56 protein-coding genes (1 of these 56 only partly in view) are annotated in these 54,120 nt (G+C 69.0%); 28 read left to right on the forward strand and 28 right to left on the reverse strand.

The window, feature by feature from the left end:
* The coding region (gene purU / locus L632_RS0118260) for a formyltetrahydrofolate deformylase (protein WP_028717319.1) at positions 1–753 on the forward strand (753 nt) is incomplete at its 5' end.
* A 112-nt stretch (positions 754–865) separates the two neighbouring features.
* Here purU and L632_RS0118265 read toward each other — a convergent pair.
* The 3 genes from L632_RS0118265 to L632_RS0118275 form a co-directional block, all read right to left on the reverse strand.
* Complete coding sequence (locus tag L632_RS0118265; RefSeq protein WP_028717320.1) at positions 866–2,533, reverse strand: SulP family inorganic anion transporter; 1,668 nt, start codon at positions 2,531–2,533, stop codon at positions 866–868.
* A gap of 66 nt (positions 2,534–2,599) precedes the next feature.
* Positions 2,600–2,857, reverse strand: a complete 258-nt coding sequence (locus tag L632_RS0118270) for a helix-turn-helix domain-containing protein (protein WP_028713927.1) — start codon at positions 2,855–2,857, stop codon at positions 2,600–2,602.
* Between the two features lie 133 nt (positions 2,858–2,990).
* Positions 2,991–5,033, reverse strand: a complete 2,043-nt coding sequence (locus tag L632_RS0118275; RefSeq protein WP_028713928.1) for a TonB-dependent receptor domain-containing protein — start codon at positions 5,031–5,033, stop codon at positions 2,991–2,993.
* Positions 5,034–5,275: 242 nt separating this feature from the next.
* Between L632_RS0118275 and L632_RS0118280 the strand changes: the two genes are divergently transcribed.
* The 8 genes from L632_RS0118280 to L632_RS0118315 all read left to right on the forward strand — a co-directional run bounded on the left by L632_RS0118280 (position 5,276) and on the right by L632_RS0118315 (position 10,263).
* The gene (locus L632_RS0118280) at positions 5,276–5,890 is read left to right on the forward strand and encodes a ribonuclease D (protein ID WP_028713929.1); all 615 of its coding nucleotides are present in this window, start codon (positions 5,276–5,278) and stop codon (positions 5,888–5,890) included.
* Positions 5,891–5,900: 10 nt separating this feature from the next.
* Entirely contained in the window at positions 5,901–6,848 is a 948-nt protein-coding gene (locus tag L632_RS0118285; protein WP_028713930.1) for an SIS domain-containing protein, read from the forward strand.
* 2 nt (positions 6,849–6,850) lie between these two features.
* Positions 6,851–7,432 carry an LPS export ABC transporter periplasmic protein LptC gene (locus tag L632_RS0118290; protein ID WP_028713931.1) on the forward strand — a complete coding sequence of 194 codons (582 nt, stop codon included), beginning with the start codon at positions 6,851–6,853 and terminating at the stop codon, positions 7,430–7,432.
* A 52-nt stretch (positions 7,433–7,484) separates the two neighbouring features.
* Positions 7,485–7,970 (forward strand): lipopolysaccharide transport periplasmic protein LptA, encoded by a 486-nt coding sequence (gene lptA / locus L632_RS0118295; protein WP_028713932.1) that lies wholly within the window; start codon positions 7,485–7,487, stop codon positions 7,968–7,970.
* Positions 7,971–7,973: 3 nt separating this feature from the next.
* Positions 7,974–8,708, forward strand: coding sequence for an LPS export ABC transporter ATP-binding protein (gene lptB / locus L632_RS0118300; protein WP_028713933.1), 735 nt, complete (start codon positions 7,974–7,976; stop codon positions 8,706–8,708).
* 165 nt (positions 8,709–8,873) lie between these two features.
* The gene (gene hpf / locus L632_RS0118305; protein WP_028717321.1) at positions 8,874–9,449 is read left to right on the forward strand and encodes a ribosome hibernation-promoting factor, HPF/YfiA family; all 576 of its coding nucleotides are present in this window, start codon (positions 8,874–8,876) and stop codon (positions 9,447–9,449) included.
* Positions 9,450–9,531: 82 nt separating this feature from the next.
* Entirely contained in the window at positions 9,532–9,996 is a 465-nt protein-coding gene (locus tag L632_RS0118310; protein ID WP_028713935.1) for a PTS sugar transporter subunit IIA, read from the forward strand.
* A 75-nt stretch (positions 9,997–10,071) separates the two neighbouring features.
* Positions 10,072–10,263, forward strand: a complete 192-nt coding sequence (locus tag L632_RS0118315; RefSeq protein WP_028717322.1) for a hypothetical protein — start codon at positions 10,072–10,074, stop codon at positions 10,261–10,263.
* A 79-nt stretch (positions 10,264–10,342) separates the two neighbouring features.
* Here the strand turns inward: L632_RS0118315 and L632_RS0118320 are convergent, their stop codons facing one another.
* A complete protein-coding gene (locus L632_RS0118320) occupies positions 10,343–11,212 on the reverse strand; it encodes a branched-chain amino acid aminotransferase (RefSeq protein ID WP_028713937.1) in 870 nt (289 codons plus the stop codon).
* Between the two features lie 151 nt (positions 11,213–11,363).
* On the opposite strand from L632_RS0118320, the gene L632_RS0118325 reads away from it, so the two are divergent.
* On the forward strand, positions 11,364–11,879 hold the full coding sequence (locus L632_RS0118325; RefSeq protein ID WP_028713938.1) for a MarR family winged helix-turn-helix transcriptional regulator: 516 nt from the start codon (positions 11,364–11,366) through the stop codon (positions 11,877–11,879).
* A complete protein-coding gene (locus tag L632_RS0118330; protein ID WP_028713939.1) occupies positions 11,876–12,595 on the forward strand; it encodes a response regulator in 720 nt (239 codons plus the stop codon). Before L632_RS0118325 ends, L632_RS0118330 begins: the two co-directional genes overlap by 4 nt.
* A 153-nt stretch (positions 12,596–12,748) precedes the next feature.
* Here L632_RS0118330 and secA read toward each other — a convergent pair whose 3' ends face one another.
* Positions 12,749–15,454 (reverse strand): preprotein translocase subunit SecA, encoded by a 2,706-nt coding sequence (gene secA, locus L632_RS0118335; protein ID WP_028713940.1) that lies wholly within the window; start codon positions 15,452–15,454, stop codon positions 12,749–12,751.
* Positions 15,455–15,662: 208 nt separating this feature from the next.
* Here secA and L632_RS0118340 point away from each other — a divergent pair, with 208 nt between their 5' ends.
* The 4 genes from L632_RS0118340 to L632_RS25095 all read left to right on the forward strand — a co-directional run bounded on the left by L632_RS0118340 (position 15,663) and on the right by L632_RS25095 (position 18,551).
* Positions 15,663–16,502 carry a peptidylprolyl isomerase gene (locus L632_RS0118340; RefSeq protein WP_028713941.1) on the forward strand — a complete coding sequence of 280 codons (840 nt, stop codon included), beginning with the start codon at positions 15,663–15,665 and terminating at the stop codon, positions 16,500–16,502.
* A gap of 1 nt (position 16,503) precedes the next feature.
* Positions 16,504–17,907 carry a bifunctional glutamate N-acetyltransferase/amino-acid acetyltransferase ArgJ gene (gene argJ / locus L632_RS0118345; protein ID WP_028713942.1) on the forward strand — a complete coding sequence of 468 codons (1,404 nt, stop codon included), beginning with the start codon at positions 16,504–16,506 and terminating at the stop codon, positions 17,905–17,907.
* A complete protein-coding gene (gene mutT / locus L632_RS0118350; protein WP_028713943.1) occupies positions 17,904–18,302 on the forward strand; it encodes an 8-oxo-dGTP diphosphatase MutT in 399 nt (132 codons plus the stop codon). Before argJ ends, mutT begins: the two co-directional genes overlap by 4 nt.
* A gap of 120 nt (positions 18,303–18,422) precedes the next feature.
* On the forward strand, positions 18,423–18,551 hold the full coding sequence (locus tag L632_RS25095; RefSeq protein WP_028713944.1) for a hypothetical protein: 129 nt from the start codon (positions 18,423–18,425) through the stop codon (positions 18,549–18,551).
* Between the two features lie 264 nt (positions 18,552–18,815).
* Here L632_RS25095 and infB read toward each other — a convergent pair whose 3' ends face one another.
* The 6 genes from infB to pip form a co-directional block, all read right to left on the reverse strand.
* Positions 18,816–21,359 carry a translation initiation factor IF-2 gene (gene infB, locus L632_RS0118360; RefSeq protein WP_028713945.1) on the reverse strand — a complete coding sequence of 848 codons (2,544 nt, stop codon included), beginning with the start codon at positions 21,357–21,359 and terminating at the stop codon, positions 18,816–18,818.
* Positions 21,360–21,366: 7 nt separating this feature from the next.
* The gene (locus L632_RS0118365; RefSeq protein WP_028713946.1) at positions 21,367–21,987 is read right to left on the reverse strand and encodes an RNA-binding protein; all 621 of its coding nucleotides are present in this window, start codon (positions 21,985–21,987) and stop codon (positions 21,367–21,369) included.
* Between the two features lie 15 nt (positions 21,988–22,002).
* Complete coding sequence (gene nusA, locus L632_RS0118370) at positions 22,003–23,679, reverse strand: transcription termination factor NusA (RefSeq protein ID WP_028713947.1); 1,677 nt, start codon at positions 23,677–23,679, stop codon at positions 22,003–22,005.
* Between the two features lie 3 nt (positions 23,680–23,682).
* On the reverse strand, positions 23,683–24,303 hold the full coding sequence (gene rimP, locus L632_RS0118375; protein ID WP_028713948.1) for a ribosome maturation factor RimP: 621 nt from the start codon (positions 24,301–24,303) through the stop codon (positions 23,683–23,685).
* A 138-nt stretch (positions 24,304–24,441) separates the two neighbouring features.
* Positions 24,442–24,891 (reverse strand): TspO/MBR family protein, encoded by a 450-nt coding sequence (locus L632_RS0118380; protein WP_028713949.1) that lies wholly within the window; start codon positions 24,889–24,891, stop codon positions 24,442–24,444.
* A gap of 30 nt (positions 24,892–24,921) precedes the next feature.
* Positions 24,922–25,902 (reverse strand): prolyl aminopeptidase, encoded by a 981-nt coding sequence (gene pip / locus L632_RS0118385; RefSeq protein ID WP_028713950.1) that lies wholly within the window; start codon positions 25,900–25,902, stop codon positions 24,922–24,924.
* Between the two features lie 51 nt (positions 25,903–25,953).
* On the opposite strand from pip, the gene ubiG reads away from it, so the two are divergent.
* A complete protein-coding gene (gene ubiG, locus L632_RS0118390) occupies positions 25,954–26,721 on the forward strand; it encodes a bifunctional 2-polyprenyl-6-hydroxyphenol methylase/3-demethylubiquinol 3-O-methyltransferase UbiG (protein ID WP_028713951.1) in 768 nt (255 codons plus the stop codon).
* A gap of 97 nt (positions 26,722–26,818) precedes the next feature.
* On the opposite strand, the gene L632_RS0118395 is transcribed toward ubiG, so the two are convergent.
* Genes L632_RS0118395 through L632_RS0118410 form a run of 4 tightly spaced genes read right to left on the reverse strand, consistent with a single transcriptional unit; the run spans position 26,819 to position 29,219 of the window.
* Positions 26,819–27,322, reverse strand: coding sequence for a MarR family winged helix-turn-helix transcriptional regulator (locus tag L632_RS0118395; RefSeq protein ID WP_051416308.1), 504 nt, complete (start codon positions 27,320–27,322; stop codon positions 26,819–26,821).
* A 13-nt stretch (positions 27,323–27,335) separates the two neighbouring features.
* A complete protein-coding gene (locus L632_RS0118400) occupies positions 27,336–28,187 on the reverse strand; it encodes a carbon-nitrogen hydrolase family protein (RefSeq protein WP_232221002.1) in 852 nt (283 codons plus the stop codon).
* Positions 28,184–28,447 (reverse strand): glutaredoxin 3, encoded by a 264-nt coding sequence (gene grxC / locus L632_RS0118405; protein WP_028713954.1) that lies wholly within the window; start codon positions 28,445–28,447, stop codon positions 28,184–28,186. The genes L632_RS0118400 and grxC overlap by 4 nt, the downstream gene beginning before the upstream one ends.
* Positions 28,448–28,481: 34 nt before the next feature.
* Positions 28,482–29,219, reverse strand: coding sequence for a double zinc ribbon domain-containing protein (locus L632_RS0118410; protein ID WP_028713955.1), 738 nt, complete (start codon positions 29,217–29,219; stop codon positions 28,482–28,484).
* A gap of 31 nt (positions 29,220–29,250) precedes the next feature.
* On the opposite strand from L632_RS0118410, the gene L632_RS0118415 reads away from it, so the two are divergent.
* The 4 genes from L632_RS0118415 (at position 29,251) to L632_RS23105 (ending at position 32,058) form a co-directional block, all read left to right on the forward strand.
* Positions 29,251–30,090 (forward strand): methyltransferase domain-containing protein, encoded by an 840-nt coding sequence (locus tag L632_RS0118415; protein ID WP_028713956.1) that lies wholly within the window; start codon positions 29,251–29,253, stop codon positions 30,088–30,090.
* Positions 30,087–31,118 carry a ferrochelatase gene (hemH, locus tag L632_RS0118420; RefSeq protein ID WP_028713957.1) on the forward strand — a complete coding sequence of 344 codons (1,032 nt, stop codon included), beginning with the start codon at positions 30,087–30,089 and terminating at the stop codon, positions 31,116–31,118. The genes L632_RS0118415 and hemH overlap by 4 nt, the downstream gene beginning before the upstream one ends.
* A gap of 250 nt (positions 31,119–31,368) precedes the next feature.
* Positions 31,369–31,638, forward strand: coding sequence for a YjhX family toxin (locus tag L632_RS24035; RefSeq protein ID WP_084637885.1), 270 nt, complete (start codon positions 31,369–31,371; stop codon positions 31,636–31,638).
* Positions 31,639–31,698: 60 nt separating this feature from the next.
* Entirely contained in the window at positions 31,699–32,058 is a 360-nt protein-coding gene (locus L632_RS23105) for a GNAT family N-acetyltransferase (protein ID WP_232215726.1), read from the forward strand.
* Positions 32,059–32,209: 151 nt separating this feature from the next.
* Here the strand turns inward: L632_RS23105 and L632_RS0118430 are convergent, their stop codons facing one another.
* Positions 32,210–32,863, reverse strand: a complete 654-nt coding sequence (locus L632_RS0118430) for a L,D-transpeptidase (RefSeq protein ID WP_028713958.1) — start codon at positions 32,861–32,863, stop codon at positions 32,210–32,212.
* Positions 32,864–33,093: 230 nt separating this feature from the next.
* On the opposite strand from L632_RS0118430, the gene L632_RS0118435 reads away from it, so the two are divergent.
* Positions 33,094–33,657 (forward strand): CAP domain-containing protein, encoded by a 564-nt coding sequence (locus L632_RS0118435; protein WP_028713959.1) that lies wholly within the window; start codon positions 33,094–33,096, stop codon positions 33,655–33,657.
* A 357-nt stretch (positions 33,658–34,014) separates the two neighbouring features.
* Here L632_RS0118435 and L632_RS0118440 read toward each other — a convergent pair whose 3' ends face one another.
* From L632_RS0118440 to L632_RS0118465, 6 genes are all read right to left on the reverse strand, one after another.
* Positions 34,015–34,530 (reverse strand): murein L,D-transpeptidase family protein, encoded by a 516-nt coding sequence (locus tag L632_RS0118440; RefSeq protein WP_028713960.1) that lies wholly within the window; start codon positions 34,528–34,530, stop codon positions 34,015–34,017.
* Between the two features lie 65 nt (positions 34,531–34,595).
* On the reverse strand, positions 34,596–35,813 hold the full coding sequence (locus L632_RS0118445) for a class I SAM-dependent RNA methyltransferase (RefSeq protein WP_028713961.1): 1,218 nt from the start codon (positions 35,811–35,813) through the stop codon (positions 34,596–34,598).
* Complete coding sequence (locus tag L632_RS0118450) at positions 35,810–37,681, reverse strand: ABC transporter ATP-binding protein (RefSeq protein WP_028713962.1); 1,872 nt, start codon at positions 37,679–37,681, stop codon at positions 35,810–35,812. Before L632_RS0118450 ends, L632_RS0118445 begins: the two co-directional genes overlap by 4 nt.
* Complete coding sequence (locus L632_RS0118455; RefSeq protein ID WP_028713963.1) at positions 37,681–38,847, reverse strand: CCA tRNA nucleotidyltransferase; 1,167 nt, start codon at positions 38,845–38,847, stop codon at positions 37,681–37,683. The genes L632_RS0118450 and L632_RS0118455 overlap by 1 nt, the downstream gene beginning before the upstream one ends.
* Complete coding sequence (locus tag L632_RS0118460; protein ID WP_028713964.1) at positions 38,844–39,431, reverse strand: CoA pyrophosphatase; 588 nt, start codon at positions 39,429–39,431, stop codon at positions 38,844–38,846. The genes L632_RS0118455 and L632_RS0118460 overlap by 4 nt, the downstream gene beginning before the upstream one ends.
* A complete protein-coding gene (locus L632_RS0118465; RefSeq protein WP_028713965.1) occupies positions 39,431–40,456 on the reverse strand; it encodes an Hsp33 family molecular chaperone HslO in 1,026 nt (341 codons plus the stop codon). Before L632_RS0118465 ends, L632_RS0118460 begins: the two co-directional genes overlap by 1 nt.
* 219 nt (positions 40,457–40,675) lie before the next feature.
* Here L632_RS0118465 and rpe point away from each other — a divergent pair, with 219 nt between their 5' ends.
* From rpe to L632_RS0118480, 3 genes are read left to right on the forward strand one after another with little or no spacing between them, the layout of a single operon-like run.
* Positions 40,676–41,368, forward strand: coding sequence for a ribulose-phosphate 3-epimerase (gene rpe / locus L632_RS0118470; protein ID WP_028713966.1), 693 nt, complete (start codon positions 40,676–40,678; stop codon positions 41,366–41,368).
* On the forward strand, positions 41,365–42,555 hold the full coding sequence (locus L632_RS0118475; protein WP_028717324.1) for a 3-deoxy-D-manno-octulosonic acid transferase: 1,191 nt from the start codon (positions 41,365–41,367) through the stop codon (positions 42,553–42,555). The genes rpe and L632_RS0118475 overlap by 4 nt, the downstream gene beginning before the upstream one ends.
* A gap of 51 nt (positions 42,556–42,606) precedes the next feature.
* Positions 42,607–43,026: a DUF1178 family protein gene (locus L632_RS0118480; RefSeq protein ID WP_028713968.1), complete on the forward strand. Its 420-nt coding sequence runs from the start codon at positions 42,607–42,609 to the stop codon at positions 43,024–43,026.
* A 37-nt stretch (positions 43,027–43,063) separates the two neighbouring features.
* On the opposite strand, the gene L632_RS0118485 is transcribed toward L632_RS0118480, so the two are convergent.
* The 4 genes from L632_RS0118485 to L632_RS0118500 form a co-directional block, all read right to left on the reverse strand.
* Complete coding sequence (locus tag L632_RS0118485; RefSeq protein ID WP_028713969.1) at positions 43,064–43,840, reverse strand: ABC transporter ATP-binding protein; 777 nt, start codon at positions 43,838–43,840, stop codon at positions 43,064–43,066.
* On the reverse strand, positions 43,840–44,874 hold the full coding sequence (locus tag L632_RS0118490; RefSeq protein WP_036698855.1) for an iron ABC transporter permease: 1,035 nt from the start codon (positions 44,872–44,874) through the stop codon (positions 43,840–43,842). Before L632_RS0118490 ends, L632_RS0118485 begins: the two co-directional genes overlap by 1 nt.
* On the reverse strand, positions 44,871–45,968 hold the full coding sequence (locus L632_RS0118495; protein ID WP_028713971.1) for an ABC transporter substrate-binding protein: 1,098 nt from the start codon (positions 45,966–45,968) through the stop codon (positions 44,871–44,873). The genes L632_RS0118490 and L632_RS0118495 overlap by 4 nt, the downstream gene beginning before the upstream one ends.
* A 62-nt stretch (positions 45,969–46,030) precedes the next feature.
* The gene (locus L632_RS0118500; RefSeq protein WP_051416310.1) at positions 46,031–47,437 is read right to left on the reverse strand and encodes a YncE family protein; all 1,407 of its coding nucleotides are present in this window, start codon (positions 47,435–47,437) and stop codon (positions 46,031–46,033) included.
* A gap of 138 nt (positions 47,438–47,575) precedes the next feature.
* On the opposite strand from L632_RS0118500, the gene L632_RS0118505 reads away from it, so the two are divergent.
* Together L632_RS0118505 and L632_RS0118510 are read left to right on the forward strand one after the other, a co-directional pair.
* Positions 47,576–48,412 (forward strand): alpha/beta hydrolase, encoded by an 837-nt coding sequence (locus tag L632_RS0118505; RefSeq protein WP_232215727.1) that lies wholly within the window; start codon positions 47,576–47,578, stop codon positions 48,410–48,412.
* A 121-nt stretch (positions 48,413–48,533) separates the two neighbouring features.
* Positions 48,534–48,749: a hypothetical protein gene (locus L632_RS0118510; protein ID WP_028713974.1), complete on the forward strand. Its 216-nt coding sequence runs from the start codon at positions 48,534–48,536 to the stop codon at positions 48,747–48,749.
* Here the strand turns inward: L632_RS0118510 and L632_RS0118515 are convergent.
* The gene (locus tag L632_RS0118515; protein WP_028717326.1) at positions 48,724–52,599 is read right to left on the reverse strand and encodes a non-ribosomal peptide synthetase; all 3,876 of its coding nucleotides are present in this window, start codon (positions 52,597–52,599) and stop codon (positions 48,724–48,726) included. The two genes, L632_RS0118510 and L632_RS0118515, sit on opposite strands and share 26 nt — an antisense overlap.
* A 171-nt stretch (positions 52,600–52,770) precedes the next feature.
* Between L632_RS0118515 and L632_RS0118520 the strand changes: the two genes are divergently transcribed.
* Both L632_RS0118520 and L632_RS0118525 read left to right on the forward strand, forming a co-directional pair.
* Positions 52,771–53,340, forward strand: coding sequence for a cytochrome b (locus tag L632_RS0118520; RefSeq protein WP_028713976.1), 570 nt, complete (start codon positions 52,771–52,773; stop codon positions 53,338–53,340).
* A gap of 90 nt (positions 53,341–53,430) precedes the next feature.
* Entirely contained in the window at positions 53,431–53,763 is a 333-nt protein-coding gene (locus L632_RS0118525) for a DUF2794 domain-containing protein (protein ID WP_028713977.1), read from the forward strand.
* A 23-nt stretch (positions 53,764–53,786) separates the two neighbouring features.
* Here L632_RS0118525 and L632_RS0118530 read toward each other — a convergent pair whose 3' ends face one another.
* On the reverse strand, positions 53,787–54,120 hold the final stretch of the coding sequence (locus L632_RS0118530; RefSeq protein ID WP_028713978.1) for a crotonase/enoyl-CoA hydratase family protein. It continues 476 nt past the right edge of the window; 334 of the gene's 810 nt are visible here — the last part of the coding sequence; the start codon falls outside the window, past its right edge; its stop codon occupies positions 53,787–53,789.

Here is a 54,120-nt window from a genome sequence, read left to right on the forward strand (position 1 = left end):
TTCTTCATGCGCGTCAGCTTCGTCTCCGAGGAGGGCGTGGGGCTGGAGGAATTGCGCGCCGGGCTGGCCGAGCCGGCCAAGCCCTTCGGCATGGACTACGCCATCCATGACGAGGCCGAGAAGATGAAGGTGGTGATCATGGTCAGCCGCTTCGGGCATTGCCTGAACGACCTTCTCTATCGCTGGCGCATCGGGGCCTTGCCGATCGACATCGTGGCGGTGATCAGCAATCACATGGACTATCAGAAGGTGGTGGTGAACCACGACATTCCCTTCCACTGCATCAAGGTCACCAAGGAGAACAAGCCGCAGGCCGAGGCGCAGCTGATGGCGGTGGTCGAGGATTCGGGCGCCGAGCTGGTGGTGCTGGCGCGCTACATGCAGGTGCTCTCGGACGCCCTGTGCAAGAAGATGTCGGGGCGGATCATCAACATCCATCATTCCTTCCTGCCGAGCTTCAAGGGCGCCAACCCCTACAAGCAGGCCTTCGAGCGCGGGGTGAAGCTGATCGGCGCGACCAGCCATTATGTGACCGCCGACCTCGACGAGGGCCCGATCATCGAGCAGGACATCATCCGGGTGACGCATGCGCAATCGCCCGAGGACTATGTCAGCCTCGGCCGCGACGTGGAAAGCCAGGTCCTGGCCCGCGCCATCCACGCCCATATCCACCGCCGGGTGTTCCTCAACGGCAACAAGACCGTCGTCTTCCCGGCGTCTCCGGGAAGCTACGCATCCGAGAGGATGGGCTGAAACAGCGCCGGGCGGCCATCGAGCCGCCCTTTTCGCGCCCGCCGCTTCACCGTTGGAAAAATACTCCCGCCGGAGGCAAGACCTCCCAGCAGGCACCGCCCGCGCAGAGTCGCTATGACCCGTGACGCCGGCGCAGCGCCTCCTCGACCGTCGGCGCATAGCGCGCCAGCGGGCGGCGCAGCCCATGCGTCAGCAGCACCCGGCGGATGTCGCGGCTGGTGCCGGTCAGCCACAGCGCGATGCCGCGGCGCTGCGCCTTGTGCGCCAGTCCCTCGATCATGTTGGCGCCGGTGGAATCCAGGAAAGGCACGGCGCTGAAATCCACCACCAGCACCCGAAACCCGTCCTGGATGCGATCCAGGACCGAGCCGATCGAGGCCGTGGCGCCGAAGAACAGTGCTCCCGAGATGCGATAGACCACCACGTCGCGCGGCTGCGGCTGGTCCGGGCGCGGCTGGGCGCTGTCGGCCGTGTCGGCGCCGACCAGCGCCTCGACCCCCACCGCCTGGCTCATGCGCTGGATGAACAGCACCGAGCCGAGCGCCAGCCCGACTACGATGGCTTCGGTCAGGTCGCGGAAGATCGTCAGCCCGAAGGTGACCAGCAGCACCGCCGCCTCGCCCCAGCCCGAGCGCAGCAGGATGGCGATGGCGGGTTTCTCGATCATGTTCCAGGCCACCACTGCCAGCACGCCGGCCAGCGCCGCCAGCGGGATATAAGACGCCAGCGGTGCCGCCAGCAGCATGAAGCCCAGCAGGAACAGCGCATGCAGCATCCCCGCCACCGGCCCATGCGCGCCGGCGCGCACATTGGTCGCCGTCCGCGCGATGGTGCCGGTGACGCAGATGCCGCCGAACAGCGCCGAGCCCATATTGGCCACGCCCTGCGCCACCAGCTCGCAATTCGAGCGGTGGCGGCGGCCGGTCATGCCGTCCGCGACCACCGCCGACAGCAGCGATTCGATGGCGCCGAGCAGCGTCAGCGACAGGGCGGCGGGCAAGAGCGACAGCACCCTGTCCAGCGACAGCTCCGGCAGCGCGGGGGCGGGCAGGGAGGACGGAATGCCGCCGAAGCGGCTGCCGATGGTCGCGACATCCGCCCCCGTCGCCGCGGTGAAGCCCGCCGCCAGCGCCACGGCGATCAGCATGCCGGGCCAATGCGGCCGGGCGCGCTTCAGCCCCAGGATCACCGCGATCGTTCCCAGCGCGATCGCCAGCGCCATGGGCGAAAGGCTGGCGCGGGCCTGCCAGAGGGCGGGGATCTTTTCCACCAGCTCGCCCGGCTCATGGGCCAGGGACAGGCCGAAGATCTCCTTCAGCTGGCTGGTGAAGATGATCACCGCGATGCCGGCGGTGAAGCCGACCGTCACCGGAAAGGGGATGAACTTGATGAAGGTGCCCAGCCTGAGCAGCCCGATGGCGACCAGCATCAGCCCCGACAGGAAGGTCGCCAGGATCAGCCCCGACATGCCGTGCTGCGCCACGATGCCGGCGACCAGCACGATGAAGGCCCCCGCCGGCCCGCCGATCTGGTAGCGCGAGCCGCCAAGCGCCGAGACCAGGAAGCCGCCGACGATGGCGGTATAGAGCCCCTGCGCCGGCGAGGCGCCGGAGGCGATGGCGATGGCCATCGACAGGGGCAGCGCCACGATGGCGACGGTCAGCCCGGCCAGGGCATCGGCGCGCAGCTGGGCCGCGCCATAGCCCTCGCGCAGGACGGTGATCAGTTTCGGGGTGAACAGCGGCGCAAATCCGGGCGCCGCGCTTGCCTGCTGGTTCATCTGGGCCGCACCTTCGCGAAGGAGGCGGCGGGATCGTCGGCTGTCTGTCGGCGGTCGCCGTCGCGATTACGTCTGCGGACCGGATTTCAGCCGCACGCCACGCCCGCCCGAGGGGCTGGCGGCGCCCTCGCCGATCAGCTCGATCCCGGCGGCCTCCAGCGCCTCGACCACGCGGGTCAGGCTTTCGACCACGCCGCGCACATTGCCGTCGCTGGCCTCCATGCGCTGGATGGTCGGGACCGACAGGCCCGAGAGCTCGGCCAGCCGCTTCTGGTCGATGCCAAGCAGGGCACGCGCCGCACGCATCTGGGCCGAGGTCATCATGCAGTGATTTCCAATCCTTGATGATGGATGTCTAGCAGGGTGATAGTGATATTTCAAACATCATTTCTGCCGGCTCAGCCATAGAAAAGGCCCCCGCGGGCGAGGGCCTTTTCTATGCGTCTGTCGGGATGGATCAGAAGTCCATCTTCACGCCCAGCGTGACGGTGCGGCCGGGGGCGTAGAGGGGGTCGATGATCCGGCTGCCCATGACGCGTTCGACATAGCTGCTGCGCTCGTAATAGCTTTCGTCGAACAGGTTATCGACGCCCAGATGCACGACCACGTTCTCGTAGTTCTGGGGACGCCACTGGCCATAGACGTTCACGATGGTATAGGAATCGTGATCTTCGAAGCCGAGCGGGGCGCCACTCTCATCGACCAGTGAACCGCTGTTCAGCGAACCGGCCCATTCGACGGTGCCGCCGACCTTGAGGTTATACTGGGGGATCTCCTGGTCGATGAACAGGGTGGCCAGCTTGCCGACCGGCATCACGGTGCCGCCGTCCGGAACCTTGTCCTCGCCGTTCTGGGTTACGTCGGCCTTGGTGAAGCTGGCGCCGATGCGGCCCGAACCCCAAGTGTAGCTGCCTTGCAAGGTAAAGCCCTTGCTGCGGTATTCGTCGGCATTGGTCAGATAGCCGCTGGCAACATCATATTCGGCCAGCCCGTCCAGCCGCGTGTCGAAGAAGGTGATGTTTCCGGTCCAGTTGCCCTGATTGGCATTCAAGCCCAGCTTAACGTTGCGAGCCGTCGCCGGCTCATAGTCGGGGTCGGTGGTGAACGCATCGTTCCGCGCGTGCAGCAGACCGTATTCGCCGATTTCGTAACCCAGCCATGTGCGCGATGCGCCGGCAAAGACCTCGTATCCTTCCGCGAATTCATACGAAATCGTGCCATTCACGCTGGCGCCGGTATCGGAATAGCTGTTGTTGTTCCAGTCGGTATAGCGGTGATGATCCAGCCGCAGACCAGTGGACAGGTCGATGCCGTTGTCGAACGCAAAGCGGCCCTGCACGAAAGTGCCGATCTGCATGGTGTCCAGGTTGAACGGACGCGTCCGCGCCGCCGAGTGGTCACCGTAGTTGTCGATGTGATAGTCGTCGTGCTGCCAATCTATCCCGGCGGTGATCCGGCCCTGGTCCAGCGTGTAGGTGTTCTTCAGAACGCCGCCGATGGTCGTGGTTTCAAGAATCATGTCGCCATTGGGGCGGGACGACGCGCCTGGATCGTCGCTGATCAGGTCGCCGAGGGCATAGTTCGGGCGCCAATATTCGTTGCGGCTGACATAGACCGTCGCTTCGGGGTCCCAGGCATCGGTCGGCGCGGTCGAACTGTATTTCAGCTTCAGCGTGTTGCGCGTGACTTTCAGCGGATAGACAGCGTCGTCCGCATTCAGGTCCATGTTCATCTTGATGACGCGGTCGGCGTCGTCCTTGCTGTGGTCATAGGACAATTCGACGCGATGCGTGTCGAATTCATAGCCCAGCTTAAGCAATGCACCCCGGGTGGCCGGTTCGGTGCCCGGCATCTCGCGACCGTTCGCGGCCTCGTAATTGTCGCCGTTTGCGCCGTGCACCATGGCAAACCAGTCGAAGCCCTCATAGACCCCATAGCCGGCCAGCGAGCCCGCGACGCCGCGGCCGTTGCTGCCATAGGACAGCCCGACGCGGCCGCCCTGGGTCCTGCCATCGGTCAGCAGGTCCTTGGCGCCGACGGTTTCATAGCGCAGCGCGCCGGCGGCGGCGCCGAAGCCGGCATCGGCAGCGGCGGCGCCAGCCTCGACCTCGACCGATTTCAGGAAGGCCGGGTCGACGACGTTCGAGCCGGTATGATGCCAGCTGGTCGGCCCTTGCGGCACGCCGTCCACGGTGACGGCCAGGTTCGACTGCTCCATGCCGAAGACGTGGATGCGCTTGGACGGGCCGGCGCCGCCGGAAACGGTGATGGCGGAATCGCGGGCGAACAGCTCGGACACGTCGGCGGGCTGCATCGCCTCGATATCCTCCGGGGTGACCGACACGCCGCCGGTCGCCTCGACATTCTCCTGGCCGTCGGCGATCAGGGTGATCGGATTCAGGACGACGGCCTCGGCATTCTGACCCTCCTGGGCGTAAAGGGCTGTCGCGAGCGCAAGCGAGGATACGCCCGCCAGCGGGATGATACGGCGCATTTTCATGGTCACTGCCTTGATTCGTTCGAAACTGGCGCGAGTTATATGGCCGGTCCCAAAATGCACAAGTATTTTACTCGGATATTATGCCGGTCCAGAGAGAAACAATCGGGATTGTTGCGCTCCTGCGCCACCTTCCGGCGGGATGCGGCGATGGGCCGCGGCCTGCCGACTTCCGACGCCGGGGCTGGCGCAGGCGGGGGCAAAGGGGTTACAGCAACCCAAACCCGCAGCCCGAGAAGCCACAGATGACGATTACCCTTTACCACAACGACCTGCCGGACGATCTGGACCTGGGTCCGGTCGTGGCCATCGACACCGAGACGATGGGGCTGGACCCGCGCCGCGACCGGCTGTGCCTGGTGCAGCTGTCCTCGGGCGACGGCAACGCGCATCTGGTGCAGATCGCCCGCGGCCAGCACGAGGCGCCGAACCTGACCCGGATGCTGACCGATCCCGGGGTGCTGAAGCTGTTCCATTTCGGCCGTTTCGACATCGCGGCGCTGGAGGCGGCCTTCGGCGTGGTGACGAAGCCGGTCTGGTGCACCAAGATCGCCAGCAAGATGGTGCGCACCTATACCGACCGGCACGGGCTGAAATACCTGCTGTCCGAACTTGTCGGCGTCGACATCTCCAAGCAGCAGCAGACCAGCGACTGGGGCGCGGCCGAACTGACGGATGCGCAGCTGGAATATGCCGCCTCGGACGTGCTTTACCTGCACGCGCTGAAGGCCGAACTGGAAAAGCGGCTGGCGCGCGAGGGGCGGCTGGGCCTGGCCGAGGCCTGTTTCGACTTCCTTCCTGCCCGGGCCCATCTGGACCTGCTGGGCTGGGGGGATGAAAACGACATCTTCCACCACTAGGTTGCGGGCCATGAGCGCATATCTCGACACCGCCCGCAGGGTGATCCGCACCGAGGCCGAGGGGCTGGCCCTGCTGGCCGAGAGCCTTGGCGACAGCTTCGACCGCGCGGTCGAGACCGTCCTGGCCGCGCGCGGCCGGGTCGTGGTCTCGGGCATGGGCAAGTCCGGCCATGTCGGGCGCAAGATCGCGGCGACGCTGGCCTCGACCGGGACGCCGGCGCAATTCGTCCATCCGGCCGAGGCGAGCCATGGCGACCTGGGCATGGTGACGCAGGGCGACGTGGCGCTGGTGCTGTCCAATTCGGGCGAGACGCCCGAGATCGCCGATATCGTCGCCCATACCCGGCGTTTCCAGATCCCGCTGATCGGCGTCGCCGGACGGGCGCAATCGACGCTGCTGCGCCAGGCGGACGTGGCGCTGGTCCTGCCCGCGGCGCCCGAAGCCTGCGGCACCGGCATCGTGCCCACCACCTCGACCACCATGACCATGGCGCTGGGCGATGCGCTGGCCGTGGCGCTGATGGAGCATCGCCAGTTCACGCCCGAGCATTTCCGCACCTTCCATCCCGGCGGCAAGCTGGGCGCGAAGCTGTCGCGGGTGGCCGACCTGATGCATGAGGACATGCCGCTGGTCCCCGAGACCGCGCCCATGGCCGAGGCGCTTCTGACCATCAGCCAGAAAAGCTTCGGCGTGACCGGGGTGACGGATGCCGCGGGGCGGCTGACCGGCATCATCACCGACGGCGACCTGCGGCGGCACATGCAGGGCCTTCTGGACCATAGCGCCGCCGAGGTGATGACCCGCAACCCGCGCACCATCGGCCCGGACGCGCTGGCCGAGGCGGCGCTGGCCGAGATGCAGGCGCGCCGCATCACCTGCCTGTTCGTGGTCACCCCCGAGGGGGCGCCGGCCGGGCTGATCCACATCCACGACTTCCTGCGCACGGGGCTTGTCTGACGGTGACCACCCGCTCGTGCATCGTGGCCTGGTTGCGGGTGATCCTGCCGCTGACGGCGCTGGCGATCCTGTCGGTGCTGTTCCTTCTGGGCCGCAAGCCCGACCCCGAGGCCAGCATTCCCTATGCCGACGTGGACCCGCGCGAACTGGCCGAGCGGCAGGCGGTGACCAGCCCGACCTATGCCGGCGTGACCGAGGACGGGGCGCAGCTGAGCATCTCGGCCGCCGAGGCCCGGCCCGGCGCGGAACAGGGCGACGGCTTGGCGCAGGCGGTGCGCATGACCCTGCGCGCCCAGGACGGGCGGGCGGCGGATGTCAGCGCCGGCACGGCTGCGCTTGAGGGCGATCAGGTCCGGCTGGGCGAGGGGGTGCGCATGACCACCGCCGACGGCTGGGTGCTGACCGCGCCCGAGCTGCGGGCCTCGACCGGCGAGGGCAGGCTGGTTTCGGATGAAGAGGTCAATGTCCTCGCCCCCTTCGGCGATATGACGGCGGGGCGGATGGAGCTGCGGCCCTCGGGGGAGGGCAGCGGCGATCACGTTCTTGATTTGAGCGGCGGAGTTCGCTTGATATACCGGCCATGACCCGGCGCCGACTCCCGCGCAAGGGGCCCTCAGGCGCCAGAAAGGAAATCCGATGATCCGGCCCGGACCGCTTTTGCCCGTGTTCCTGTCGCTTGCGCTGGCGGCGGGCGCGGCCATGGGCCAGACCACCGGCTTCGGCAATGCGCAGGATGTCAAGCAGCCGGTCGAAGTCACCGCCGATTCGCTGACCGTGGATCAGAAGACCGGCCAGGCGACCTTTTCCGGCAATGTTCTGATCGGCCAGGGCGCCATGCGGCTTTCGGCCGCGCGCGTGACGGTGACCTATGCCCAGGGCGACCAGCGCCGCATCAGCGCCCTGCATGCCGAGGGCGGCGTCACCCTGGTCAGCGGCGCCGACGCGGCCGAGGCGCAGGCCGCCGAATACGATGTCGAGACCGGCACCGTCGTGCTGACCGGCGACGTGCTTCTGACCCAGGGCGGAAACGTGCTGGCCGGAGACCGGGTGACGGTGAACCTGGAAAGCGGCACGGCCAATGCCTCGGGGCGGGTGCGCAGCGTGCTGCAGCCGGGGGACTGACCGATGGCGGGGGAACAGGGGCTGCGGGTCCGGGGCCTGCGCAAATCCTATCGCAACCGTCCGGTGATCCGCGACGTGGCGCTGGATCTGGACCGCGGCGAGGTGGTGGCGCTCCTGGGTCCGAACGGGTCGGGCAAGACCACCTGTTTCTATTGCGTGGCCGGGCTGGTCGCGCCTGATTCGGGTCAGGTGCTGATCGACGGGCAGGACGCCACCGCGCTGCCGATGTATCGCCGCGCCCAGATGGGCATCGGCTATCTGCCGCAGGAGATGTCGATCTTTCGCGGCCTGACGGTCGAGCAGAACATCATGGCGGTGCTGGAACTGGTCGAGCCGCATGTGCACCAGCGCCGCGAGCGGCTGGAGGAGCTGCTGGGCGATTTCTCGATCGGCCATCTGCGCAATGCCTCGGCCATGGCGCTGTCGGGCGGCGAGCGGCGGCGGGTCGAGATCGCCCGCTGCCTTGCGGCCGATCCGGCCTATCTGCTTCTGGACGAACCATTCGCCGGCGTCGATCCCATCGCCGTGGGCGAGATCCGCGCCCTGGTCCACGACCTGAAAAGCCGCGGCATCGGCGTGCTCATCACCGATCACAACGTGCGCGAGACGCTGGAGATCGTGGACCGCGCCTATATCCTGCATGACGGCCACGTGCTGAAATCCGGCACCACCGCCGAGATCGTCGCCGATCCGCAGGTGCGCCGCGTCTATCTGGGCGAAACCTTCCGCATGAACTGAATGCAAGGTCATGCCGATCCGCCGCGCGCAGCCGTTGACACAGCGCCGCGGCTGTCACCAAATGAGGGTATGGCCGGGCAAGACCGCCCGGCCAGAGAAACCCGGACGCGACGCCCGCGCGAGGGCGTTGGCGACAAGATCGGGCAACCGAAAGGACGGACCACCATGCGCTACCAGATCAGCGGAAAACAGATCGACGTGGGCGATGCGCTTTCGACTCACGTCAAGACCGAACTGGGTGAAACCGTTGAGAAATATTCGCAACGCCCGACGGATGCGACGGTCATCTTTTCCCGCAACGCGCATGAATTCATCTGCGATGCCGTGGTGCATCTCTCGACCGGGCTGACCGCCCAGGCCAAGGGCGCGGCCACCGATATCTACGCGGCCTTCGAACGGTGCCGCGAGCGGATGGACAAGCAGCTGCGCCGCTACAAGCGCCGGCTCAAGGATCACTACAAGGATCGGACCCAGCCGGTTGAATTCGAGCAGGCGGGCATGTATGTGCTGGCCGCCGATGAGGACGAATGGGAATCGCAGGGCGACGGCCTGCAGCCCATGATCATCGCCGAGATGGAGACCCGCGTGCCAACCCTCTCGGTCGGCGAGGCGGTGATGCAGATGGAACTGGCCGGCAGCCCGCTGCTGGTCTTTCGCAACGAGAAACATGGGGGCGTGAACGTGGTTCACCGCCGCGACGACGGCAACGTGGGCTGGATCGACCCCCGCAATCTGGGCTAGACTGACGCAGAAGGGCAGTCTTGTTGAACCAAACGTCCCGGCTGCGCGGCCCGCAGCCGGGACCTGACAATTTTCGGGCGACATGCAGATCAGCGACATTCTCTCTCCCGCCGCCGTGCGGACGATGAGCCAGACCACCAGCAAGAAACGGTTGTTCCAGGAAATCGCCGAGCAGGCGCGCGCGGTCTATGGCGTGGACGCGCCGCAGACGCTGGACGCGCTGCAGGAGCGCGAAAGCCTGGGCCCGACCGGCGTCGGCCATGGCGTGGCGCTGCCGCATGCGCGGCTGCACGGGCTCGACCGCGTGGTCGGCCTGTTCCTGCGGCTGGAAAAGCCGCTGGATTTCGACGCGGTGGACCGCCAGCCGGTGGACCTGATCTTTGCGCTGCTGGCGCCCAAGAATTCCGGCGTCGATCACCTCAAGGCGCTGGCGCTGGTCTCGCGCACGCTGCGCGACCAGGACCTGCGCGCCAAGCTGCGCGCCAACGAGGACCCGGTGGCGCTGCACGCCATGCTGGCGGCGGCGCCCGGCATCAAGGCGGCCTGAGGTCGCAGCCCGGCCGGCAGGGGGTGAAATGCCCCCGCATCCGCGCTATACTCCCGCGCGGGGAGGAAGACCGAAATGACCAGACATATCGCAGACCGCAGTCACGAAAGCAGTTCCGGCCGCACGCAATACTACACGCGGCAGGAACGCGAATCCGGCCTTCATCCGGCCATCGCCGCCCTGCGCATGCGGCCCCGCATCCGCAGCGAGGCTGCGAATCGCCGGGCCGCCGAATTCGCCAGGATCGAGCGCGGCCATCGGGTCTGACCGCTGACCCGCCAATGCGGAACCGGCCGGGCGCTGCCGCCCGGCCGGTTTTCATTCCGTCCTTCGCCCGGGGCCGCGATCAGCTGCGGACCAGCTGCTCGTAATCCTCGGCGATCTTGCGGGTGGTGTCGCCGACCTGGAAATGCCAGTCGCCGATCTGCCCGACCGGGGTGACCTCGGCCGCGGTGCCGGTCAGGAAGCATTCCTGGAAGCCCGCCAGCTCCTCGGGCTTGATGCGGCGCTCATGCACGGCGGTGCCGTTGTCCTTCAGCATCTGGATGACGGTCTGCCGGGTGATGCCGTTCAGGAAGCGGTCGGCCAGGGGCGTGTGCACCTCGCCATCCTTGACGAAGAAGATGTTGGCGCCGGTCGCCTCGGCGACATAGCCCTCCCAGTCCATGAACAGCGCGTCCGAGCAGCCCTTCTCCTCGGCGGCGTGCTTGGACATGGTGCAGATCATGTAAAGCCCGGCGGCCTTGGCGGCGGTGGGGATGGTCTCGGGGCTCGGCCGCTTCCACTTGGCGATGTCGAGCTTGGCGCCCTGCCATTTCGCCTCGCCGTAATAACTGCCCCATTCCCAGGCGGCGACGGCCATGCGCACCGGGTTGCGGCGGGCGGAAACCCCCATGTCCTCGCCCGAGCCGCGCCACATCACCGCGCGGACATAGGCGTCCTTGAAGCCGTTGGCGTTGAGCACCTCTTCCTTGGCGGCGTCGATCTCCTCGGCGGTATAGGGCGACTGCATGTCCAGCAGCCGGGCCGATTCGATCAGCCGCAGCGAATGCTCGTGTCCCTTGAAGATCTTGCCGCTGTAGCAGCGCTCGCCCTCGAACACCGAGCTGGCATAGTGCAGGGCATGGGTCAGGATGTGGATGTTCGCATCGCGCCACTCCACAAGCTTGCCATCCATCCAGATCTTGCCGTCACGATCGTCATATGCGCCCGCCATTTTTCCCTCCGGCCGGTTCTGTTTGCGGAATGTTGCGTTGGTCTGCCGCGTCTGGCAAAGAAAGTTGCGCAACTTGCGGTCTGGGCTATCCATTCATGGTTGGAAAGTCAATAAGTCTGACGTAATAAGGGCCATGCATTACGGAGAGGTCATGCAGAACAAGGGTGGCGTCGCCGCGGCAGGAAGCGAGAACCTGCTGTTTCTTACCGACGATCAGCTTCGCCGCGGGATCGAGGCGATGTTCTTTGCCTATCGCGCCTTCACCGCCGATCCCGACCTGATTCTGGCCGAGCTGGATTACGGCCGCGCCCATCACCGGGCGATCCATTTCATCAACCGCGAGCCGGGGCTGACGGTGACCGCGCTTCTGGACGTGCTGGGGGTGACCAAGCAGTCGCTGAACCGGGTGCTGCGCACGCTGATCGAGGACGGGCTGGTCGAAAGCCGCATCGGCCGCCGCGACCGGCGCGAGCGGCAGCTCTACCTGACCGAAAAGGGCGCGGCGCTGGAGCGCCGGCTGTCCGAGGCGCAGCGCGCCCGCATGCGCGCCGCCTATCGCGCCGCCGGACCGCAGGCGGTGGCGGGCTTCCGGCAGGTGCTCGAGGCGATGATGGACCGCGAGACGCTGCGCCAGTATCGCGCCCTGAAGCAGCTGCCCGACGCATGACCTCGGCCGACCTGCAGCCCGCCGCCCATATCCTTGTCGTCGATGACGACGAGCGCATCCGCAGCCTGCTGCGCCGCTTCCTGATGCGCAACGATTTCCTGGTGACCACGGCGCGGGACGCCGCCCATGCCCGGCGCCTGCTGGAGGGCCTGGATTTCGACCTGATCGTGCTCGACGTGATGATGCCGGGCGAGGACGGGTTCTCGCTGACCCGCGACCTGCGCAAGCAGATGACCACCCCGATCCTGCTGCTGACCGCCAGGGGCGAGACCGGCGACCGCATCGAGGGGCTGGAAAGCGGCGCCGACGACTACCTGCCGAAACCCTTCGAGCCGCGCGAGCTGCTCTTGCGCATCGCCGCCATCCTGCGCCGTATCCCGGCGGCCGAACCCAAGGGGCCGAAGTTCCTGTCGCTGGGCCCCCTGCGCTACGACGCCGACAAGGGCGAGCTTTGGCAGGGCGACGCCCCCTTGCGCCTGACCGGGACCGAGCAGGCGCTGCTGAAGCGCCTGGCCGATACGCCGCGCCAGCCGGTCAGCCGCAGCGCGCTGATCGAGGATCTGGGCCGCAGCCCGTCGGAGGAGCCGGGTGAGAATTCCGAACGCGCCATCGACGTGCAGATCACCCGGCTGCGCCGCAAGATCGAGCCCGATCCCAAGGAGCCGCGCTACCTGCAGACCGTGCGCGGAACCGGCTACATGCTGGTGCCGGACTAGGAACCTTCCGCGCAGCTTTCGCGGCCGCAATGGGTATTTGGAAAACAGAGAAGCACGAGCCGCCTCGCTCGGATCTTCTCTGTTTTCCAAATACCCATTTGCCGAGTGCGCAATCCGCATGGCGCATGAAAAAGGGGCCCGAAGGCCCCCAGTTCATGCCAGCGCGCCGTGGCAGTGCTTGAACTTCTTGCCCGAGCCGCAGGGGCAGGGATCGTTGCGCGAGGGGTTGCCCCAGGTCGTGGGGTCGGTCTCGTCGAAGCCGGCGACCCGGCCCGAAACCTCGCCGCCCTCGGCTTCCTCGTGTTCGGGATGCATCTGCGCCTCGGTCGCCGCCTGCTGCTGCTGGTATTCGCGCAGCATCTGCTCGCGCTCGGCATCGGTCAGCGGCCGGATGCGGGCCAGTTGCTGGGTCACGTCGAAGCGCAGCCCGTCCAGCATGGTCTCGAACAGCTGGAAGGCCTCGGTCTTGTATTCCGACAGCGGGTCGCGCTGTGCATAGCCGCGGAAGCCCACGACCGAGCGCAGATGCTCCAGCGTGACCAGATGCTCGCGCCATTTGCTGTCGATCTGCTGCAGCAGCACCTGCTTTTCGATCTGGCGCATGTTCTCGGGGCCGAACTGTTCGGTCTTTTGCGCCATATAGGTATCGGTGGCCTGCTGGATGCGTTCGCGGATCGCGTCCTGGTCCACGCCGTCCTCGGCTGCCCAATCGGCGATGGGCAGGTCCATGTTCAGCTTGTCGACCACCGCGTCGTGCAGGCCCTGGACGTCCCATTGCTCGGCATAGGCGCGCGGTGGCAGGTGCTGGTCGATCAGGTCGTCGATCACCTGCGCGCGCATGTCGGCGGCGATGTCCCCGACCTCGTCGGTATGCATGATTTCCAGGCGCTGGCTGAAGATCGCCTTGCGCTGGTCGTTCATCACGTCGTCGAATTTCAGCAATTGCTTGCGGATGTCGAAGTTGCGGCCCTCGACCTTGGCCTGGGCGCGTTCCAGCGACTTGTTGACCCAGGGGTGGACGATGGCCTCGCCATCCTTCATGCCCAGCGTCGACAGCACCTTGTCCAGCCGTTCCGAGCCGAAGATCCGCATCAGGTCGTCTTCCAGCGACAGGAAGAACAGCGAGCGGCCGGGGTCGCCCTGGCGGCCCGAGCGGCCGCGCAGCTGGTTGTCGATGCGGCGGCTTTCGTGGCGTTCGGTCGCCAGCACGAACAGCCCGCCGGCGTCCAGAACCGCCTGTTTCTCGGCGGCGTGCTCGGCCTCGATCTGGGCGCGCAGCTCGTCGGGATGGGCCTCGGGGTCGGCGGCCAGCGCCTCCATCACCTTCATCTCGACATTGCCGCCCAGCTGGATGTCGGTGCCGCGGCCGGCCATGTTGGTGGCGATGGTCACGGCGCCCAGCTTGCCGGCATCGGCGACGATCTTCGCCTCCTGCTCGTGCTGGCGGGCGTTCAGCACGTTGTGCGGGATGCCTTCCTTGGTCAGCATCTGCGACAGCATCTCGGATTTTTCGATCGAGGTCGTGCCGACCAGGATCGGCTGGCCCTTGGCATGGGCTTCCTTGATCGCCTCGATCACCGCGGCGTATTTCTCGGCCGCGGTGCGATAGACGCGGTCGTGTTCGTCGATGCGCTGCACCGGGCGGTTCGTGGGCACCTCGACCACACCCAGCTTGTAGATCTCGGCGAATTCCTCGGCCTCGGTGGCCGCGGTGCCGGTCATGCCCGACAGCTTGTCGTAGAGCCGGAAATAGTTCTGGAAGGTGACCGAGGCCAGCGTCACGTTCTCGGGCTGGATCGCCACGCCCTCTTTCGCCTCGATGGCCTGGTGCAACCCGTCCGACAGCCGGCGGCCCTTCATCATCCGGCCGGTGAATTCGTCGATCAGCACCACCTCGTCGTCGCGCACGATATAGTGCTGGTCGCGCATGAACAGCTTGTGCGCCCGCATCGCCTGGTTGGCGTGGTGGACGATGGTGGTCGATTCGGGGTCGTAAAGCGTCTGGCCCTCGGGCAGCACGCCCGCCGCCTGCAGGCGCTTTTCCAGGAACTCGTTGCCTTCCTCGGTAAAGGTGGCGTTGCGGGCCTTTTCGTCCAGCTTGTAATGCTCGGGCGCGAGTTCGGGCATGAAGGCGTCGAGCGTCTTGTAGAGCTCGCTGCGGTCCTGCGAGGGGCCCGAGATGATCAGCGGCGTCCGCGCCTCGTCGATCAGGATCGAGTCGACCTCGTCGACGATGGCGAAGAAATGCCCGCGCTGGGTCATCTGCTCGATCGAGCCCTTCATGTTGTCGCGCAGGTAGTCGAAGCCCAGCTCGTTATTGGTGGCATAGGTCACGTCGGCCCGGTAGGCCTCGCGCTTCTCGGCGTCCTCCTGGAAAGGATAGACCACACCGGTGGTCATGCCCAGCTGGGCAAAGACCTTGCCCATCCAATGCGCGTCGCGCTTGGCCAGGTAGTCGTTGACGGTGACGACATGCACGCCCTTGCCCGCCAGCGCGTTCAGATAGGCCGGGAAGGTCGCGACCAGGGTCTTGCCCTCGCCGGTCTTCATCTCGGCGATATTGCCCTGGTGCAGGAAGATGCCGCCCATCAGCTGGGTGTCGAAGGCGCGCAGGCCAAGCGCGCGGCGCGCCGCCTCGCGGCAATTGGCGAAGGCCTCGGGCAGAAGCTTGTCCAGATCCTCGCCCGCTTGCGCGCGGCCCTGCAACTCGCGGGTCTTGCCGATCAGGTCCGCATCGGAGAGGGCGCGGAACTGTTCCTCCAGCGCGTTGATCTGGGCCACCAGCGGGCGGACCGATTTCACCTTGCGGTCGTTGGGCGTGCCAAAGACCAGTTTCGCCAAGTTTCCGATGCCGAGCATATGAACCTTCAAAATCGCGTATCTGGGGGTGCGCGGGACGTTCCGCCCACTTGCCGGCACCATTCGCCTTGCCCTATCACTTGGGCCGGAAAAACGGCGACGGGCGCGCATTTTCGGTTGCGCCGGATGTATGCCCCGGCCGGCCCACTGTCAACGCTTGCGCCCGTTCACCTCTGCGTGGACGCGCCGTCCCACGAAGGGGAAACCTATGCTGAAACCGCTTCTTGCCGTCTCCGTGCTGCTCTCGGGGGCCGTATCGGCCATGCCCGGCCTGGCGCAGGACGCCGATACCGTGGTCGCCACCGTCAACGGCGAGTCGATCACGCTGGGCCAGATGATCGCCATGCGGCAGGGGCTGGACGCGCAGACCACGCAGGGCCTGCCGGATGCGGCGCTGTGGGACCTGATGCTGGACCAGATGATCCGCCAGACCGCCGTGGCGCAGGCCGCCGAGCCGCTGAGCAAGCGCGACGCCGTGGCGCTGGAGATCGAGAAGCGCGCCTATCTGGCCGGCTCGGTCCTGGAAAAGGTCGCGAGCGCCGAGCCGAGCGAGGCCGAGTTGAAAGCCGCCTATGACCAGGCCTTCGGCGGCCAGACCGAGCCCAAGATCGAATACAATGCCGCCCATATCCTGGTGAAGACCAGGGAAGAGGCCGATGCCATCGCCAAGGAGTTGCAGGACGGCGCCGATTTCGGCACGCTGGCCGAGCAGAAATCGACCGACAATTCCGGCCCGAACAAGGGCGACCTGGGCTGGTTCCAGCCCGAGCAGATGGTCGAGCCCTTTGCCGATGCCGTGAAGGCGCTGGACAAGGGCCAGGTCTCGGAGCCCGTCGAGACCCAGTTCGGCTGGCATGTCATCAAGCTGAACGACACGCGCGAGGTCACGCCCCCGGCCTTTGACGAGATCAAGGAGCAACTGGCCATGCAGGTGCGCCGCGACAAGGTGCAGGCCGAGATCGAGCAACGCGTGTCCGACGCCAAGGTCGAAAAGACCGAGGGGCTGGCCCCCGACCTGCTGAACAAGACCGATATCCTGGGGGAGTGACATGGCGAAATCGGACGACAAGAAGAGCAAGCCCTCCGATGCCGAAAAGCTGAAGACGGCGAAGAAGCGGCTGAAGAAGCTGAAGGCCGCGCTGAAGGAAGCCGCCGCCAGCCTGGAGGCGCGGGCCGAGGCGGCGGTGGAGGCCGTGGCCAAGGCCAAGCCCCAGAACCCGGTCTCGCCGCTGGCTCCGGCGCGCTTTCCCGACCTGCCGGTGATCGAGGGCGCCGAATTCGCCTCGGGCGCGGCGGGGGTGAAATACCAGGGCCGTACCGATGTCATGCTGGTGCGGCTGGCGCCGGGCACTGCCATCGCCGGCGCCTTCACCAAGTCCTCGACCCGCGCCGCCAGCGTGCTGGACTGCCAGGCCAAGCTGGCGCTGAAGCAGGACACCGGCAAGGGCGCGGCGATCATCGTGAACTCGGGCAACGCCAATGCCTTCACCGGCCGGAACGGGCAAGAGGCGGTGGATGCCGTGACCGGCGGCGTCGCCAAGGCGCTGGGCGTGCCGCGCGAGCGGGTCTTCTCGTCCTCGACCGGGGTGATCGGCGAGCCGCTGCCGGCCGATCGCATCACCGCCGTGATCGGCGATCTCGCCGCCAACCTGGACGCGGCCGGCGCGGCCGGCGCGGCGCGGGCCATCATGACCACCGACACCTTCCCGAAAGGCGCGGCGGCCAGTTTCGAAGGCGATGGCGGCACCATCAACATCACCGGCATCGCCAAGGGCTCGGGCATGATCGCGCCCGACATGGCGACGATGCTGGTCTATGTCTTCACCGATGCGAAGATCGCGCCCGCGCTGCTGCAGCGCATGCTGTCGGCGCGGCTGGATGAGACCTTCAACGCCATCACCGTGGACAGCGACACCTCGACCTCGGACGCGCTGATCCTGGCGGCGACCGGCAAGTCGAAGGCCGCGCCGATCACCGACCTGCGCTCGGCCCCGGCGCGGGCCTTCGGCAAGGCGCTGACCCAGGTCATGCTGGACCTGGCGCAGCAGGTGGTCCGGGACGGCGAAGGAGCGACGAAATTCGTCGAGGTGCAGGTGACGGGCGCGGTCAGCGATGCCGATGCCCATCGCGTCGCCATGGCCATCGCCAATTCGCCGCTGGTCAAGACCGCCATCGCCGGCGAGGATGCGAACTGGGGCCGCGTGGTCATGGCCGTCGGCAAGTCCGGGGCCGAGGCCGACCGCGACCGGCTGACCATCCGCTTCGGCGACATGGTGCTGGCCGAGAACGGCTGGCGCGCGCCGGGCTATGACGAAGCCGCTGCCAGCGCCTATATGAAGCGCGACCATCTGGTGATCGGCGTCGACCTGGGGCTGGGCAGGGGCAGGCGCACGGTCTGGACCTGCGACCTGACGCATGGCTATATCGACATCAACGCCGATTACCGCTCATGAAGATGGTGCTTGTCGCGGCCGTCGCGCTGATCGACGCGGACGGCCGCGTGCTTCTGGCGCAGCGCCCCGAGGGCAAGTCCCTCGCGGGCCTGTGGGAGTTTCCCGGCGGCAAGGTCGAGCCGGGCGAGACCCCCGAGGCCGCGCTGATCCGCGAGCTGCACGAGGAACTGGGCATTGAGACCTGGCATTCCTGCCTGGCGCCGCTGACCTTCGCCAGCCACGCCTATGACGATTTCCACCTGCTGATGCCGCTGTTCGCCTGCCGGCGCTGGCAGGGCGTGCCGATGCCCCGGGAAGGGCAGAATCTGGCCTGGGCCCGGGCCCGGGAATTGGACAAATATCCGATGCCGCCGGCAGACCTGCCGCTGCTGCCCATCCTGCGCGACTGGCTATGAGACATATCCGTCACGCCGGGCGCGGCATCATCATCATTTTGCCGTAGCTTTGGACATTCTTAGTTAACATTTAACGATTTTGCGACAATTCTGAAATCCTGTAGGAGGAGGAGATCGGACATGATTCGCACGATCACGATCGGCAGCTGTATTTCTGTCCAAGGTATCTTTGAACGGCAGCAGGCGAACGGGAACATCGTGGTCCGAGTAGGCAGCAAAACCTATGAGGGCAAGCCCGTCCTGTCCTGACGCAGCAGAAACGTGCCCATGCTTACGGAAACGGGGTCCTTCGGGGTCCCGTTTCTTCTTGCCGGACCATGGGCCGCGCGCCACCGGCGCGAGCATTCGGCGAATGGAAAGCGGCCAGGCGGCCGAGGCTTCCAGGGGCCCGGCAGCGGCGCCCATGCCGGCGGGGCAGGGGCGTCTTTTACAGTTCTGTAAAGGAATCGCCGGGCGCCGGACATGGAAAGGGCGGACCTGCAGGCCCGCCCCTCATGCCATTCGGTTCCCGGATCACAGCTGGCGCTGCACTTCCTCGCGCTCGAAGATCTCGATGACGTCGCCCTTGCGGATGTCGTCGTAGTTCTCGAAGGCCATGCCGCATTCCTGGCCGGACTGCACTTCCTTGACCTCGTCCTTGAAGCGCTTGAGCGTCTTCAGCGTGCCTTCGTGGATCACCACGTTGTCGCGCAGCAGGCGCACGCCGGCCGAGCGCCGCGCCACGCCCTCGGTCACCAGGCAGCCGGCGACATTGCCGACGCCCGAGACGCGGAAGACTTCCTTGATCTCGGCATAGCCGATGAAGTTCTCGCGCACCTCGGCGGAAAGCAGGCCCGAGGCCGCCGCCTTGATGTCGTCCACCAGGTCGTAGATGATCGAGTAATAGCGGATCTCGACGCCCTTCTGGTTCGCGGCGTTCCGCGCCGGAGCATTGGCCCGGACGTTGAAGCCGATGACCGGCGCCTGGCTGGCCTCGGCCAGGCCGACATCCGATTCGGTGATCGCGCCGACGCCGTAATGTAGCACGCGGACGCGCACCTCGTCGTTGCCGATCTTTTCCAGCGCCTGGACGATCGCCTCGGCCGAGCCCTGCACGTCGGCCTTGATGACCACTGGCAGCTCGGCGACGTTCTCGTCGGCCTTGGCCTTGGCCAGCATCTGGTCCAGCGTGATCGCGGCACCGGCGGCGGCGCGTTTGTCCTTGGCGGCCTGGATGCGGTAATCCGCGATCTCGCGCGCCTGCGCCTCGGTCTCGACCACGTTCAGCACGTCGCCGGCCTCGGGCGTGCCGTTCAGGCCCAGCACCTCGACCGGGACCGAGGGGCCGGCGGCGTCGATGCGGTCGCCCTTATCGTTGATCAGGGCGCGGACCTTGCCCCACTGTTCGCCGACGACAAAGATGTCGCCGCGCTTCAGCGTGCCGTTCTGCACCAGAACCGTCGCGACCGGGCCGCGGCCCACGTCCAGCTTGGCCTCGATCACCGCGCCCGAAGCCGGGCGGTCGGGATTGGCCTTCAGCTCCAGGATCTCGGCCTGCAGGGCGATGGCCTCAAGCAGCGCGTCCAGGCCCTGGCCGGTCTTGGCCGAGACCTCGACATCCTGCACGTCGCCCGACATCGCCTCGACGACGACCTCGTGCTGCAGCAGGTCGGTGCGGACCTTCTGCGGATTGGCATCCGGCTTGTCGATCTTGTTGATCGCCACGATCATCGGCACCTTGGCGGCCTTGGCGTGGTTGATCGCCTCGACCGTCTGCGGCATCACCGCGTCATCGGCCGCGACCACCAGAACGACGATATCCGTCACCTGCGCGCCGCGGGCCCGCATCGAGGTGAAGGCCGCGTGGCCGGGCGTGTCGAGGAAGGTCAGCACCGCCCCGTTCGACGCCTTCACCTGATAGGCGCCGATATGCTGGGTGATGCCGCCGGCCTCGCCCGCCACGACATTGGCGTGGCGGATGGCGTCCAGCAGCGAGGTCTTGCCGTGGTCGACATGGCCCATGATGGTGATGATCGGCGCGCGCGGCTTCAGATCCTCGGGCTTGTCCTCGACCTGGTCGATGACCTGCTCGACGTCGGCATCCGAGACCCGGACAGCGCGGTGGCCGAATTCGTCGATCACCAGCTCGGCGGTGTCGGCATCGACCGCCTGGTTGGCGGTGACCATCATGCCCATGCGCATCAGCGACTTGATGACATCGGGGGTGCGCTCGGCCATGCGGTTCGCCAGTTCGGACACCAGGATGGTTTCCGGCAACTGCACGTCGCGCACCTGCTTTTCGGCGCGCTGGCTGCCGCCCATGGCCTTCTGCCGGGCTTTTTCCTGCTTGCGCTTCATCGCGGCCAGCGAACGCTGCCGCCCGCCCTCGCCGTCCAGCGCCTGGCTCAGCGACAGCTTGCCGGTGCGGCGGCTGTCGTCGCGGCTCTTGTTGCGGCTGTCGCGGTCGTCGGCCGGGCCGCGGGTGTCGCGGTCGCGGTCGGTCTTGCGCGGCGTGGTGGCGCTGACGCCCTTGGTCTCGGCGCGCGCTGCGGCGGCTTCGGCGGCGGCGCGGTCGGCCGGGGTGGCCGGGCGCGCATCCGCCTTGGGCTTGGCGATCTCGGCCTTCTTCTTCTCGCGCAGCTCGGCTTCGCGGGCGCGGCGCTCGTCCTCCTCGGCCTTCAGCCGCAGGGCTTCCTCGCGCTCGCGCTCCTCGCGCTCCTTGGCTTCCAGCTCAAGGCGGCGGCGTTCGCGTTCTTCCTCGCGGGCCTTTTCCTCGGCGACGCGCTGCGCGGCTTCCTCGACCTCGCGGGCCTTGGCGGCGCGCAGGGCGGCCATGCGCCGCTCCATCTCGGCATCCGAGATGCCGGCGGGACGCTTCGACGGGTCGCCCGACACGGCCGAGGGCGAGCCGGAGCGTCCGCCGCCGGCCGCCGCGCCGGTCTTGCCGGGCACGACCACGCGCTTGCGCTTGGTCTCCACGACCACGTTATGGGTCCGGCCGTGGCTGAAGCTTTGCTTCACATGGCCCGAACGGCCGCCACCAAGACCCAGGGGTTTCTTTCCGTCAGTATCGCTCATCCGATCTTCATTCCTTCCCGGCAGCCGCATTGCCGCCGTCATGCTCGCGCAGACCCGTCAGTCTGCTCGCGTCCCTGATCAATTTGTCGGTCAGGCCCCCCGGCGCAAGCGCGCTGTGTATGACATGATCGCGCCCAAAGGACAAACCCAATTCTGATGCGGTCATGCAGCCGAACCACCGGCCCCCGGGCGGGGTCCAGAGCTTGCCTTTGCCGCGTTCCGATCCGTCGCTGGCCTGCAGAAGCACCTTGGCCTTGCCGGCGGCCAGCCAGTCCTTGACCTTTTCGAAGCCGGCGACCGCCAGCCCGGCCTTGCGCGCCAGCGACAGCGTGTCCGTCACCCGCCGCGCCAGCCCGGATTCGATCATCGCCAGCAGCTCGGGCGGGGCGGTCACCCGCGCCCTGGCGCCTCGCGAAAACAAGCCCTTGGCGGCCGCCTTGTCCAGCGCCTGCCGGTCGGCCACCACCCAGAAGCCGCGTCCGGGCAGCTTCTCGCCCAGATCCGGCACCACCTCGCCATCGGGGCCCGCGACAAAGCGGATCAGCCCAGCCTTCGGCTGGACCTCGCCCGTGACGATGCAGCGCCGTTCGGGCGTCTCGCGGTCCTTGATACGGCCCCCGCGTGTCATCCGGCTCCCGGGGCGTTACACCCCGGCCTCCTGTTCGTCGCCGGCCTCGGCCTCGCCGGCCGATTCGAGCTCGGTCGGATCGACCCAGCCCAGCATGACCCGGGCGGTCATCACCAGGTTCTGCGCCTCTTCAAGCGAGACGTCGAAGGGTTCCAGGATGCCGTCATCCTTGACGCGCTGGCCGTTCTGCGTGGTCCAGCCGCCGGCCAGTTCCCAGTCGGCACAAGTGGCGAAATCCTCCAGCGTCTTGACGCCGTCCTTGGCCAGCGCCTCGACCATCTGCGGGGTCAGGCCCTCGAACTCGATCAGGCTGTCCTCGACGCCAAGGGCGCGGGCATTCTCCAGCGCGGCCTTGTTCGCGGCTTCCAGATGCTCGCGGGCGCGGGTCTGCAGCTCTTCGGCGGTGCCTTCGTCCACGCCCTCGATGGACAGAAGCTCGTCCAGATCGACATAGGCCACTTCTTCGAGGTTGGTGAAGCCCTCGGCGACCAGCAGCTGGGCGAAGAACTCGTCCAGGTCCAGCGTGTCCATGAACAGCTTGGTGCGGGCGTTGAATTCGGCCTGGCGGCGCTTCGACTCTTCCTCTTCGGTGAGGATGTCGATGTCGAGGCCCGTCAGCTGGCTTGCCAGCCGCACGTTCTGGCCGCGCCGGCCGATGGCCAGCGACAGCTGCTCGTCCGGCACCACCACCTCGATGCGGGTGGCGTCCTCGTCGAAGACGACCTTCGCCACCTCGGCCGGCTGCAGCGCGTTCACGAGGAAGGTCGCCTGATCCTCGGACCACGGGATGATGTCGATCTTTTCGCCCTGCAGCTCGCCCACCACGGCCTGCACGCGACTGCCGCGCATGCCGACGCAGGCGCCGACCGGGTCGATCGAGTTGTCGTAGCTGATCACGGCGATCTTGGCGCGCGAGCCCGGGTCGCGGGCCACGGCCTTGATCTCGATGACGCCGTCATAGATTTCCGGCACTTCCATCTTGAACAGCTCGGCCATGAACTGCGGATCGGTGCGCGACAGGAAGATCTGCGGGCCGCGGGCCTCGCGGCGCACGTCCTTGACATAGGCGCGGATGCGGTCGTTCGGGCGATAGCTTTCGCGGCCGATCTTCTCGTTGCGGCGCAGGATGGCCTCGCCCCGGCCGACGTCCACGATGATGTTGCCGTATTCCTCGCGCTTGACGACACCGTTGATGATGGTGCCGGCGCGGTCCTTGAATTCCTCGTATTGGCGGTCGCGCTCGGCCTCGCGGACGCGCTGCAGGATCACCTGCTTGGCCGATTGCGCGGCGATGCGGCCCAGGTCGACCGGCGGCACCTGCTCCTGGAACACGTCGCCCGGCTGCGGCTTGCCCGAGAAATCGGTCAGCAGCTGGCCGTCGCGCAGCCAATGGGCGCGGCCGTCCTTCGAGGGCTCGAAATAGGCGCGGGCCTGGTCGGCGGTGAATTGCGCCTGGTAGTTCTCGACCGCGTCATCCTCGACCACGGTGCGGGCGCGGGTGAAGGTGGCATTGCCGGTCTTGCGGTCGATATGGACGCGAATGTCCATTTCCGAGCCGTAGCGCGACTTCGCGGCGCGGGCCAGGCTGTCCTCCATCGCCTCGATCACCAGATCGGGGTCGATCATCTTTTCCCGTGCAACGGCCTCGGCGGTTTGCAGCAGTTCAAGCTGGTTGGCAGAGGTGATGGCCATTCCTCACTCCTTCGCGGCGGCGTTGTTTTCGCCGGCTTCCGTTTCGATCTCGTCAAAGGCGGTCTCGTCCAGATTGTCGATCTGCACGCCCGCGTCCTTTTTCTGTCGCAGCATCTCGGCGATCAGCTCGTCGGTCAGGACCAGCTTCGCATCGGAAAGCCAGTCGAAGTTCAGCCCGATGGTCTGGACCTCGCCGCCTTCCTCGATGTTCAGCAGCACCTCGTCGCCGCCCTCGCCCTTCTCGACGCCCGCCAGCACGCCCTTGAACCGCTTGCGGCCGTCGATGGGCTGGTTGGTCTCCAGCCGCGCCTCATAGCCCTCGAAGGTCTCGAAATCCTTCAGCCGGGTCAGCGGCCGGTCGATGCCGGGGCTGGAGACCTCCAGATGATAGGCGTCCTCCAGCGGGTCCTCGACATCGAGGATCGCGCTGACGGCGGTCGAGATATCGGCGCAGTCGTCGACATTGATGCCGCCTTCCGGCCGGTCGGCCATGATCTGCAGCGTGGCGGTCTTGCCGCCCTGCAGGCGGATGCGCACCAGCTCGAAACCCAGATCCTCGATGACCGGGGCGATGATCTCGGCCAGGCGCCGGTCGATGGCGGTCTTGGCGATGAGGTCGGTCATTCGTGATACCCCAAATACAAAAAACGGGCCGAGGCGGCCCGTGCGTCTTCCCGGTGGGCAGGGTGTGGACGCCTGCGCCGCTGTTGAGCCGCATATAGGGCGCGGCGCGCGGGATTGCAAGGAAAACCGGCGGGGCCCTCATCGCGGCGCCGGATTGTCCCGCCAGATGCGGAAATTCAGCGCCCCGGCCAGGGTCAGCCAGGCCAGATAGGGCAGCAGAAGCACGCCGGCCAGCAGGTCCAGCCGGAAGGCCGCGACCAGCAGCGCCGCGACCACCAGCCACAGGATCGCCAGCACCGCCATGGCCGCGCCCGGCCGGCGCGCGCCGAAGAACACCGGCGTCCACAGGGTATTCAGCGCGATCTGTGCCGCCCACAGCGCCAGAGCGGGCCCGGCGCCGGGCAGGCCGGCCAGCCGCGCGCCCACCCAGGCCAGCAGCAGGTAAAGCGTGGTCCAGGCCACCGGAAACGCCCAGCGGGGCGGAGTGAAATCCGGCTTGCGCAGCCCGTCATACCAGCCGCCGGGCGGGAAGATCAGGCCGGTCGCGGCCGCCGCGCCGCAAGCGATCAGGAAGAACAGGAACGTCACGCCGCACCCCGCCCAAAAAGGCGGCGCGCCCTATCGCGCCGCATCCCGGAAACAATCCATCACCCGCACCAGTTCCGCAGCGATTCGCGGTTCGCTCAGCGCATGGCCCGAGGCGGGGACCAGCCGCAGGTCGGCCTTGGCCCAGCCCTCGGCCAGCTCCCAGGCGGTGCGGGGCGGGCAGACCATGTCGTAGCGGCCCTGCACGATCACGGCCGGGATGTGCTCGATGCGGTGGCGGTCGCGCAGAAGCTGGCCCTCGGCCAGGAAGCAGTCATGGGCGAAATAGTGATTCTCCAGACGGGCAAAGGTGCGGGCATAGTCGGGCGGCGCATGGCCCGGCCCGTTGATCTCCAGCCCCGCCAGGGCGTTTTCCCAGACCAGCCAGGGCAGGGCATAGCGGATCTCCCGTCCGCGGTCGCCGCTGAACAGCCGCCGGTGATAGGCGGCGATCATGTCGTCGCGTTCGGCCTCGGGAATCGGCGCCTGGAATTCGGCCCAGCGGTCGGGAAAGAAGCGCGCGACGCCGCCGCCATAGAACCAGTCCAGCTCGGCCCGCCGGCCCAGGAACACGCCGCGCAGCACCAGCGCCACCACCGGGTCGGGATGCGCCTGGGCATAGGCCAGCGCCAGCGTGGCGCCCCAGCTGCCGCCGAACAGGATGGCGCGCTCGATCCCCAGCTCGCGGCGGATCACCTCGATATCGGCGATCAGGTGCTGGGTGGTGTTCGCCGCCACCGCGGCATGGGGCAGCGAGCGGCCGCAGCCGCGCTGGTCGAACAGCACCGCGCGGTAATGCGCCGGGTCGAAGAAGCGCCGCATGAAGGGGCTGCACCCCCCTCCGGGTCCGCCATGCAGGACGATCACCGGCACGCCGTCGGGATTGCCGCTCTGCTCGACATGCAGCATGTGGCCGTCGCCGACCACGATCATCCGGCGGTCGAAGGGCTCGACCATCGGATGCAGCCTGCCATGCGACGGCGTGCCGCCGATTTGCCCTGCCAATCTGTCCATGGCACCACTATATAGCGCCTCGCGCGCGCCCGCCACATGAAGGACGGCCAGATGACCGAAAGACCAGCCCCCGCCAGCCCGGCCCCCAGCAGCATCGACCCGGCCGAGGTCGCCAAGTTCCAGGCCATGGCGCGGGAATGGTGGGATCCGAACGGCAAGTTCAAGCCGCTGCACATGCTGAACCCGACGCGGCTGGACTATGTCACCGCCCAGGTCGCGGCGCAGTTCGGCCGCGACCTGGCCGCGCCCCGGCCCTTCGAGGGGCTGACGCTGCTCGACATCGGCTGCGGCGGCGGGCTGATGGCCGAGCCGATGGCCCGGCTGGGCGCAACCGTGACCGGCGCCGACGCGGCCGAGGGCAACATCGCCATTGCCGGCCTGCATGCCGCGGAACAGGGCCTTGCCATCGACTACCGCGCCACCACGGCCGAGGCGCTGGCGGCCGAGGGGCGCCGCTTCGACGTGGTCATGGCGCTGGAGATCGTCGAGCACGTCGCCGACCCGGCGCAGTTCATCGCCACCTGCCGCGACCTGGTGGCGCCGGGCGGCATGCTGATCGCCTCGACGCTGAACCGCACGGCGCGCAGCTTCGCCGCCGCCATCGTCGGGGCGGAATGGGTCATGCGCTGGCTGCCCAAGGGGACGCATGACTGGCGCCGCTTCATCACCCCGGACGAGCTGGCGCGGATGACCGAGGCGGCGGGGCTGCGCGTCGTCGACCGCTGCGGCATGGTCTTCAACCCGCTGGGCTGGAGCTGGTCGCTGTCGCATCGCGACCTGTCGGTCAATTACGCGATGACCGCCCTGCGCGACGCCTAAGCTTCTTCGTTCCGCAAATACCCGACCGCCACGGAGCGGCGGGGCGGGCCACAGCCGGCTTTCACCGTTTCCCAAATACTCGGGCGACCGGCGCCCCTCAGCGCCCGCCGCGCGATTCGTGACGCAACGTCTCTTCCAGCTGCTTGCGCAGCATGCGCAGCACCGGCAGCGCCGCGCGCACCCGGTCGGCGCCGACATCGCGCACCACATCGGCGATTCGCGGCATGAAGGCCGCCAGCGCCGCGTCCCGCGCCGCCCGGCCCGCCGGGCTGATCGCCACGAACTTGCGCCGCGCGTCGTCCCAGTCCGGGCGGATATGGATATGCCCGGCCCATTCCAGCCGCGACAGCGTGTTGGTCATCGCCCCGCGGGTGACATGGAAGGCCTCGGCCAGCTCGGCGGGCGTGCGCTCGACATTCAGATGCGCCAGCAGGTTCAGCACCGAGAAATGCGAGATCTGCATGCCCTTGGGCAGCGCCTTGCCGATCAGGTCGCGCGCCAGCTGGTCGGCGATGAACACCTCGGAAAACAGGCTGGCCGCAAGGGCATCGGCCGAGATGTCGGCATGCCCTGCCGGGTTGTCATGGGTCTTGTCGATCATGGGGTCTTGTCGGTCATGGGCCGGCGAAGTCTCGGTCATGCGTGAGCGATGGGATGCGGGACCGTGCCCCGAGAACGGCCTCGCGGTCAAGCGTGACGAAGGTGACGCCGGGCTCGCTGCCGCCGTCGGCCAGCACCTCGCCCCAGGGACCGACCGCAAGGGAATGGCCATGGCTGCGGCGGACCCGGCGCCCGGGGTCGAAATGCGTCGCATGGCTGCCGCATTGCGCCGGGGCCAGCACGAAGCAGCCGGTCTCGATGGCGCGGGCGCGCAACAGCACCTCCCAATGCGCGGCGCCGGTGGTGTCGTTGAAGGCGGCGGGGACGGTCAGCACCTCGGCCCCGGCCTTGGCCAGCGCCCGGTAGAGCTGCGGAAAGCGCAGGTCGTAGCAGACCGTCATGCCGACCGGCAGCGGCCCTTCGGCCAGCACGGCCTGGCGGCCGGGGCGGAAGGCCGCGGATTCGCGATAGGATTCGCTGTCCGACACCGTCACGTCGAACATGTGCAGCTTGTCGTAGCGCGCGCGGATCGCGCCGTCCGGCGCGATCAGGAAGCTGCGATTGGCAAAGCGCGTCTCGGCCGGATCGCCGGTCTTCAGCGACAGCGAGCCGATCAGCAGCCAGATCCCCAGGTCGCGCGCATCCTCGCGCAGGGCGGCCAGGGTCGGGTCCTCGGCCTCGACATGCAGGATGCGCTCCTGCAATTCGCGGCCGGCGCCCAGCAGGTTGGTGGCCTCGGGGGTCAGCACCCAGCCGGCGCCGCCCTGCGCCGCCTCGCGGACCAGGGCCCGCGTGACCGGCAGGTTGCGCGCCGGATCGTCCGAGACGCTGAGCTGCACCAGCGCCGCCCGCAGCGCCTCGCTCATGCCGTCAGGCCCAGCAGCCCGTCGAGCTTGCCCTGATAGTCCAGCGCATGCAGGTCGTCGCTGCCGCCGACATGGCGGCCGTCGATGAAGATCTGCGGCACGGTGCGCCGGCCGCCGGCGCGCTGGGTCATGGCGCCGCGCAGCTGCGGATCGCGGCTGACATCGGTTTCCTCATAGGCGACGCCCTTCTTGCGCAGCAGCGATTTGGCGGCAATGCAATAGGGGCAGGTGGGGGTGGTATAGATCTCGACCTTGGCCATAAGCGCGTCCCGGCAGTCATTGTTCGGCCCTTATCTATGCATCCTTGACCGCCCGCGCCAGAACCACCACCGAGATCGGCCCGGCCCCGGCGGTCCGCAGCGCCTCGGCCGCCGCCGCCATGGTCGCCCCCGAGGCCATCACGTCGTCGACCAGCAGCACCGCGCGGCCCTGCAGGCGCGAAGCCATGCGCGCCGGCACGGCGATGGCGCCCGCGACATTCGCGAACCGGTCGCCGACGCTGCCGTGGTCCTGCATCGGCGTGTGCCGCAGCCGCCGCAGGCCCCCGGGCAGATGCGCCAGCCCATGCGCCCGCGCCACGTGCCGGGCCAGCATCTCGGCCTGGTTGTATTTCCGCCGCAGCAGCCGGCGCAGATGCACCGGCACCGGCACCACCACCATGCCCGGGCGCAGCAGCGGCTGAGCCGCCCGCGCCACCCAGTCCCCCAGCGCGGGCGCCAGGTCCAGCCGGTCGCCATGTTTCAGCATCAGCGCCAGCTGGCGTCCGGTGCCGCGATAGGCCAGCGCCGCGCGGCCGCGCAGCCAGGGCCGCTGGATGCGCAGGCAGTCGTCGCAGACCAGCAGCCCCGCCGCCTCATCGGCCGCATCCTCCAGCCCGTCGCCGGGCAGCGGCACCCCGCAGCGCCCGCAGCAGGTGCCCTGGATGAATTCCGCCTCGCGCCAGCAGGCGGGGCAAAGCCCGCCCTCCTCGGCCACCGGCGCGCCGCAACACAGGCATTGCGGCGGGTAGACCAACCGCAATGCGCCTTTCATCAGGCCGCGAAGCCCCCTATGTTCTGCCCCCATGATGCCCGACCGTTCCACCCCCGTTCCCAGCCTTACCGACCGCGGCGCGCTCGAGCGGAACCGCCGCCGCGCCCTGCGCCTTGGGCCGGTGGATTTCCTGCATCGAATTGTCGCCGACGAGATCCAGGATAGGCTGGCGGAGGTTAACAGAAGGTTTAGCGACGTCGCCGTGGTGACCGGCCTGCCGGAGTTCTGGCGCGAGGCCATGCCCGGCGCGAAGATCGTCGCCGACGCGCCCCAGCTGGACCTGCAACCCGGCGCGCATGACCTGGTGATCCACGCCATGGCGCTGCACTGGGCCGAGGACCCGGTCGGCCAGCTTGCGCAGGCCGCCCGCGCGCTGCGCCCCGACGGCCTGCTGATCGCCGCCTGTCCCGGCGGGCGCAGCCTCTCCGAGCTGCGCGAGGCGCTGACCCGCGCCGAGGCCGAGGTCGCCGGCGGCCTGTCGCCCCGCGTCCTGCCCATGGGCGAGATCCGCGACCTGGGCGGGCTGCTGCCGCGCGCCGGGCTGGCGCTGCCGGTCGCCGACCAGATCACCCAGTTCGCCAGCTATCGCAGCCTGTTCCATCTGGCCCGCGACCTGCGCGCCATGGGCGAGGGCAACGCGCTGGCTGGCCGGCTGCGCCGCCCGACGCGACGAGATGTCCTGTTGCGCGCCGCCGCGCTTTATGCCGAAACCCATCCCGACCCGCAGGACGGCACGCGCATCCGGGCGACCTTCGACCTGGTCTTCCTGACCGGATGGGCGCCCGATGCCAGCCAGCAGAAACCGCTTCGCCCGGGCTCGGCCAGGATGCCGCTTGCCGAAGCCCTGGCCCACACGAGAAAGCCCGAATGACCCTTGCCGCGCACGCCCCCGCCAGCCACCCTCCGATTCCCGCCCGCAAGATCGGCGTGCTGATCGCCAATCTGGGCACGCCCGACGCGACCGATTACTGGTCGATGCGGCGCTATCTGTCCGAGTTCCTGTCGGACAAGCGGGTGATCGACTACCCGGCCTGGAAATGGCAGCCGCTGCTGCAGACCGTCATCCTGACCAAGCGGCCCTTCACCTCGGGGGCGAACTACAAGACCATCTGGAACAACGAGGCGAATGAAAGCCCGCTGATGACCATCACCAAGGAACAGGTGGCGGCGCTGCGGGACCGGGTGGCGGCGCTGTGGGGCGACCGGGTGATGGTCGATTTCTGCATGCGCTACGGCAATCCCTCGACCCCCGACGTGGTCGAACGCATGGTCAAGGCGGGCTGCGACCGCATCCTGTTCTTCCCGCTTTATCCGCAATATGCGGGGGCGACGACGGCGACGGCGAACGACCAGTTCTTCCGGGCGCTGATGGCGCAGAAATGGCAGCCGGCCTCGCGCACCGTGCCGCCCTATTTCGACCGGCCGGACTATATCGCGGCGCTGGCCGGCTCGGTCGAGCGTGCCTTGGGCGGCCGCCAGCCCCGCAAGCTGGTCGCCAGCTATCACGGCATGCCGAAACGCTATCTGCTGGAGGGCGACCCCTATCATTGCCAGTGCCAGAAGACCTCGCGCCTGCTGCGCGAGCGGCTGGGCTGGGACGAGGGCGTGATCGACACCACCTTCCAGTCGGTCTTCGGCACCGAGGAATGGCTGCGCCCCTATACGGTCGAGCATGTGGCCGAGCTGGCGCGGCAGGGCATCACCGAGATCGCGGTGATCTCGCCGGCGTTTTCCGCCGATTGCATCGAGACGCTGGAAGAGATCCAGGGCGAGATCCGCGAGGCCTTCATCCATGCCGGCGGCAAGGAGTTCACCTATATCCCCTGCCTGAACGCCGAGCCCGCGCATATCGACGTGCTGACCGCGGTGATCGGCGAGAACCTGGCGGGGTGGGTCTGAGGGCCCGCGCTGCCGCTGACGCCGATTGGGGGCAGGCCGCCACGGTTCGTCTATGTTACGGGGTTGTTCCAAAGCCGCCCGTTTCCTGGATTGGGGGGCGTGAGCAGCGACGATCCCCTGCTGCCTGTGGAGACTGGATGTCAGAGCTTGTGTGACAAGGCTCTCTGAATCTCGGAGAGCCGCGTGAACCCAAAGCCGCCGGGTGCATGTGCGCTCGGGGTGTCTTTCACGTCCGTCATGCGAGACTTCCATGAACATCTCACGAAATGAACAACGTGCGCTGCACGTCCTGGCCCTTGGCGGCCGTATCCTGCACGAGCGCGTCGACAGCGCCAAGATCACCTCCGTGACATGCGTCACGCGCGAGGGGATGATCCTTGCCGGCTTCGATTTGGCCGTCTTCAACCGATTGCGGCGGAAAGGGCTGATCGAATCCCGGTCAGGCAGCCCGTATCGGATCTCGAAACGCGGCCGCTCCTCCGTTCGCGCAGCTCGACAATCAGGGGGCCTGACATGCTGATCCGCAATGAAACCGCCGGTGACATCCCGGCGATCAGCCGGCTTGTCGCCGAAGCCATGGATGCTTGCGCAATCCACTGGAACCGAGGCCGGCCTCGTCGCGGCGCTGCGGGCGGAGGGGCGGCTTTCCCTCTCGCTTGTGGCCGAGGACGAGGGTGAGGTGATCGGCTACCTGGGCGCTTCGGCGGCACGGATCGGCACGCAGGACGGCTGCGGCCTGATCGGCCCGCTTGCCGTTTTGCCGTCAATGGCACAGGCCCTCCGCCGGTTGCGGGCCACCGGCCGCGGCGCGGCGCTGGTGGGCGATCCCGCCTATCATGGCCGGTTCGGTTTCCGGGCCTTCCCTGGCCTGGGCGCAGCTGGCTGCCCGGGGTGGTTCTGGCCCTGCCCTTCGGCGGCACCGAGCCTTGCGAAGAACTGATCCGTCATCCGGCATTCGGTCTGGGTCCGGAGGCGTGATCAAAGGTCGGGCCGCATCCTCCGGCGGTGCGGCCCGAGCCTTGGCTGATCCAGGCGGTCGAAACGAAAAAGGGGCCTTGCGGCCCCTTGCTGTCGTTCCTGTCCCGGCCAGGTCAGATCAGCAGCACCTGGGTGCCGATCTTGGTCAGGTCGTAGAGCTGCTTGATATGCTCGTTGTAAAGGCCGATGCAGCCGTTCGAGGACTTGCGGCCGATCTTGCGCGTGTCATGCGTGCCGTGGATGCGGTAATACTGCCAGCTCAGCCACAGCGCATGGGTGCCCAGCGGGTTGTCCGGCCCCGGCGGCACGAAATCCGGCCATTCGGGGTTGCGCTTCTTCATCTCGGGGGTGGGCGCCCAGCTCGGGCCCTCGACCTTCTTGATGATCTCGGTGCGGCCGGTGCGGGTCAGGTCGGGGCTGACCGGGACCGAGGTCGGGAACAGCTTGTAGACCGTCTGGTCCTCGGACCAGTAATGCAGCGCGCGCGAGGTCAGGTCCACGAGGATGGCGCCGTTGGTCAGGGTGCTGAAATAGGGCTGCCAGTCCTGCATGCGGAAGCTGGAGATGTTGCGGCGCGAATCCTGCCCGGCGTCGTATTGCACCATGCCCGCATCCGGGGTGGCGCCGCCCGCCGTGCCCTGCAGCGGCTGGCCGGTATAGGGGTCGAAGGACTGCGCGATGGCCGGCGCCGCCAGCCCTGCCGCGCCCATCGCCACCGAGGCGGTCAGAAATTTCCGGCGCGAGACCGGATTTTTCGGCGTGATCATGTGTCGCTCCTGATATGTGACGGACCGCTTGCGGCGGCCTTCTCTGCCCGAATTTGCGAAAGAGGTCTGCTGATGCGCGGATTTACGCCCGCGCCGGACACCTTGCAATTCAAACAAGCGTCATTGTCGCAACAGAGTCGCAGCCTGTGGCCCTCACGCAATCTTGGGTTTGAAGCGGGCCCCGGGCTTTTGTATGGCTGGCGCAAAATATCCTTTCGGGACAGGACATCATGCTGAAACTCTCCACCCTGGCGCTCGTGTCGGTTCTGGCCCTTGCGGCCTGCCAGCAGCCGCAGCAGCAACTCGGCCCCGATGGCCAGCCGCTGCCGGTCGCCTACAAGATCACGCCGCGCGAAGAGGCGCAGATCCCCGGCCGGATCGCCGGCCAGATCAATGCGCTGCGCGCCAATATCGCGGCGCCCGGCGTGGTGCAGAACCCGATGCTGGACGCGGCGGCCAAGGTGCATGCCCGCGACATGGCGGCGCAGAACCGCGCCTGGCATTTCGGCTCGGACGGCTCGTCGCCGCTGGATCGGGTGCGGCGCCAAGGCTACATGGGCCATCTGGTCGGCGAGAACATCTCGGAAACCTATGAGAACGAGATCACCACGCTGAATGCCTGGATGCAGAATCGCGACACGCGCGACGTGATCATGGATCCGCGCGCCGCGGAATTCGGCGTCGGCTGGTATCAGGAGCCGTCGGGCAAGATCTGGTGGGTGCTGATCACCGGCGGCGGGGCGGGTGCGCCGACGGCCATGGCGGGCGGCTTTGCGCCGGGCGCCGGCATCTGATCCGGCAGCGCGGCCCCGAGGCGGGCCGCGCCTTTCGCTTGCCGACCCGCAAAGCGGGCAGGCGGTATCGGTCCGGTCCCGGAAGTCTGGGTGGCTGCGACCCGGATTGCGGCAGGCGGCAAGGGGCAATGCTCTGTCGCCCGGCGCGTCTGGATGGCAAGGCAGGCACCGCCGGACAGGACAGGCATCCCCATCCCGGGCTTTCCTGCTGCGGCGGCCGGCGGCCGCAAGGCCCTGCAAGGCTGCAGGGCGGAGAACAGGCCGTCAGCCGGCCTGCGAGCTTCCTGAAAGCCAAGGCCCCGCGACGCTGCGCGGAGCCTTTGTCGTTCCAGGCACCAGCCTGAGCGCCAGCGGCGCCTAGGGGTAGATGAAGATCGGCACGCCCGGCCGCAGCATGGTGAAGATCTCCTCGATCTCCTCGTCGGTGACGGCGATGCAGCCGGCGGTCCAGTCCGGGCGGTTCAGCGCCTTGCCCTCGGGGCCCAGGCCATGGATGAAGATGTCGCCGCCCGGCCGCAGTCCCATGGCTGCCGCATTGGCCACGTCCTGCGCCGAAGGATAGGAGATCCCGACCGACAGGTGGTAGCGGCTGCGCGGATTGAAGCGGTCGACGAAATACAGGCCCTCGGGCGTGCGGCCGTCGCCTTCGAACCGCTTGGGTCCGACCGGCTGGTTGCCGAGATGGATCTTGTAGCTTTTGACGACTTCCTTGCCGCTGACCAGATACATCTTGCGATCGGCCTTCTTGACCACGATCTGCGTGATCGGCGGACCCTGATAGGTCTTGCTGGGTTGCAGGCTGTCGCCACCGCCGCAGCTTGCCACAACGGCAACCGCGACAACCGCGAAAAATGCGCGAATTGCCCGAATCATCACTGCCCTCTATGTGCGCTATGCGCTTCGTTTTGTTATGAAATACCACAGAGATTAAGATTTCGCTAGCGCCGGCGGAATTCCGCCGCGGTCTCGACATGCGGCGACCAGCGGAACTGATCGACCACGAAGAGCCGCGTCAGCGCCAGCCCGCCCTCGGCGAGAATCCGCGCATCGCGGGCGAAAGTGACGGGATCGCAGCTGACCCAGGCGAGCCTGCCCACCCCGGAACGGGCCAGCTCGCGCGCCTGCGCCTCGGCCCCGGCGCGCGGCGGGTCGATCACGATTGCGTCATAGACCAGCTCGTCGGGCAGCAGCGGCCGGCGGGCAAGGTCGCGAATCTCGGTCGTGATTCGGCGCAGGCCGGGGCTGCGGCGGGCGGCGGCGTCCAGCGCCTGCAGCGGCGCGGCAAGGCCCTCGACGGCATGGACCTCGGCCGCCTCGGCCAGGGGCAGGGTGAAGGTGCCGCAGCCGGCGAACAGGTCCAGCACCCGGCCGGCGCCGCGCAGCATGTCGCGCAGGGCGGCCAGCAGCGCCGCCTCGCCCTCGGCGGTGGCCTGCAGGAAACCGCCCGGCGGTGGCACGACCTGCGCCCGCCCCATCGGCAGCGCCGGCGGGCGGCGGGTAATGCTTTGGCCGTCCCAGCTGAGCCGCGCCAGGTCGCCCTGGTCGGCCAGCGCCGACAGGGTCTGGAACAGCCCCGGCTCCATCGGCTTGCCGCCGGTCACCGCCACGTCCAGCCCGGCCGGCGTGTCGGTCACGGTCAGCGACAGCTCGCCCGCGCGCGAGGCGCCGGCGGCGACCAGCCGCCGCAGCAGCGGCAGGGCCGACTGGATGGCGGGCCGCAGCACATGGCAATCGGCAATGTCCACGATCACCTCCGAGGCGCGGGCGTGAAAGCCCAGCAGCGCGCCCTTCTTCGTCCGCCGCCCCGACAGCACCGCCCGCCGGCGCGAGCGCGGCGGCGAGACATGCACCCCCGCGATCGGCGCGGAAAGCCCCTGCGCGCGCAGCGCCTCGGTCACCACGCCGACCTTCCAGGCCTTCACGAAAGCCTCGGAGCCGTGCATCAGCGCGCAGCCGCCGCAGGCGCGGTAATGCGGGCAGGACGGGCGCACCCGCTCGGGCGCAGGCGTCACGATGCGCGGGCTGGCGATGCGGCCGTTCTCGGCCTCGCCCTCGATCACCTCGCCGGGCAGGGTCAGCGCCGCCAGCGCGCGGCCCCCGGTCCCGACCGCCACGCCATCGCCCTTGCGGCCCAGCCGCTCGACGGTCCAGATCACTCGGCGGCCTCGGTGGTTTCCTCGTGCTCGTCGGTGCCCAGGAAGCCGCCGGATTGCCGGTTCCAGTAGCGGGCATAGGTGCCGTCCAGCGCCAGCAGTTCGGCATGGCTGCCCTGCTCGACGATGCGGCCGGATTCCAGCACGACGATGCGATCCAGTTCGGCGATGGTCGAAAGCCGGTGCGCGATGGCCAGCACGGTCTTGCCCCGCATGGCACGGTGCAGCGCGTCCTGGACCTGCGCCTCGACCTCGCTGTCCAGTGCCGAGGTCGCCTCGTCCAGCACCAGGATGGGCGCGTCCTTCAAGAGCGCGCGGGCCAGCGCGATGCGCTGGCGCTGCCCGCCGGACAGCTTGACGCCGCGCTCGCCCAGATGCGCGTCATAGCCGGTGCGGCCCATGTGGTCGCGCAGCTTGAGGATGAACTCATGCGCCTCGGCGGCCTTGGCTGCGGCGACGATCTCGTCCTCGGTCGCGTCGGGGCGACCGTAGAGAATGTTCTCGCGCGCCGAGCGGTTGAACATGGCGGTTTCCTGCGTGACCATGGCGATGTTGCGGCGCAGGCTTTCCTGCGTCACGGCGCGCACGTCATGGCCGTCCACCCGGACAGCGCCGCCCTCCACGTCGTAAAGCCGCAAGAGCAGCGAGACCATGGTGGATTTCCCCGCCCCCGAGGCGCCGACGATGCCCAGCTTTTCGCCCGCCGCGACATGAAGGTCCAGGTCGATGATGCCGCCGCCATTGCTTTGCCCCTCGCCGCGGCCATAGGCGAAATCCACGTGGTCGAAGTCGATGCGGCCCTGGACCCGGCCCAGGGTGACGGCATCGGGCGCATCGGTCAGGGCATGGGGCGGGGCAAGGGTCTTCATGCCGTCCTCGACCTCGCCGATCGAGCCCCAGACCCCCATCAGCGCCATGCTGACCCAGCCGGTCATCTGCGCCAGCCGCATGGCGATGGCGCCGGCGGCGGCGATGTCGCCCGCCGTGGCCATGCCCTGCCGCCACAGCAGGATGGTGCCGCCGACCAGGATCACCGGCAGTGCGCCGGCAATGGTCATCAGCGACAGGCGGAACCAGGTGCTGACCCGGCCGAAATCCAGCGCGCGTTCGCGAAAGCCGGCCATGGCGCCAAGCGCGGCGCGGTCCTCGTGCTCGGCATGGGCGAAAAGCTTGACGGTCTTGATATTGGTGATCGTGTCCACGACCTGACCCGTCACCATGGCCCGCGCCGAGGCCCGGCTGGCCGAGCGCGTGCGGATGCGCGGCAGGAAGAAGCGGATCAGCAGCACGTAGGAGCCCAGCCAGACCATCAGCGCCAGCGCGCCCCAGCCGTCGACCGAGACCAGGAAGGCGGCCGAGCCGATCACCGAGGCCAGGGCAAAGGCCACCACGTTGACGAATTCTGTCGCCACGTCGGTCACGGCGCGGGCGGTCTGCATCTGCTTTTGCGCGATGCGGCCGGCGAAGTCGTTGTCGAAGAAGGTCACCGCATGGCCCATGGTCCAGCGATGCAGCCGCGACAGCACCAGGGGCAGGATGTTCGGCCCGATGATGACGCTGGAACTGGCGGTCGAAAGCCCGAAGATCGCCGGGCGGATCAGCAGGAAGAAGGCGGCAAAGCCCAGGATCAGCCCGCCCTGGTCCGCCCAGATCCGGTCCACGGGGGTTGAGACCACCGCGTCGACCACCCAGCCCAGCAGCACGGCCGAGACCACGTCGGCGATGCCTCCCAGCGCCGAGGCCACCGCGGCCAGCGTCAGCCCCGGCCATGCGCCCGACAGGCACCAGCGGAAAAAGGCCAGCAGGCTGCGCGGCGGCGGGCCCTCGGCCGGGCGGAAGGCGTCGATCATGCGGGCGAAGAAATCATGCATCAGGCGCGGGCCTCCTGTTGCAGGGCGATCCGCAGCAGCGCCTCGCGCGGCAGGGTGAAATCGCTTTCGACAAAGGCGTCCTCGGCCCGGCGCAGCGCCTCGCCCAGGGCGGGGCCGGACAGGTCCGGCATCAGGTCGCGGGCGGTCAGCGGGAATTTCGCCCCGGCGCCGCGGGCAAGCTCGTGGCACCAGCCGAAGGCGGGCCTGTCGCCGCGGGCGGCGCGGATCAGCACCGCTTGCGCGGCGCTGGCGCGGCCCAGGCGATAGGCGGCGGCGGGCGCAGGCATGGTCAGCGCCTGCACGATCCGGTCCTGGGTGCGGGCCTCGTCCCGCGACAGGCGCAGCGCCTCGGCCGGGTTCGGCGCGCCCAAGAGCGCCAGCCGGCGCGGCCAGCAGGGCAGGGCGCCGGTGCCGTATTCCCGCTCGATCTCGACCAGTTCCGGCAGGTCGCTGGCATCCGCGCCAGGCAGGACCAGCGGCAGCACCCCCGCCTCGGCCATCAGCGCCACGGCGTGGGACGGGTCGGGGGCGCCGAGCAGCTTGCGCATCTCGTGGCCGATGCGTTCCTTCGAGATGCCGGCAAGCCCCTGGCGCAATTCGCGGCAGGCGGCCAGCGCGTGCAGGTCGGCCTCGCGCCCATACCAGGCCAGCAGGCGAAAGAAGCGCAGGATGCGCAGATAGTCCTCGGCGATGCGCGCGCGCGGGTCGCCGACGAAGCGCAACCGGCGCGCCGCCAAGTCGGGCAGGCCGCCCACCGGGTCCAGCACCTCGCCCGAGGCGGTGGCGTAAAGCGCGTTCATGGTGAAGTCGCGCCGCCGCGCATCGTCCTCGATGCGGTCGGAATAGGCCACGACGGCACGGCGGCCATCGGTTTCCACGTCGCGGCGAAAGCTGGTGACCTCGAAGCCGCGGCCATCGGCGATGACGGTGACGGTGCCATGCTCGATGCCGGTGGGCACCGAGCGCAGGCCGGCCGCCTCGGCCAGTTGCACGGTCTCCTCGGGCCGGGCCGAGGTCGAGATGTCCACATCCGCCACCGGCTCGCCCAGAAGCGCGTTTCGGACCGCACCGCCGACGATCAATGCCTGGGCGCCGCCCGCGGAAAGTGCGGCCAGCACCTGCCCCAGGGCCGGGTCGTCCAGGAAAGGCGCGGTCAGCCGGGTCATGCGGAAAGCCTTGTCGCCAGGGAATGCAGCACGCGGGCGGTGGCGCCCCAGATATAATAGGGCCCCCAGGGGGCGACATAATAGTCCCGCCGCGCGCCGCGCCAGATCCGGCCCTCGATGTGGTAACTGGCCGGATCGGCGACATGGGCGAAGGGGACGGTGAACACTTCCTCGACCTCTCCGGCCTCGGGGATCGGGGTAAAGGGGCCGTGGATCAGCGCCAGCACCGGGGTCATGGCGAAACCGGTGATGGTGCGATGCGGCGGCATGGTGCCCAGCACCTCGACCCGGGCGGGATCGAGGCCCACCTCCTCATGCGCCTCGCGCAGGGCGGCGGCGACCTCGTCGGCATCGCCGGGATCGACCTTGCCGCCGGGCAGGGCGATCTGGCCGGGATGGTGGCGCAGGCTCGAGGCGCGCTTGGTCAGCACCAGCCGCCCGTCCGCGGCGTCGAAGGCGGCGAGCACCCCGGCGGGGCGCAGCGCGACCTCGGCCGGCGCGGGGGCGCCGCCGAAGTCGAAATCGGACGAGGGCCCCGTCGTTCCCGACAGGGCCCGCATCAATGTCTCGCGGATCGCCGTCATCAAAGCGCGGCCCGGTTTTCCCCGGCCCCGGCTTGCGGCAGGGGATTGCCCTCGGCATCCACGGTCGCCTCGAAGCCGAGGCTTTGCGGGTCGAATTCGTAATGCGCGCCGCAGAACTGGCAATCGGCGGTGACGATGCCGTCCTCGTTCGTCATGTGGGCGATGTCCTTGGCGGAATAGATCGACAGCGTGCCGCGCACCCGGTCGGCATTGCAGGAACAGCCGAAGACCAGGTCCTGAACCTCGAAGGCGGTCGGTTCCTCCTCGTGGAACAGGCGGAAGACCAGATTCGGCAGGGGCAGGGCGGGATCGACCAGCTCCATCGCCTCGACCGTGGCCATCAGCATGCTGCTGCGGTTCCAGTCCTCGGATTGCGCGCCCTGCAGGATGTCGGCGGATTGCAGCGTGCCGCCTTCGGGCGCGGCATGGCTGGCGGCGGGCAGGGTCTGCAGCATGATGCCGCCGGCACGCCAGTGCTCCTCGGCCTGGCCGGGCATGCGCGCGCGGCCCACCGTCAGCTCAAAGCGGGTCGGCAGCTGCTCGGACTGTTCGAAATAGGTCTGCGCGCAGGTGGCAAGCGAGCCGCCGGCCAGGGGCGTCAGGCCCTGGTAGGGGGTCGTGCCCTCGCCCTGGTCGATCAGCACCGCGAAATAGCCCTGGCCGAGCTGGTCGAAGCCGGGCAGGCCCTCGTGCAGCCGGTCCGCGTCGAAGCTGGCCCAGGCGCGCATGCGGGCCGGACCGCCCTCGGTCTCGGGGGCGTAATAGTCGGTGGCGATGGTGCGGATGGCCCCGTTGCCGCGCACCTGCAGCGACAGTTTCCAGCGCAGCTTGATGGTCTGGCCGATCAGCGCGGTCAGGGCGGTCAGCTCCGCCACCATGGCGCTGACCGCGACCGGATAGTCGTGGCGCGACAGGATATGTTCGAGCACCGGCCCGAGACGCGCGGCGCGGCCGCGCATGCCCGAGCGCTCCAGCTGGAAGGGCAGCACGCTGTCGTCCCAGGAAAGATCCTTCGTTTCGGTCATTACAAGTCCTTCGGAATGCGGATGCGCGGGGCCGGTGGCGGCCTGGCGCCTTGGTCCCAATATAGGCCCTGCGGCGGAAAGCCCAAGAGGGAAGCCGGGGGCTTCGCGCCCCCGGACCCCCGCGGAGTATTTGGAAAACGGAGAAATGCGACTTTCATGCCGGTTGACGGCCGGCGGGCCGGGACGGTAACCCGAGCGGGTATGTGCAGGGAGCCAGCCATGACGTTCGACCGCCGCATCAAGATCGCGCCTTCGATCCTTTCCGCGGATTTCGCCAATTTCGGCCAGGAATGCCGGGCGGTCGAGGATCAGGGCGCCGACTGGGTCCATGTCGACGTGATGGACGGGCATTTCGTGCCCAACCTGACCTTCGGTCCCGCCATGTGCAAGGCGATCCGGCCGCATATCCGCGGCGTGATGGACGTGCATCTGATGATCGCGCCCGTCGATCCCTATATCGAGGCCTTCGCCGAGGCGGGCAGCGACATCATCACCGCCCATGTCGAGGCCGGGCCGCATGTCCACCGCACGCTTCAGGCCATTCGCGGCGCCGGCGCCAGGGCCGGGCTGGCGCTGAACCCGGGCACGCCCGCCGAGGCGGCGCGGCCGCTGCTTGACGATATCGACCTGATCTGCGTGATGACGGTGAACCCCGGTTTCGGCGGGCAGAAGTTCATCTACAGCCAGATCGAGAAGGTGCGCGACCTGCGCGCCATGATCGGCGACCGGCCGGTGCATATCGAGATCGACGGCGGGGTCGATCCCACCACCGCGCCGCTGGTCGCGGCGGCGGGGGCGGATGTGCTGGTCGCCGGCTCGGCGGTGTTCCGGGGCGGTTCGGTGTCGAACAGTGCACCCTATGGCGAGAACATCCGCGCCATCCGCGAGGCCGCCGAGGCCGCCCTGCGTTGATCTGGCGCGGCGCCACGGCGCTGGCCGGCGGGGCGCTGGATCTGGCCGCGCCGCTGGCCGGGGCGGATTGGCGCGAGCGGCTGGCGCTTTCGGGTCCCGAAGCCGCGCCGGGCGGGATCTGGCTGCATGCGGCGAGCCTGGGCGAGCTCAACTCGGTTCAGGTGCTGGCCGAGGAACTGGCGCGGGATTTTCCCCTGGTGGTGACGACGAACAGCCTGACCGGGCGCGATCTGGCCCGGCGGCTGGGCCATGCCTGCGCGCTGGCGCCGCTGGACGTGCCGCAGGCGGTGGGGCGCTTTCTGGACCGGGTGCGGCCCGCCGTGATGGTCACGGTCGAGAACGAGCTTTGGCCCAACCGCTCGGCCATGGCGGCGGCGCGGGGCGTGGCGCAGGTGGTGGTCGGCGCGCGCATCTCGGTGCGCTCGGCGGCGCGCTGGGGCCGGCTGCCGGGGCTGATCGGGCCGATGCTGGCCCGCATCGACGCGCTTTCGGCGCAGGATGCGGACAGCGAGGCGCGGCTTCTGGCGCTGGGGCTGCGGGCTGATGCGCTGACGCCGCGGCTGAACCTGAAGCTGCTGGGCCCGGCCCGTGTCGATCCGGGCGAGGATGCGCCGGAGCGTTGCCGCACCGTGCTGGCGGCCTCGACCCATGAGGGCGAGGATGCGCTGATGCTGGATGCCTGGACCGCCGCGCGCGCGGCGGTGCCGGAGCTGCGGCTGATCCTGGCGCCGCGCCATCCCCAGCGCGGCGACGCCGTGGCGGCGCTGATCGCGGCGCGCGGGCTGGATTTCGCCCGCCGCAGCCGGGGCGGCGGGCCCGGCGCTCCGGTGCTGCTGGCCGATACGCTGGGCGAGATGGCGCTGTGGTATCGCGCCGCCGGCATCTGCGTCACCGGCGGTTCCTTCGCCGATCACGGCGGCCATACGCCATGGGAGCCGGCCGCCTGGCGCTGTGCCATCCTGAACGGGCCGCATGTCGCCAACCATGCCTGCGACTATGCCGATCTGGCGGCGGCGGGCGGGGCGCGGCCCTGCGAGGCCGCGGCGCTGCCGCAGGCGTTGGCCGCGCTGGTGCAGGACGCCGCGGGCCAGCGCCGCATGGGTGCGGCGGCCCGGGCGCTGCTGCTGGCGCGGGCTGGCAATCCCGCAACGCTGATCGCGCGGATTCGGCGTCTGGCGCGGCCCTGACCTTGTATAAGCCCTTGCGCGGCCCGATATTTGACAGGGAAAGGAGTCGAGATGATCCGCTATGCCCTGCGTTGCGACAAAGGCCATGATTTCGATGGTTGGTTCCGGTCCTCGGACGGGTTCGAAAGCCTGCGCGCCGCGGGCCAGGTCACCTGCACGCATTGCGGCTCGGCCGAGGTGGAAAAGGCGCTGATGGCGCCGCGCGTCGCCCAGCCCCGCGACGAGGCCGCCGACCTGCACAGTCCCCGCAACGACCACGAGGCCGCGCTTGAGAAGCTGCGCCGCCATGTCGAGGAACATTCGGATTACGTCGGCATGTCCTTCGCCGCCGAGGCCCGCGCCATGCATGAGGGGCTGGCGCCCGCCCGCGCCATCCATGGCGAGGCCAGGCTGGAGGATGCCAGGAAGCTGCTCGAGGATGGCATCCCGGTCGCGCCCTTGCCCTTCCGGTCGCGGCAGCGGGCGCATTGAGCGGCCGCCGGGCCTGACGAGCCCTTAGCCCGGCCCCTTAGCCCGGCGCGTGTTCGGCGTCGATCAGCACCATGATGCGGCCGCGCGAGCAACGCTCGACCCTTGCCTCGACGCCATAGACCTCGGCCAGCAGGGCGGGGGTCAGGACCTCTTCCGGGCGACCCTCGGCATGGGTCCGGCCGCCATGCATCAGCACGATCCGGTCGGCCCATTGCGCCGCCAGCGCCAGATCGTGCAGCACGGCGACGACGATGCGCCCCTCGGCCGCCAGGCGCCGCAGTTCGGAAAGCAGCCGCACCTGCCGCGCCAGATCCAGCGCGCTGGTCGGCTCGTCCAGAAGCAGCAGGCGCGGGTCGCGCACGATGGCCTGCGCCAGGCTGACCATCTGCCGCTGGCCGCCCGACAGCGCCGACAGGGGCTCCAGCGCCAGCGCGCCGATGCCCAGCTTGTCCAGCACCGCCATGGCGGTGGCATCGGCCCCGCGCGCGCCCAGCGTGTCGCCCGCGCGCAGCGCCGCGATCACGCTTTCCAGCGCCACCAGCGACGAGCCGGCCGGCAGGCTTTGCGGCATGAAGCCCACCAGCCGGGCGCGGTCGCGCATCGGCACATGGGCCAGGTCCCTGCCGTCCAGCAGCACCTTGCCGCCATGCGGCTGCAGCTGCGCGATGGCGCGCAGCAGCGTGGACTTCCCGGCGGCGTTCGGCCCGGCCAGCACCGTGACCTCGCCCGGGCGCAGCAGCGGCAGGTCCAGCCCTTCCAGCACGCTGCGCGCGCCGTAGCGCACCGAGATGCCCTGCGCCAGCAGCCCCTGCATCAGCGCCGCCTGCCGCGCAGGATCAGCGCGAAGAAGATCGGCAGCCCGATCAGCGAGGTGACGAGCCCGACCGGCAGCAGCACGCCGGGCACCAGCGTCTTCGACAGCGTCGAGGCCAGTGACATCACCAGCGCCCCGGTCAGCAGGCTGGCGGGCAGGAAGACGCGGTGGTTCTCGCCCACCAGCATCCGGGCGATATGCGGCCCGGCCAGGCCGACAAAGCCGATCACCCCGACCATCGACACCGCCGAGGCGGCAAGCAGGCTGACCCGCAGCAGCGTCCAGCGCCTGAGGCCGGTGACATCGACGCCAAAGCTGCGCGCCTGGTCCTCGCCCAGCCGCAGCGCCGTCAGCTTCCAGGCCGCGCGGAAGGAAAATGGCACCGAGACCAGCAGGACCACCGCGATCAGCACCACGCCGGGCCATTGCGCCGAGGCGAGGCTGCCCATGGTCCAGAACACCAGCTGTTGCAGCGCATCGGCCGAGGCGACGAATTGCAGCAGCGACAGCAGCGCGGCGGCGGTGAAGTTCAGCGCCACGCCGAACAGGATCAGCACCTCGGGGCCGCCGCCGCGGATGCGGCCCAAGAGCTGCAAGAGCCCCAGCGCGCCGAGCGCGAACAGGAAGGCGTTGCCCGAGACGCTCCAGACCGCCGGCAGGCCGGGCAGGGTCAGGCCCAGCACGATCGCCACGGCGGCGCCGAGCGCGGCCGAGGAGGACACGCCCAGCGTGAAGGGCTCGGCCAGCGGGTTTTCCAGCACCGTCTGCATCTCGGCCCCGGCCAGCGCCAGCGCCGCGCCGACCAGCAGCGCCATGCAGGCCACGGGCAGGCGCACCTCCCAGACGATGACGCTGGTGCCGCGCGCCACCTCGCCGCCGGCCAGCGCCCGCAGCGTATCGGCCAGCGGCAGCCCGGCCGGGCCGGTCACCAGATCCAGCAGCAGCGCCGCCAGCGCCGCCAGTCCCAGCACCCCGACCAGCAGGGCGTTGCGCCGGCCCTGCCGGTGATAAAGCTGAAGCGTCGCGTCGCTCATTGTTCCGGCGTCACCCACCATGTCCCCGGCACGATGACCGGCGAGAAGCGGGCGTTGATCTCGGCCAGGGTGGCGAGGGGATCGACATCCTCGAACAGGTCGGGATGGAAGGTCTTGGCCAGGTATTCGATCAGCGCGATATGCACGGGCGAATCGTTGAACAGGTGCCAGACGCCGGCGGCCCGGCCCTGTTCCACCGCGCGCAGCGACGAGAATCCGGGCGCCGAGATCAGCCTGTCGAAGCTGGCCCGGGCGGTTTGCGCATCGACGCCCGAGCCCAGCACCAGCCCGCCGCGCGCCGCCATATGCGTGCCGCCGGTGGCGATATAGACGTCGGGATCGGCGCCGATCAGGTATTCCAGGCTGACATTGCCCAGCACGCCCTTGACGCTGTCATTGCCGATATTCTGCCCGCCCGCTGTGGTGATGAAGTCATGGAACACCCCGGTGCCGACGGTCGAGCAGCAGTTCTGTGCGGCGGCATGGACATGGAAGAAGACCCGCGGCCGGGTGATGCCCGGCACGGCCAGCCGGTCGCGGATGCGGTCGAGCCGGCTTTCGTAGAAGGTGGCGAATTCCTCGGCGCGTTCCTCGGCGCCGGTCAGCTTGCCCAGGATGCGCAGGCTGGGGATCGAGTTCTCCTGCGGATGCGAGAAGAAGTCGACATAGGCGACCGGGATGCCCGCCGCCTCGATCTGCCGGCGGGCGACCTCCATGCCGGGATCCTTCTGGTCGATCAGCGTCAGCAACACCAGGTCGGGATGCAGCGCGATGATCGCCTCGGCCGAGATGTCGCGATTGCCCGAGCCGATCGGGCGGATGGCGTCGATGGCCGGGAATTTCTCGCGATAGGCCCGCATGGTCGGCTCGTCCAGCGCCTTGTCCAGCCGCCAGCCGGAAACCAGCGCCACCGGATCGTCATGGATCAGGCCCAGCACCGACAGGTGGCGCCCCTCGCCCAGCACGATATGGCGGGCGGGCTCGGGCAGGTGCACCTCTCGGCCCAGGATGTCGGTGGCCACCACATCCGCCGCGGCAGCGCCAAGCGAGGCGATCAGGGCAAGGGCGGCAAGCAGCGGGCGGGTCAGGATCATGGCGGTTCCGTTGGCTCAGGCCGGGGCGCGCGTGGGCGCCCCGGCGGGGTCGGTGCCCCTCTTTACTGCGCGGCGGGGGTGATGCGCCAGATGCGGTCGCCCGCCTCGTCGTCCTCGCCCCGCGACTTGTTGACCGCCCAGACATTGCCCTTGCCGTCGGCGCGCAGCTGGTTCGGATAGCTGCCGGCGTCGAGATTGGCGACGATTTCGCCCTCGGGGCTGACCACGGCGATGGTGCCGGCTCCGCGATTGGCGACATAGGCCAGACGGCTGACCGGCTCGAAGGCCACGTTCAGCGGGCCGGCGCCCACGGCGACGTCATGGATCACCTCGCCGGTCTCGGCCTTGACGATCAGCAGGTTGTCGGTGGCCTGCGAGGCGACGAAGATCAGCCCCTCCTGCGGGTCGTAGGCCACGCCCGAGGCCGCCTTGGCGCCGGGCAGCGGGATCACCTTGACCTCGCCCGAGGCCAGGTCGACCAGCGCCGCCTCCGGCGTGGAGAGGCTGACGGTGACCAGCTTGCCGCCCGCCTCGTCGATGTCCAGCGCCATGGTCGAGAATTCCTCGCCGCGGATCTGCGACTGGATGGTGATCGGCTCCAGCGGCTCCAGCGTCTTGGTGTCGAAGACCTTGATCTCGGGCGTGCCGGTGGCGCTGGCATAGGCGCGGCCGTTGGCCTCGTCCACCACCACGTCGCGGGCATGGGGCACGGCGCCCGGCTCGAACTGCTTGACCAGCGACAGGTCGGATTGCTTGTAGACCGCCGCGGTGTCCTGGCGGGTATTGGTCACCCAGACATGGCCGTTCGCCTCGTCGACATCGACGCCATAGACCGCGAAGACGCCGCCGTCGCTGCCGTCGGGACGGGCGGGCGCGGCGCCGGGCGTGGCCTCGGCCTCGACCTGCAGCGTCTCGGGGTTGATCTTGACCAGCTTCGATTCCTTGACCGGCGGCCGGCCGACCGCGCTGGTCACGAAGGCGGCATTCGCGGCTTCGCTGAACTTCACCTGATAAAGGCCGCGCACCACCGGCTCGCTGGTGACGGCGAATTTCTCGGCGCCGGCGACCGGCACCTCGGGCGAGACCTTCAGCTCGACCACCCGGGCCGAGGCCGGGTTTTCGGTGATGACCACGACCGGCTGCAACCCGGTCTCGGCCTCGGCATCGATGTCCAGCGCGAAGCTGAACTTGCCCTCGGCATCGACGGTGATCGGCTCGGCGTTCAGCGCGGTGGTGCCGCGCATCAGCGTGACGGTCTGGCCGGGGATCAGGTTCTCGCCCTCGATCACCGCCTTGCCGCCCTTGTGGACCGGGGCGCGCTCGGCGCCGCCGGCGCTGACCCGGCCGGCGAAATCGACCAGCGGCTTGGTGAAGACGGTCTCGGCCAGAACCGGACCCGAGAGGACGGAAAGCGCCAGCGCCGCGGCGCCGAGCAGGGCTTGCAAAGGACGGCGGGATTGAATGGCCATGGGAACTCCTGAAGAAAGGGACCGGACTTGGCTGACCACTCGGGCTGGCTCGTGTCAGGCGGCAACCTATATTCCTGACAGTCCTTGTCAATTAAGGCCGGGCAAGGCACAGGGTTTTGTGAACGAAAGGATTGTCGCATGATGTCGCAGCTGGGACGCGTCGGACCGGATCACGCCAGGAAGCAGGCCGAGCTGCGCCTGTTCCAGACCGGGGCGCCGACGCATGTGCTGTCGCAGCAGGTGGTGGCGGTCGGCCCCGGCTACCGGCTGTTCATGGCCGTGCCCAGGGCGCCTGCGCCGGCCGGGGGCTGGCCGGTGCTTTACATGCTGGACGGCAATGCCGCCTTCGATTTCCTGACGCCCGAGCATCTGGCGCTGGCCCCCGGGCTGATGATCGTCGGCGTCGGCTATGACACCGACCGGCAATTCGCGCGCGAGTTGCGGACGCTGGATTTCACCGCGCCGGACGGGCCGGGCGACGGGCTGCGCCCCGACCATGTCCACGAAGGCCGCACGGCCGGCGGCGCGGCGATCTTTCACGACCGGCTGACCGGCCCGCTGCGCGCGGCGGCCGAGGCCGGGCTGCCCGTCGATCCGGCCCGCCGCACGCTCTGGGGGCACAGTTTCGGCGGCCTCTTCACGCTTTACGCGCTGCTGGCGCGGCCGCAGGGCTTTGCCCGCCATGCCGCGATCAGCCCCTCGATCTGGTGGGACGAGGCGCTGATCCGCCGCGTGGCGCAAGAGGCCGCGCCGGCCTCGCTGCCGCTGCTGGTGGCCTTGGGCGACCGCGAGAAGCGTTCGGGCAGCGACGGCCCGCCGCCCGACGGGCCCGCGCCGGCGACCATGCAGTTCGTCGCCGATCTGGCCCGCCATCCCGGCCACCGGGCGCAGGTCCATGTCCTGCCCGGCCATGTGCATATCCAGACGCTGGCCGGCTCCTTCCCGCTGGTCCTTCCCTTTGCGGTCGCGGATTAACCGGATCTTCAGCCTTTCGTGCTTGGCTGTCGGCCGGCAAGGAAAGAGGATTCGGATGGTGTTCGCCAGATATTTCCTGGTTCTGCTGGGGGTGGGGCTGTGCCTGATCGGCGCGGCCTAGGTGCAAGAGGGCATTCCCGGTCTTTACGTCTCGCGCGGGATCGCGCAGCTGCAGGCCGATGCGAATGAAATCCTGCTGGGCATCGCCTGGCTGATCGGCGGGCTGGCCAGCGGGGTGTTCGCGCTGGCCTTTCCGCGCGCCGGAACGCCGGCCGCGATGCGCCCGGCGGCAGGGCCCGGCCGCCCGGCCGTCAGCCCCGATCCAGCCTCCGGCTGAGTTCGGGCGCGATCAGCGCCGTGGCCTCGGCTGAGGTCATTTCGGCATGCAGGAAGGGCAGGTCGATGACTTCCAGCCGGGCGGCATAGGGCGCCCACATTTCGGGCGTCAGCGTGCGGTCCTTGTGGTCGCGCGCGGCGCGGAAATGCGTGACGGTGCTGCCGAAGCGGCGGTGATGATGGCCGCGGATCAGCCGGTTGGTGCCGGTCACCGTGCGCACCACTCCGTCCAGAACCGGCTCGGGCAGGGCGCCAAGCGCGCTGTCCCCCCGGCGCAGGAAGGCCACCACCGCCTCGCGCGTATCCAGGTCGCGATGCGCTTCGGGATCGTAGCCGGCGATGGCCAGCAGGGCGCGCAGGGCGGCGACCGGATCGGGCTCGGGCTCGTCGCGCCAGGCATCGCAGGGATAGCTGTCGAGCATGGCGACCAGGCCGGGCTCGCGCCCGGTCGCGGACAGGATCACCGCGATGTCCTGCGCCAGGATGCCGCCGACCGACCAGCCGGCCAGATGCGCCGGCTGGCCTTCCGGCACCAGCGCCGCGATGCGCTGCGCATAGTCCCGGGCCAGTGCCGCCAGGCTCTCGGGCATGGCCACTGTCGGGTCGAGGCCGGGATGCTGCAAGCCCCAGACCCGCCGCGCCGGGGCGATGCGCCGCGCCAGCCCGCGATAGCCCCAGGCCAGGCCGCCGGCCGGGTGGATCAGGAACAGCGGCGCGGCTTGCGGGTCGCCCTCGGCCAGCAGGATCAGCGGGCCAAGCCCGTCGTCACGGGGCGCCTGCGCATCCAGCGCGGCGGCCAGGGCGGCCAGCACCGGCTGCTCGAAAATGGTGCCCAGGCCCGGGTCGCGGCCGGTCGCGGCTTCCAGCGCCTGCGCCAGCCGCACAGCGGAAAGCGAATCGCCGCCGAGCGCGAAGAAATCCGCCTCGGCCGGGGCGGGGGCGTCCAGGTGCAGGATCTCGGCGTAAAGCCGTGCCAGCAGCCGTTCGGTCGGGGTCTCGGCCGCCCGGCCGGCGGCGGCGAATGCCGGCGCCGGCAGCGCCTTGCGGTCCAGCTTGCCGTTCGACGTGACCGGCAGGGCCTTCAGCGCCACTTCGGCCGCGGGCAGCATATAGGCGGGCAGGCTGGCCGCCAGCCGCTCGGCCAGCAGGCCCGGCCGCCAATCCGCCGCCGGCACCAGATAGGCGACGAGGCGCTTTTCGCCGGCATGGTCTTCGCGCGCGATCATCACCGCCTCGCGGGCCAGGCCCGAGGCCATGATCGCCGCCTCGATCTCGCCCAGCTCGACGCGCAGCCCGCGGATCTTCACCTGGTGGTCCGAGCGGCCCAGATAGACCACCGCCCCGTCCGGCCGCAGCCGCGCCAGGTCGCCGGTGGCGTAAAGCCGCCCCTGCGGCGCGTCGACGAAGCGTTCCGCCGTCAGGTCGGGCCGGCCCAGATAGCCGCGCGCCAGCTGCACGCCGCCCAGATACAGGTGCCCGGCCAGGCCCGGCGGCACCGGGCGCATGCGCTCGTCCAGAACCTCCAGCGCCGTGTTCCAGACCGGAAAGCCGATGGGGATCGGGTTCGCGCGGTCCTCGGGCCCGGCGGGCCAGAAGCTGACATCCACCGCCGCCTCGGTCGGGCCGTAGAGGTTGTGCAGCTCGGCCCGGATGCGGGCGTGGAAGCGGTCGCGCTGATCCGCCGTCAGCTCCTCACCCGAACAGAATACGCGGGCCATCGCCAGCCCCTGCGAGGCGGGCGAGGCCAGGAAGGCCGAGAGCATCGAGGGCACGAAATGGCAGGTGGTGATCCCGCGTTCCCGGATCAGCCGGGCGATGGCGGCGGGGTCGCGATGCGCGCCGGGCGGCGCCATGACCAGCTCGGCCCCGGCGATCATCGGCAGGAAGAACTCCCAGACCGAGACGTCGAAGGTTGCCGGGGTCTTTTGCAGGATGCGGTCGCTGGCATTGATGCCGTAATGCGCCTGCATCCACAGCAGGCGGTTTACGATGGCGCGATGCTCGACGGCGACGCCCTTCGGCTCGCCGGTCGAGCCCGAGGTGAAGATCACATAGGCCAGATCGTCCGGGGCCGGCGCGGCCTTGGGGCGGCCTTCGACCGGCGGGTCGGTGGGCCAGTCGGCGGGCAGCAGCAGCCCGGTGCCCGGGGGGAACAGCCCGGCCAGATCGGCCGAGGTCAGCACCGCGGCCGGCCGGGCCTGCGCCAGGATGCGGCCGATGCGCTCGGGCGGATGCGCCGGGTCCAGCGGCAGATAGGCGGCGCCCGCGCGCAGGATCGCCAGCAGCGCCACGGGCAGCTCAAGCGAGCGTTCCAGCGCCACCGCGACGATGCGGTCGGGACCGGCGCCGAGCTCTTGCAGCCGCGCGGCCAGGGCGGCGCTGCGGCGGTCGAGCGCCGCGAAGTCCAGGCTGTCCACGCCGAAGCTGACGGCGGGGGCCTGGGGCGTGGCGGCAAGCTGCGCCTCGATCAGCGCGGTCAGGGTGGTGTCGGGCAGGGGGTGGCGCGTCGCTTCGGCCCGCGCCCTTGCCGCGGCGATCTCGGCGGGACTGGCGGTCGGCACCTCGGCCAGGGTTTCGGCGGCAAGCGCCGCGGCCAGGAAGGCCGCCAGCCGGTCGCCATGGCCGCGCACCTCCTCGGGGGCGTAGAGCGCCGGGTTCGCGTCCACCTCGAAGATCATGCCCGCTTCAGGGTCGCCGCGGAAGGTCAGCGTCAGGTCGTCCACCGCCCCGGCGCCCAGGATGTGCAGCCGGCAGTCGAGCCCCGGGAATTCCGGCGGCTTGTCAAAGGGCTGCACGTTCACAAGCGGGCCGTAAAGCCGCCGCGTGCCGCCGACCAGCCCCAGTTCGCGCCGCAGAAGCTCGCTGCGATAGAGGCCGCGGCGGCGGGCCTGGGCCATGGCCTTCGACTGCGCGGCCAGCCATTCGGGCAGCGGCGCGTCCTCGTCCAGACGCAGCCGATGCGGCAGCACGTTCATCGCCATGCAGGGCACCTGCGCGATCCTGCGACCCATCCGCGCCATGAAGGGCAGGCCGATCACCGCCTCGCCCCCGGTCCAGCGCGCCAGATAGGCGCCGCAAAGCGCGTTCAGCACATCCGGCCAGCCCAGCCGGTGCCGGGCGGCATAGGCGGCCAGCAGGTCCAGCAGCGCCTGCGGCAACCGGCGCGAATCGCGCAGGAAGTCATGGCCGCTGACCGCACGGCCCGGCGCCGGGCCCGCGACCTCGGGCAGGCCGGCAAGCTGGGCGTGCCACCAGTCGCGATCTGCCGCGCGCCGGGACGAGGCGCGCCAGGCTGCGTCCTCCTCGGCCGCCAGCGCCAGCGGGCCGAAGGGCTCGGGCTCGGGCGTCCCCGCCACTAGCGCGGCGTAATGCGCGGCGATGCGGTTGGTCACCAGCACCATGCCGTAGCCGTCGATGGCCAGGTGGTGGATGCGCTCGTAAAGGAAATGCCGCTCGGGGCCGAGTGCGATCAGGGCCAGCGCCCCGGCCGGCTCGCGCGCGAGGTCCAAGGGGCGGCGGCTGTCGGCCTGCATCTGCGCCAGCGCCTGCGCCTCGGCATCGGGCTGGGCCGAGAGGTCGGCAAAGCCCAGGATCGGCGGCAGGCCCAGCCATTGCCGCGGCCCCTCGGGCCCGGCGGCGAAGCGCAGCGCCAGGGCCGGGGTCTCGGCGATGGTGCGCTGCACGGCCTGGGCCAGCGCGTCGCGGTCCAGCGGGCCGGTCAGTTCCAGATATTGCCCGGTGTTCAGGATCGGGTTGTCCGGGTCCAGCGCCTGGACATACCAAAGCCCCTCCTGCGCCTCGGTCAGCGGGCAGCCGGTCTCGGTCGGGAGGTCGCGATTCTGAGCATTCATCTGGGCCACACCCTGGCAGGCACAAGGGAAACGGAAACGAAACGGATGCTGACGACCATGTTACCCCGCAGACAGGTTCGCGGGTCTTGCCCGTTTCGGGCCATGGCCATACTGTCGCTAAGAAAATTAGTCAACTTTACCCGGGCGCGACCGGACCGCGCAGGAGCCGCCATGACCCCCGATTCCCTTCCCTGGCGCGACTCCGCCCGGCTCTATGGCAAGCTGACGCGGCTGCTGCATTGGAGCATCGCGGCGCTGATGCTGTGGCAGTTCCTGGGCATGGGGTTGCGGCTGGCGCTGGGCCGCACGCCGCTGGTGTCCTTCTTCGTCGGCTCGCATCAGAAGGTCGGCACGGTTCTGTTCCTGCTGATCGTGCTGCGGGTGCTCTGGGCGCTGGCGAACCGCCGCAACCGGCCCGACCATGGCGTGGGGCTGTTGGGGCTGGCGGCGCGGCTGGGCCATGGGGCGCTGTATCTGGTGATGGCCCTGGTGCCGCTCGCCGCCCTGCTGCGCGCCTATGGTGGCGAGCGCGCCTTTGCCCCCTTCGGCTTCGAGATCTTCGCCGCCCGGCAGCCGCCGATCGGCTGGATGGTGGGGATCGGCGATGCGCTGCATGGCGAGATGGCCTGGCTGCTGCTGGCGCTGATCGCGGGCCATGTCCTCATGGTGGGCGTGCATGAGGGGATGTGGCGCGACGGCACGCTGGCGCGCATGGCCGGGCGGCAGCGCGCCGGGTTTTGACGCCGGGCGTTGCGGGCAGATCGGCAAACTGGCGCGCGGCGGCCCTTTTTCGTTGATTGCGTGCCGGGGCGGTGTCACCATTCGCCTATGATGAATATGCCCTTCGGTTTCCCGTCCGAGCATGATCGCGTGGCCTTCGACCGGGCCGAACTGGGCGTCATCCTGTCGGTTTACGGGCGCATGGTCGCGGCGGGCGAGTGGCGCGACTATGCCATGTCCTTCCTGCGCGATATGGCGGTGTTCTCGGTGTTTCGCCGGGCGGCCGAGCATCCGCTCTATCGCATCGAAAAGCGGCCCAAGCTGCGCAACGCGCAGGGACAATATGCGGTGATCGGCATGGACGGGCGCATCCTCAAGCGCGGCCACGACCTGCCCACCGTGCTGCGGGTGCTGGAGAAGAAGCTGATCCGGCCGGTGGACTGACCCGGGCGGCCGCGGTCGGGCGGTCAGCCCGCCTCGGCCTCCGGCTTGATCTTCTGCGCCGTGCCCTGGGCGAAGCTGTCCAGCCGGCCCTTGGCCGCGTCCTGGGTGTTGACGATGCCGGCGACCATGGATTCGGCATAGGCGGCGTCCAGCCCCGACATGTTCTGCATGTGCGAGATCGCCGAGCAGGCGGCGAAATTCGACAAGGGCGTGTTCTGCGCCACCCGGCGGGCCAGCTCATAGGCCTTGGCCTCGCTGTCCGCGACCCGGTATTGCGCCAGCCCGACCTGCACCGCCTCCTCGCCGGAATAAAGCCGGCCGGTCAGCATCATGTCCACCATGCGCGCCTGGCCGATC

This window comes from Paracoccus sp. J39 (assembly GCF_000518925.1).
GTDB lineage: Bacteria > Pseudomonadota > Alphaproteobacteria > Rhodobacterales > Rhodobacteraceae > Paracoccus.

What these genes read in the sequence shown, in the direction of transcription:
- L632_RS0118265 (WP_028717320.1), bottom strand. Translation starts at nt 2,533, where the DNA reads ATGAACCAGCAGGCAAGCGCGGCGCCCGGATTTGCGCCGCTGTTCACC.
- L632_RS0118270 (WP_028713927.1), bottom strand. Translation starts at nt 2,857, where the DNA reads ATGATGACCTCGGCCCAGATGCGTGCGGCGCGTGCCCTGCTTGGCATC.
- L632_RS0118275 (WP_028713928.1), bottom strand. Translation starts at nt 5,033, where the DNA reads ATGAAAATGCGCCGTATCATCCCGCTGGCGGGCGTATCCTCGCTTGCG.
- L632_RS0118280 (WP_028713929.1), top strand. Translation starts at nt 5,276, where the DNA reads ATGACGATTACCCTTTACCACAACGACCTGCCGGACGATCTGGACCTG.
- L632_RS0118285 (WP_028713930.1), top strand. Translation starts at nt 5,901, where the DNA reads ATGAGCGCATATCTCGACACCGCCCGCAGGGTGATCCGCACCGAGGCC.
- lptA (WP_028713932.1), top strand. Translation starts at nt 7,485, where the DNA reads ATGATCCGGCCCGGACCGCTTTTGCCCGTGTTCCTGTCGCTTGCGCTG.
- lptB (WP_028713933.1), top strand. Translation starts at nt 7,974, where the DNA reads ATGGCGGGGGAACAGGGGCTGCGGGTCCGGGGCCTGCGCAAATCCTAT.
- hpf (WP_028717321.1), top strand. Translation starts at nt 8,874, where the DNA reads ATGCGCTACCAGATCAGCGGAAAACAGATCGACGTGGGCGATGCGCTT.
- L632_RS0118310 (WP_028713935.1), top strand. Translation starts at nt 9,532, where the DNA reads ATGCAGATCAGCGACATTCTCTCTCCCGCCGCCGTGCGGACGATGAGC.
- L632_RS0118315 (WP_028717322.1), top strand. Translation starts at nt 10,072, where the DNA reads ATGACCAGACATATCGCAGACCGCAGTCACGAAAGCAGTTCCGGCCGC.
- L632_RS0118320 (WP_028713937.1), bottom strand. Translation starts at nt 11,212, where the DNA reads ATGGCGGGCGCATATGACGATCGTGACGGCAAGATCTGGATGGATGGC.
- L632_RS0118325 (WP_028713938.1), top strand. Translation starts at nt 11,364, where the DNA reads ATGCAGAACAAGGGTGGCGTCGCCGCGGCAGGAAGCGAGAACCTGCTG.
- L632_RS0118330 (WP_028713939.1), top strand. Translation starts at nt 11,876, where the DNA reads ATGACCTCGGCCGACCTGCAGCCCGCCGCCCATATCCTTGTCGTCGAT.
- secA (WP_028713940.1), bottom strand. Translation starts at nt 15,454, where the DNA reads ATGCTCGGCATCGGAAACTTGGCGAAACTGGTCTTTGGCACGCCCAAC.
- L632_RS0118340 (WP_028713941.1), top strand. Translation starts at nt 15,663, where the DNA reads ATGCTGAAACCGCTTCTTGCCGTCTCCGTGCTGCTCTCGGGGGCCGTA.
- argJ (WP_028713942.1), top strand. Translation starts at nt 16,504, where the DNA reads ATGGCGAAATCGGACGACAAGAAGAGCAAGCCCTCCGATGCCGAAAAG.
- mutT (WP_028713943.1), top strand. Translation starts at nt 17,904, where the DNA reads ATGAAGATGGTGCTTGTCGCGGCCGTCGCGCTGATCGACGCGGACGGC.
- L632_RS25095 (WP_028713944.1), top strand. Translation starts at nt 18,423, where the DNA reads ATGATTCGCACGATCACGATCGGCAGCTGTATTTCTGTCCAAGGTATC.
- infB (WP_028713945.1), bottom strand. Translation starts at nt 21,359, where the DNA reads ATGAGCGATACTGACGGAAAGAAACCCCTGGGTCTTGGTGGCGGCCGT.
- L632_RS0118365 (WP_028713946.1), bottom strand. Translation starts at nt 21,987, where the DNA reads ATGACACGCGGGGGCCGTATCAAGGACCGCGAGACGCCCGAACGGCGC.
- nusA (WP_028713947.1), bottom strand. Translation starts at nt 23,679, where the DNA reads ATGGCCATCACCTCTGCCAACCAGCTTGAACTGCTGCAAACCGCCGAG.
- rimP (WP_028713948.1), bottom strand. Translation starts at nt 24,303, where the DNA reads ATGACCGACCTCATCGCCAAGACCGCCATCGACCGGCGCCTGGCCGAG.
- pip (WP_028713950.1), bottom strand. Translation starts at nt 25,902, where the DNA reads ATGGACAGATTGGCAGGGCAAATCGGCGGCACGCCGTCGCATGGCAGG.
- ubiG (WP_028713951.1), top strand. Translation starts at nt 25,954, where the DNA reads ATGACCGAAAGACCAGCCCCCGCCAGCCCGGCCCCCAGCAGCATCGAC.
- L632_RS0118395 (WP_051416308.1), bottom strand. Translation starts at nt 27,322, where the DNA reads ATGATCGACAAGACCCATGACAACCCGGCAGGGCATGCCGACATCTCG.
- L632_RS0118400 (WP_232221002.1), bottom strand. Translation starts at nt 28,187, where the DNA reads ATGAGCGAGGCGCTGCGGGCGGCGCTGGTGCAGCTCAGCGTCTCGGAC.
- grxC (WP_028713954.1), bottom strand. Translation starts at nt 28,447, where the DNA reads ATGGCCAAGGTCGAGATCTATACCACCCCCACCTGCCCCTATTGCATT.
- L632_RS0118410 (WP_028713955.1), bottom strand. Translation starts at nt 29,219, where the DNA reads ATGAAAGGCGCATTGCGGTTGGTCTACCCGCCGCAATGCCTGTGTTGC.
- L632_RS0118415 (WP_028713956.1), top strand. Translation starts at nt 29,251, where the DNA reads ATGATGCCCGACCGTTCCACCCCCGTTCCCAGCCTTACCGACCGCGGC.
- hemH (WP_028713957.1), top strand. Translation starts at nt 30,087, where the DNA reads ATGACCCTTGCCGCGCACGCCCCCGCCAGCCACCCTCCGATTCCCGCC.
- L632_RS24035 (WP_084637885.1), top strand. Translation starts at nt 31,369, where the DNA reads ATGAACATCTCACGAAATGAACAACGTGCGCTGCACGTCCTGGCCCTT.
- L632_RS23105 (WP_232215726.1), top strand. Translation starts at nt 31,699, where the DNA reads ATGCTTGCGCAATCCACTGGAACCGAGGCCGGCCTCGTCGCGGCGCTG.
- L632_RS0118430 (WP_028713958.1), bottom strand. Translation starts at nt 32,863, where the DNA reads ATGATCACGCCGAAAAATCCGGTCTCGCGCCGGAAATTTCTGACCGCC.
- L632_RS0118435 (WP_028713959.1), top strand. Translation starts at nt 33,094, where the DNA reads ATGCTGAAACTCTCCACCCTGGCGCTCGTGTCGGTTCTGGCCCTTGCG.
- L632_RS0118440 (WP_028713960.1), bottom strand. Translation starts at nt 34,530, where the DNA reads ATGATTCGGGCAATTCGCGCATTTTTCGCGGTTGTCGCGGTTGCCGTT.
- L632_RS0118450 (WP_028713962.1), bottom strand. Translation starts at nt 37,681, where the DNA reads ATGCATGATTTCTTCGCCCGCATGATCGACGCCTTCCGCCCGGCCGAG.
- L632_RS0118455 (WP_028713963.1), bottom strand. Translation starts at nt 38,847, where the DNA reads ATGACCCGGCTGACCGCGCCTTTCCTGGACGACCCGGCCCTGGGGCAG.
- L632_RS0118460 (WP_028713964.1), bottom strand. Translation starts at nt 39,431, where the DNA reads ATGACGGCGATCCGCGAGACATTGATGCGGGCCCTGTCGGGAACGACG.
- L632_RS0118465 (WP_028713965.1), bottom strand. Translation starts at nt 40,456, where the DNA reads ATGACCGAAACGAAGGATCTTTCCTGGGACGACAGCGTGCTGCCCTTC.
- rpe (WP_028713966.1), top strand. Translation starts at nt 40,676, where the DNA reads ATGACGTTCGACCGCCGCATCAAGATCGCGCCTTCGATCCTTTCCGCG.
- L632_RS0118480 (WP_028713968.1), top strand. Translation starts at nt 42,607, where the DNA reads ATGATCCGCTATGCCCTGCGTTGCGACAAAGGCCATGATTTCGATGGT.
- L632_RS0118485 (WP_028713969.1), bottom strand. Translation starts at nt 43,840, where the DNA reads ATGCAGGGGCTGCTGGCGCAGGGCATCTCGGTGCGCTACGGCGCGCGC.
- L632_RS0118490 (WP_036698855.1), bottom strand. Translation starts at nt 44,874, where the DNA reads ATGAGCGACGCGACGCTTCAGCTTTATCACCGGCAGGGCCGGCGCAAC.
- L632_RS0118495 (WP_028713971.1), bottom strand. Translation starts at nt 45,968, where the DNA reads ATGATCCTGACCCGCCCGCTGCTTGCCGCCCTTGCCCTGATCGCCTCG.
- L632_RS0118500 (WP_051416310.1), bottom strand. Translation starts at nt 47,437, where the DNA reads ATGGCCATTCAATCCCGCCGTCCTTTGCAAGCCCTGCTCGGCGCCGCG.
- L632_RS0118505 (WP_232215727.1), top strand. Translation starts at nt 47,576, where the DNA reads ATGATGTCGCAGCTGGGACGCGTCGGACCGGATCACGCCAGGAAGCAG.
- L632_RS0118515 (WP_028717326.1), bottom strand. Translation starts at nt 52,599, where the DNA reads ATGAATGCTCAGAATCGCGACCTCCCGACCGAGACCGGCTGCCCGCTG.
- L632_RS0118520 (WP_028713976.1), top strand. Translation starts at nt 52,771, where the DNA reads ATGACCCCCGATTCCCTTCCCTGGCGCGACTCCGCCCGGCTCTATGGC.
- L632_RS0118525 (WP_028713977.1), top strand. Translation starts at nt 53,431, where the DNA reads ATGAATATGCCCTTCGGTTTCCCGTCCGAGCATGATCGCGTGGCCTTC.